50 protein-coding genes and 2 pseudogenes are annotated in these 54,893 nt (G+C 61.3%); 41 read left to right on the top strand and 11 right to left on the bottom strand.

The window, feature by feature from the left end; translation table 11 throughout:
- Positions 1-355: 355 nt before the first annotated feature.
- Both BM413_RS33875 and BM413_RS28795 read right to left on the bottom strand, forming a co-directional pair.
- Positions 356-481: pseudogene (locus BM413_RS33875) on the bottom strand (pirin family protein); the annotation flags it as partial.
- A 267-nt stretch (positions 482-748) separates the two neighbouring features.
- Entirely contained in the window at positions 749-1,642 is an 894-nt protein-coding gene (locus BM413_RS28795; RefSeq protein ID WP_091918292.1) for a LysR family transcriptional regulator, read from the bottom strand.
- A gap of 154 nt (positions 1,643-1,796) precedes the next feature.
- On the opposite strand from BM413_RS28795, the gene BM413_RS28790 reads away from it, so the two are divergent.
- Entirely contained in the window at positions 1,797-2,441 is a 645-nt protein-coding gene (locus tag BM413_RS28790) for a hydrolase (RefSeq protein WP_091918291.1), read from the top strand.
- 164 nt (positions 2,442-2,605) lie between these two features.
- On the opposite strand, the gene BM413_RS28785 is transcribed toward BM413_RS28790, so the two are convergent.
- On the bottom strand, positions 2,606-3,481 hold the full coding sequence (locus BM413_RS28785; RefSeq protein ID WP_091918290.1) for a helix-turn-helix transcriptional regulator: 876 nt from the start codon (positions 3,479-3,481) through the stop codon (positions 2,606-2,608).
- Between the two features lie 256 nt (positions 3,482-3,737).
- On the opposite strand from BM413_RS28785, the gene BM413_RS28780 reads away from it, so the two are divergent.
- The 15 genes from BM413_RS28780 (at position 3,738) to BM413_RS28710 (ending at position 24,845) form a co-directional block, all read left to right on the top strand.
- A complete protein-coding gene (locus BM413_RS28780) occupies positions 3,738-4,583 on the top strand; it encodes a thioesterase II family protein (RefSeq protein WP_244538080.1) in 846 nt (281 codons plus the stop codon).
- A complete protein-coding gene (entS, locus tag BM413_RS28775) occupies positions 4,580-5,839 on the top strand; it encodes an enterobactin transporter EntS (RefSeq protein WP_091918288.1) in 1,260 nt (419 codons plus the stop codon). The genes BM413_RS28780 and entS overlap by 4 nt, the downstream gene beginning before the upstream one ends.
- 65 nt (positions 5,840-5,904) lie before the next feature.
- Positions 5,905-6,171 carry a phosphopantetheine-binding protein gene (locus BM413_RS28770; protein WP_175544481.1) on the top strand — a complete coding sequence of 89 codons (267 nt, stop codon included), beginning with the start codon at positions 5,905-5,907 and terminating at the stop codon, positions 6,169-6,171.
- A 24-nt stretch (positions 6,172-6,195) separates the two neighbouring features.
- Positions 6,196-6,402: an MbtH family protein gene (locus BM413_RS28765; RefSeq protein WP_091918286.1), complete on the top strand. Its 207-nt coding sequence runs from the start codon at positions 6,196-6,198 to the stop codon at positions 6,400-6,402.
- 76 nt (positions 6,403-6,478) lie between these two features.
- A complete protein-coding gene (locus tag BM413_RS28760) occupies positions 6,479-13,675 on the top strand; it encodes a non-ribosomal peptide synthetase (protein WP_091918285.1) in 7,197 nt (2,398 codons plus the stop codon).
- Between the two features lie 118 nt (positions 13,676-13,793).
- The gene (locus BM413_RS28755; RefSeq protein ID WP_091918284.1) at positions 13,794-14,960 is read left to right on the top strand and encodes an isochorismate synthase; all 1,167 of its coding nucleotides are present in this window, start codon (positions 13,794-13,796) and stop codon (positions 14,958-14,960) included.
- Positions 14,957-16,588, top strand: a complete 1,632-nt coding sequence (locus BM413_RS28750) for a (2,3-dihydroxybenzoyl)adenylate synthase (protein WP_091918283.1) — start codon at positions 14,957-14,959, stop codon at positions 16,586-16,588. The genes BM413_RS28755 and BM413_RS28750 overlap by 4 nt, the downstream gene beginning before the upstream one ends.
- Complete coding sequence (locus BM413_RS28745) at positions 16,585-17,226, top strand: isochorismatase family protein (RefSeq protein WP_091918282.1); 642 nt, start codon at positions 16,585-16,587, stop codon at positions 17,224-17,226. Before BM413_RS28750 ends, BM413_RS28745 begins: the two co-directional genes overlap by 4 nt.
- Positions 17,223-18,023 carry a 2,3-dihydro-2,3-dihydroxybenzoate dehydrogenase gene (locus BM413_RS28740; RefSeq protein WP_091918281.1) on the top strand — a complete coding sequence of 267 codons (801 nt, stop codon included), beginning with the start codon at positions 17,223-17,225 and terminating at the stop codon, positions 18,021-18,023. Before BM413_RS28745 ends, BM413_RS28740 begins: the two co-directional genes overlap by 4 nt.
- A complete protein-coding gene (locus tag BM413_RS28735; protein ID WP_175544480.1) occupies positions 18,016-18,819 on the top strand; it encodes a 4'-phosphopantetheinyl transferase family protein in 804 nt (267 codons plus the stop codon). Before BM413_RS28740 ends, BM413_RS28735 begins: the two co-directional genes overlap by 8 nt.
- Before the next feature lie 96 nt (positions 18,820-18,915).
- Positions 18,916-20,937 carry a TonB-dependent receptor domain-containing protein gene (locus tag BM413_RS28730; protein WP_175544479.1) on the top strand — a complete coding sequence of 674 codons (2,022 nt, stop codon included), beginning with the start codon at positions 18,916-18,918 and terminating at the stop codon, positions 20,935-20,937.
- Positions 20,938-21,014: 77 nt separating this feature from the next.
- Positions 21,015-21,863, top strand: a complete 849-nt coding sequence (locus tag BM413_RS28725) for an alpha/beta hydrolase (RefSeq protein ID WP_210188998.1) — start codon at positions 21,015-21,017, stop codon at positions 21,861-21,863.
- A complete protein-coding gene (locus BM413_RS28720; RefSeq protein WP_091918278.1) occupies positions 21,860-22,984 on the top strand; it encodes an ABC transporter substrate-binding protein in 1,125 nt (374 codons plus the stop codon). Before BM413_RS28725 ends, BM413_RS28720 begins: the two co-directional genes overlap by 4 nt.
- Before the next feature lie 5 nt (positions 22,985-22,989).
- Positions 22,990-24,060 carry a FecCD family ABC transporter permease gene (locus tag BM413_RS28715; RefSeq protein ID WP_091918277.1) on the top strand — a complete coding sequence of 357 codons (1,071 nt, stop codon included), beginning with the start codon at positions 22,990-22,992 and terminating at the stop codon, positions 24,058-24,060.
- Positions 24,057-24,845, top strand: coding sequence for an ABC transporter ATP-binding protein (locus tag BM413_RS28710; protein WP_091918276.1), 789 nt, complete (start codon positions 24,057-24,059; stop codon positions 24,843-24,845). The genes BM413_RS28715 and BM413_RS28710 overlap by 4 nt, the downstream gene beginning before the upstream one ends.
- A 71-nt stretch (positions 24,846-24,916) precedes the next feature.
- Here the strand turns inward: BM413_RS28710 and BM413_RS28705 are convergent, their stop codons facing one another.
- Positions 24,917-25,138, bottom strand: a complete 222-nt coding sequence (locus tag BM413_RS28705; protein WP_091918275.1) for a hypothetical protein — start codon at positions 25,136-25,138, stop codon at positions 24,917-24,919.
- Positions 25,139-25,809: 671 nt separating this feature from the next.
- Between BM413_RS28705 and BM413_RS28700 the strand changes: the two genes are divergently transcribed.
- Together BM413_RS28700 and BM413_RS28695 are read left to right on the top strand one after the other, a co-directional pair.
- Positions 25,810-26,115 carry a type II toxin-antitoxin system TacA family antitoxin gene (locus tag BM413_RS28700; protein WP_091918274.1) on the top strand — a complete coding sequence of 102 codons (306 nt, stop codon included), beginning with the start codon at positions 25,810-25,812 and terminating at the stop codon, positions 26,113-26,115.
- A gap of 13 nt (positions 26,116-26,128) precedes the next feature.
- Positions 26,129-26,632, top strand: a complete 504-nt coding sequence (locus BM413_RS28695; RefSeq protein ID WP_244538078.1) for a GNAT family N-acetyltransferase — start codon at positions 26,129-26,131, stop codon at positions 26,630-26,632.
- 1,334 nt (positions 26,633-27,966) lie between these two features.
- Here the strand turns inward: BM413_RS28695 and BM413_RS28685 are convergent.
- Complete coding sequence (locus BM413_RS28685) at positions 27,967-28,146, bottom strand: hypothetical protein (protein ID WP_091918271.1); 180 nt, start codon at positions 28,144-28,146, stop codon at positions 27,967-27,969.
- Between the two features lie 216 nt (positions 28,147-28,362).
- Here BM413_RS28685 and BM413_RS32830 point away from each other — a divergent pair, with 216 nt between their 5' ends.
- Positions 28,363-28,800 carry a hypothetical protein gene (locus BM413_RS32830; RefSeq protein WP_139238684.1) on the top strand — a complete coding sequence of 146 codons (438 nt, stop codon included), beginning with the start codon at positions 28,363-28,365 and terminating at the stop codon, positions 28,798-28,800.
- Here BM413_RS32830 and BM413_RS28680 read toward each other — a convergent pair.
- The 3 genes and pseudogenes from BM413_RS28680 to BM413_RS28670 all read right to left on the bottom strand — a co-directional run bounded on the left by BM413_RS28680 (position 28,727) and on the right by BM413_RS28670 (position 29,945).
- On the bottom strand, positions 28,727-29,008 hold the full coding sequence (locus BM413_RS28680) for a helix-turn-helix domain-containing protein (RefSeq protein ID WP_091918270.1): 282 nt from the start codon (positions 29,006-29,008) through the stop codon (positions 28,727-28,729). The genes BM413_RS32830 and BM413_RS28680 overlap by 74 nt on opposite strands.
- A 497-nt stretch (positions 29,009-29,505) precedes the next feature.
- A pseudogene (locus tag BM413_RS33870) lies at positions 29,506-29,764 on the bottom strand (hypothetical protein).
- Positions 29,754-29,945: a hypothetical protein gene (locus tag BM413_RS28670; RefSeq protein WP_091918269.1), complete on the bottom strand. Its 192-nt coding sequence runs from the start codon at positions 29,943-29,945 to the stop codon at positions 29,754-29,756. The pseudogene BM413_RS33870 and the gene BM413_RS28670 overlap by 11 nt, the downstream one beginning before the upstream one ends.
- Before the next feature lie 62 nt (positions 29,946-30,007).
- Between BM413_RS28670 and BM413_RS34070 the strand changes: the two genes are divergently transcribed.
- The 11 genes from BM413_RS34070 to BM413_RS28615 all read left to right on the top strand — a co-directional run bounded on the left by BM413_RS34070 (position 30,008) and on the right by BM413_RS28615 (position 40,124).
- A complete protein-coding gene (locus tag BM413_RS34070; RefSeq protein ID WP_091918268.1) occupies positions 30,008-30,478 on the top strand; it encodes a GSU2403 family nucleotidyltransferase fold protein in 471 nt (156 codons plus the stop codon).
- A 311-nt stretch (positions 30,479-30,789) separates the two neighbouring features.
- Positions 30,790-31,608, top strand: coding sequence for an SDR family NAD(P)-dependent oxidoreductase (locus BM413_RS28660; RefSeq protein WP_091918267.1), 819 nt, complete (start codon positions 30,790-30,792; stop codon positions 31,606-31,608).
- Positions 31,609-31,677: 69 nt separating this feature from the next.
- Positions 31,678-32,976, top strand: a complete 1,299-nt coding sequence (locus BM413_RS28655; protein WP_091918266.1) for an ABC transporter substrate-binding protein — start codon at positions 31,678-31,680, stop codon at positions 32,974-32,976.
- A 95-nt stretch (positions 32,977-33,071) separates the two neighbouring features.
- Positions 33,072-33,800: an ABC transporter ATP-binding protein gene (locus tag BM413_RS28650; protein ID WP_091918265.1), complete on the top strand. Its 729-nt coding sequence runs from the start codon at positions 33,072-33,074 to the stop codon at positions 33,798-33,800.
- Positions 33,797-34,525: an ABC transporter ATP-binding protein gene (locus tag BM413_RS28645; RefSeq protein ID WP_091918264.1), complete on the top strand. Its 729-nt coding sequence runs from the start codon at positions 33,797-33,799 to the stop codon at positions 34,523-34,525. Before BM413_RS28650 ends, BM413_RS28645 begins: the two co-directional genes overlap by 4 nt.
- Positions 34,512-35,369 (top strand): branched-chain amino acid ABC transporter permease, encoded by an 858-nt coding sequence (locus BM413_RS28640; RefSeq protein WP_091918263.1) that lies wholly within the window; start codon positions 34,512-34,514, stop codon positions 35,367-35,369. Before BM413_RS28645 ends, BM413_RS28640 begins: the two co-directional genes overlap by 14 nt.
- 4 nt (positions 35,370-35,373) lie before the next feature.
- Complete coding sequence (locus BM413_RS28635) at positions 35,374-36,411, top strand: branched-chain amino acid ABC transporter permease (protein ID WP_091918262.1); 1,038 nt, start codon at positions 35,374-35,376, stop codon at positions 36,409-36,411.
- The gene (locus BM413_RS28630) at positions 36,408-37,421 is read left to right on the top strand and encodes a zinc-dependent alcohol dehydrogenase (RefSeq protein ID WP_091918261.1); all 1,014 of its coding nucleotides are present in this window, start codon (positions 36,408-36,410) and stop codon (positions 37,419-37,421) included. Before BM413_RS28635 ends, BM413_RS28630 begins: the two co-directional genes overlap by 4 nt.
- A gap of 25 nt (positions 37,422-37,446) precedes the next feature.
- A complete protein-coding gene (locus BM413_RS28625) occupies positions 37,447-38,226 on the top strand; it encodes an alpha/beta fold hydrolase (RefSeq protein ID WP_091918260.1) in 780 nt (259 codons plus the stop codon).
- Positions 38,227-38,304: 78 nt separating this feature from the next.
- Positions 38,305-39,531 carry an acyl-CoA dehydrogenase family protein gene (locus tag BM413_RS28620; RefSeq protein WP_091918259.1) on the top strand — a complete coding sequence of 409 codons (1,227 nt, stop codon included), beginning with the start codon at positions 38,305-38,307 and terminating at the stop codon, positions 39,529-39,531.
- 53 nt (positions 39,532-39,584) lie between these two features.
- On the top strand, positions 39,585-40,124 hold the full coding sequence (locus tag BM413_RS28615; protein WP_244538077.1) for a flavin reductase: 540 nt from the start codon (positions 39,585-39,587) through the stop codon (positions 40,122-40,124).
- A 41-nt stretch (positions 40,125-40,165) separates the two neighbouring features.
- On the opposite strand, the gene BM413_RS28610 is transcribed toward BM413_RS28615, so the two are convergent.
- Positions 40,166-41,116, bottom strand: a complete 951-nt coding sequence (locus tag BM413_RS28610; protein WP_091918257.1) for a LysR family transcriptional regulator — start codon at positions 41,114-41,116, stop codon at positions 40,166-40,168.
- 80 nt (positions 41,117-41,196) lie between these two features.
- Between BM413_RS28610 and BM413_RS28605 the strand changes: the two genes are divergently transcribed.
- From BM413_RS28605 to BM413_RS28565, 9 genes are all read left to right on the top strand, one after another.
- Entirely contained in the window at positions 41,197-42,060 is an 864-nt protein-coding gene (locus tag BM413_RS28605) for a dioxygenase family protein (protein WP_091918256.1), read from the top strand.
- A complete protein-coding gene (locus tag BM413_RS28600) occupies positions 42,057-43,118 on the top strand; it encodes a maleylacetate reductase (RefSeq protein WP_091918255.1) in 1,062 nt (353 codons plus the stop codon). The genes BM413_RS28605 and BM413_RS28600 overlap by 4 nt, the downstream gene beginning before the upstream one ends.
- Before the next feature lie 27 nt (positions 43,119-43,145).
- Positions 43,146-44,423 (top strand): ABC transporter substrate-binding protein, encoded by a 1,278-nt coding sequence (locus tag BM413_RS28595; RefSeq protein WP_091918254.1) that lies wholly within the window; start codon positions 43,146-43,148, stop codon positions 44,421-44,423.
- A gap of 104 nt (positions 44,424-44,527) precedes the next feature.
- Positions 44,528-45,247, top strand: a complete 720-nt coding sequence (locus tag BM413_RS28590; protein ID WP_091918253.1) for an ABC transporter ATP-binding protein — start codon at positions 44,528-44,530, stop codon at positions 45,245-45,247.
- Positions 45,247-45,957 (top strand): ABC transporter ATP-binding protein, encoded by a 711-nt coding sequence (locus tag BM413_RS28585; protein WP_091918252.1) that lies wholly within the window; start codon positions 45,247-45,249, stop codon positions 45,955-45,957. Before BM413_RS28590 ends, BM413_RS28585 begins: the two co-directional genes overlap by 1 nt.
- Positions 45,954-46,817: a branched-chain amino acid ABC transporter permease gene (locus BM413_RS28580; protein WP_091918251.1), complete on the top strand. Its 864-nt coding sequence runs from the start codon at positions 45,954-45,956 to the stop codon at positions 46,815-46,817. Before BM413_RS28585 ends, BM413_RS28580 begins: the two co-directional genes overlap by 4 nt.
- 1 nt (position 46,818) lies before the next feature.
- Entirely contained in the window at positions 46,819-47,901 is a 1,083-nt protein-coding gene (locus BM413_RS28575; protein WP_091918250.1) for a branched-chain amino acid ABC transporter permease, read from the top strand.
- Positions 47,894-49,648, top strand: a complete 1,755-nt coding sequence (locus tag BM413_RS28570; protein WP_091918249.1) for an FAD-dependent oxidoreductase — start codon at positions 47,894-47,896, stop codon at positions 49,646-49,648. Before BM413_RS28575 ends, BM413_RS28570 begins: the two co-directional genes overlap by 8 nt.
- A gap of 8 nt (positions 49,649-49,656) precedes the next feature.
- The gene (locus tag BM413_RS28565) at positions 49,657-50,550 is read left to right on the top strand and encodes an intradiol ring-cleavage dioxygenase (RefSeq protein ID WP_091918248.1); all 894 of its coding nucleotides are present in this window, start codon (positions 49,657-49,659) and stop codon (positions 50,548-50,550) included.
- A gap of 7 nt (positions 50,551-50,557) precedes the next feature.
- On the opposite strand, the gene BM413_RS28560 is transcribed toward BM413_RS28565, so the two are convergent.
- Positions 50,558-51,547: a LysR family transcriptional regulator gene (locus BM413_RS28560; protein WP_091918247.1), complete on the bottom strand. Its 990-nt coding sequence runs from the start codon at positions 51,545-51,547 to the stop codon at positions 50,558-50,560.
- A 180-nt stretch (positions 51,548-51,727) separates the two neighbouring features.
- Between BM413_RS28560 and BM413_RS28555 the strand changes: the two genes are divergently transcribed.
- Positions 51,728-52,687, top strand: coding sequence for a VOC family protein (locus BM413_RS28555; protein WP_091918246.1), 960 nt, complete (start codon positions 51,728-51,730; stop codon positions 52,685-52,687).
- 9 nt (positions 52,688-52,696) lie between these two features.
- Positions 52,697-53,344 carry an alpha/beta hydrolase gene (locus BM413_RS28550; RefSeq protein WP_091918245.1) on the top strand — a complete coding sequence of 216 codons (648 nt, stop codon included), beginning with the start codon at positions 52,697-52,699 and terminating at the stop codon, positions 53,342-53,344.
- Positions 53,345-53,388: 44 nt separating this feature from the next.
- Here BM413_RS28550 and BM413_RS28545 read toward each other — a convergent pair whose 3' ends face one another.
- Positions 53,389-54,642: an ATP-binding protein gene (locus BM413_RS28545; RefSeq protein WP_091918244.1), complete on the bottom strand. Its 1,254-nt coding sequence runs from the start codon at positions 54,640-54,642 to the stop codon at positions 53,389-53,391.
- Between the last annotated feature and the right edge of the window lie 251 nt (positions 54,643-54,893).

Genomic DNA, 54,893 nt, shown 5'->3' with positions numbered 1-54,893 from the left:
AACAACCGACCCATCCAAGCCTCCAATCCGTTGATCGGAAATCCTGAATCTGATTTGCTACGCCAAATCAACGCGATAAATGGGTTTGAACCCTAAGGTCCCTGTCGTAATAGATAGTCGGTTTATCGCGTAGTCGAACGCCCTCGACGAACGATTTGCTTAGAGCTACACAACGATTTGCTTAGAGCTACACTAGTCATGACATTCTCCTTTCCCTATGAAGTTTCGGGTGACGGTGATCGGCACCGTGTCGGCATCGTGACTGGTAGGTCACGGAACGCCGCGGAATACTGGTGCGCGAAAGATGCCTTCATATCAATAGGTTGGGTACGCTACGGACAGACGCGGAACCGTGCGGCAACTTGCGGGGTCGGACTTCTAAACCGCCGAGATCGCGAGCGCGCGGGACGATAAGCGTTTCGATCGCGTCGATGCCCACCTCATCAGGGCAGCCGGGATCGATTGCCGGGTTCCAACTCATGCGCCTCATCCTCTCTTGGTTTCCGGGAGGCCTCGCCCTTGCTGATGCGAAGGCCTGATTTCGATCGATCCGGACCCTACGAGCGGGAAGAGCGCTTTCGGCCCGACGAATGCCTAACTGGCGAGCCACCGTCTGCCCGACTAGCCCTGTGATACGTCAAGCTGTGTCGCAGTAAGTGGAACGTACGGGCATTGTCGTCGATCTCAGCGGCTCGCAGTAGAGCAACGTCGATGCAATTCTTTGATAAGGCTTCGCACCGTTCGTGTTTTAACGGTCGAGACCCCAAACGTCCGGATTTCGTGCGAAGTACTCGATCAGCATCTCGGTGAGAACCCGTACTTTCCGCGGGGGATGCTGACCAGGCGGGCGTACGACATACGCGGCCCCCGGAGGTACCGGATAGCGTGTCATGATCGGGACCAGCGCACCGGAGGCCACATATTCATGTGTGATGCAATCGGGGAGCCAGGCGATGCCGAGCCCTGCCACTGCGGCGGCGGCAAGCGCCGTGGCGCTGTCGGCCTTGAACCTGCCCTGCGGCTGGACCGTGACGATCTTGCTGCCATCCATGAACTGCCAGATTTCCGTTCCCTGCATGAGGGCCTGATGGTTGACGAGTTCGTCCACAGTTTCAGGTGACCCGTGCGCTTCGATGTAATCCGGACTTGCGACAAGCTTTCCATGAATCGGCCCGACGCGCTTCGCGATCAGATTGGAGTCCTGAAGGTAGGCGCCCCGGATCGCGCAATCGAAACCCTCTCCTATGAGATCGACGAAGCGATCGCTGTAGAAGGTATGGATGTGAAGCTTCGGGTGCAGTCGCGCCATTTCCGCGAGCACGGGGGCGAAGTGGGTCGGGCCGAAGGTGAGCGGCATGGCAACCCTCAGGCGGCCGCGCAGCTCACCGGTTGGAAGGATCGTTTCCCTGGCCGTATCGATCTCGGCGCTGGCTCGGGCCGCATGGTCTCTGAACGTGATTCCCGCTTCTGTGAGCGCGGCGCCGCGGGTCGTTCGTGCAAGAAGCTGGACGCCAAGTTCCGCCTCAACCCGAAAGAGCCGCCGGCTGACGATTGACTTGGAGACGCCGAGCCGGCGCGCGGCGGCTGATACGCCCCCTGCATCGGCCACTGCGACGAATGTCTGTAGATCTTCGATGTCCAATTCGGTGTTCCTAATTCCGCGACACAGCTTACCTGACTATGGCACTACCGCATCGCCAAAAGGAACAGCAAATTGCGTCCAGGCAACGCCCGCCCGCGGCGTATGTCTCCCGTGAACCCATAACCGCCCATAGTGGCAGAGAAAGGAAGTCTTGATGACCCCTCGTAACGGCCTTGATTCGCTTCTTCGTCCCGACGACTCGGTACTCGTTCTGATCGATCACCAGCCTTACCAACTCGCAAACCTGAACAGCCACGATCCGCAGATGGTGGTCAACAACACGACCGCTCTGGCGAAGCTAGCAAAAGCCTTCAATGTTCCGACAATTCTCACCAGCGTGATCGCGGCGCGCGGTGGACTTCTCTTTAAGCAGATCACCGACGTATTTCCGGACCAGGAAGTCATCGATCGCACCTGGGTGAACACCTGGCAGGATGAGAATGTGGTGAATGTCGTCAAGGCGACCGGCCGCAAGCAGCTGATCATCGCCGGCCTGTGGACCGAAGTCTGCGTCGCAATGCCCGTGATCCAGGCCGCCGGCGAAGGCTGGGACGTGACCGTGATCACCGACGCGTCGGGCGGGATTTCGAAGGAGTCTCACGAAGTTGCCATCCAGCGAATGATCGCGGCCGGCGCGAACGTGATGACCGTGATGGCGCTCGCTGGCGAATGGCAACGCGATTGGGCGCGCACCGAGCATGTCGAGGAGCTGACCGAGATTCTCATCCAGCACTTCGGCGGCAGCGGTATCGCGTATCTTTGGGAGCAGCAGCTTCTCAACACGCCATTGGCTGGCTGATCCCGGCCGGGATGGCGAGCATTTCGGCGAGGGTCGGAATCGATCCGTTTGCCGGCCCTCACCGCCCTTGCACCGAAACAAATCCGCTCATGTGCGGCGATTGCGTGTGATCCCACCCGCCGCCTTCTGAATAACCACGGAACCAGTTGAAAGCTTAAAAACTACTATCTGCGTCGGTGGCTCGGCAGGATGCCGTAGGTCCTTTTGAAGGCCGTGGTGAAGTGAGCGGAGTTGGCGTAGCCGGCGAGGTGGGCTGCCTGCGCGATCGAGATGCCGTCGCGCTCCAGTGCATCGCTGGCACGTTCGAGGCGCCGCGTGCGGATGAATTCAAAAACCGTCAGCCCGAAATGCTCCTTGAAATGCCGTTGCACGGACGAGACGCTTGCTCCGACATCCCGCGCAATCTTGTCGATCGTCAGCACGTCATCGAGATTGTCGACAATGTAGTCCCGGACGCGTTCGCTCTGGCGAAGGCTCATGAGGCCGGGTCTCTCGCGGTGTTCCCGGTGATCGAGAAGCGTTGCCCACGAAGAGGACAATATGTCGAGGCCACGCGAACTGCGGTAAAGTGTTAGAATCTCACCCTGCATTGACGGCGGCGGATTTATGAGTTGTTCGGCCAAGGTCGTCACATGGCGGCATGGGACGTAGCGAAACTGTGCAAGGTGCTCGGACAGAAAGCGGTTGAGCGTCGTCGATCCTTGCGTCTGCGTTTGCGTCAGCCAGTCCAGCCATGGCCGCGGTGCGGAAATCATCGCCTTGCGGATTGGGGCGTCGTGGTCATGAATGAACCGCAAAGTCGAACGGCGAGCGACGTTGAGCATGAACACCAGAGGGGCAGCTTCTTCATCCTGACCGGCGTCGATGTGAAATGGCATGCCGTCGACCACGAAGTGCTGGACGCCCTGCATCAGCACCATCAGGAGAAGCTTCGGCCAGATCTCGTAGGTCCTGGAATCGGTCGTGCAGGTGGGCACGCTATCGACGCTGCCAACAAACAGCTGATGCGGAATCTCGGGCTTCAGTGCCACGTGCTGCATAAGATCGGTCCCAATCAGAAATCCAGATTGTCTAACTGCCCGCAGTTCCCCTCGCCGTTTGTGCGTAGCTATTTGCCGTTCTGGCGTAGCCCGGTTCGGTCGACGTGAAACCGTCCTTCCTATATATGAGGAAAAATATCAAGTTTAAATGTCCCTGCGTTGCAGGGCCGAGCAGGCGCGATCGGCGTGTCTCCCACCCTTGCGCCGCCACCGTCTGGATAGGCGCGTCAGACTTATAGGAAACGCTGTGGCCACCATGTCCGAATTGAGCGAGCGGTTCGTCGATAGCCCTTGGCTTGTCCGTTTCCGTAACGTCGTCGAGCCTGAAGCTCGTATTGTCTGCTTTCCGTTCGGTGGGGGGAGCGCTGCCTATTTCGCCCGCTGGGCCTGGCGTGCGGGCGATACCGTCGATCTCGTTGCGGTCCAGTATCCGGGGCGCTGCTCGCGTGCATCGGAGCCGGCGCTGGTGGATTTCAGCGTACTCGTAGACAGTGCGGCCCGTGCGATCGTTCCGCTTCTCGACCATGGCAAGGTCGTGTTCTTCGGTCACAGCTTTGGCGCGCTCGTTGCCTTCGAGGTGGCGCATCTTCTGTCCGAACGGGGCCTGAATCCGCCGCAGCATCTCTTCGTCTCGGCGCGCGGCGCGCCGGGTGACGATCAAGGCAACGCCTGTTCCGAACTCGGCGAGGAGGACTTGCGCGCACTCGTCCGCCGTCTTGATGGGATGAGCGAGGAGGCAATGGCCGACGAACGGCTTATGGCTTCGGTCATACCGGCATTGCGGGCCGATCTGATGGCACTTGGCACCTGGCACTACAAGCTGCGGCCCCCTTTGGCGATGCCTGTGACGGCAATGGGTGGCAGCGAGGACCGGGACTGCCGGGTCGAGTGTCTTGACGTCTGGAAAAAGGAAACGAGTAGCAAATTCACGCGACGCGTATTTTCAGGCGGACACTTCTATCTGAACAGGCATAGCGATGCCGTGCTTGGCATGCTTCTGGACACAGCCGGTCTCGAACTGCCTCGGCCGAGGCCGCGGCGGGTCGTTCCGGCCTTTACCCCGGAAAAGCTTCGACAGGCTTCAGGCGGAGCCCGGGCATGACGGTATCTCGCCTTTTCGTCGACATATCGCTGCTCAGGACCAACGCCAATTTTCGGCACGTCCTTCTGGCACGGACCATTTCGCTGATGGGGCTTGGCATGCTCGCGGTCAGCGTCCCGATCCAGGTCTATGCGATCACAGGGTCGAGCTTTAAGGTCGGCATCGTGGCAGCACTCGATGGTGCGGGAATGTTCGCAGGGCTGCTTCTGGGCGGCGTGCTGGCCGACCTCTACGACCGCCGGCGTTTGATCCTGTTTGCCCGCGGCATCTGCGGCCTCGGCTTTGTCGCCCTGGCCGTCAACAGCGCGTTTGACTCTCCTTCGGTGGTCGCGATTTGTGCGCTCGCCTTTTGGGATGGCTTCTTCGGCGCGCTTGGTGTTTCCGCGCTCATGGCGGCAATGCCGCATATCGTCGGGCGGGAAAATCTCATGCAGGCGGGCGCGCTCGGCATGACGACCGCGCGCTTTGCCACAATCGTCTCACCGGCGCTGGGCGGAATGATCATTGCTTGGGCGGGCCTTACCTGGAATTACGCCATAGCTGCCGTGGGCACGTTGCTGACGGTTCTGACGCTGCTCAGCCTGCCGCGTATGGTGCCCGAACGGCACGAGATCGAGCATCCACTACGCATGCTCGCACAGGCTTTTGTCTTCCTCTTCCGCCAGCGTCTGCTGCTTGGCATCTTTGCGATCGGCACGCTGCTGACGCTGACCAGTTCGATCAGGATTCTGTTTCCGGCGCTCGCTTCCGGAACCTACGGTGGTGGCGCCTTCGAGACCGGATTGATGTATTCAGGCGTGCCGGTTGGCGCGACCGCAGGTGCCGTGCTGAGTGGCTGGGCGCGCAATCTCGAGCGGCCGGATGTGGTCATGCTCGGCATGTGCATGCTGGCCTTCGCCTGTGTGGTGACGCTCGGGGCGGGTGGTCACATCTACTTCGCTCTTCCGGCCCTTGCCGTCTACGGCTATGCGACCGCCATCGGCTCGCTCCTGCAATACACCATGATCCAAGCGCACACGCCCGACAGCTATCTCGGGCGCGTGAACAGCCTGTGGGCAGCGCAGGATACGCTGGGCGACATTGTCGGCGCTCTGGCCATTGGTGCGATCGCAAATGTGTTTTTGCCGGCGCAAAGCATTCTCCTGCTCGGCGTGACGGCTCTGGCATTGGGCCTGCTTCTGGCCTTGCTGTTCCGCGCGATGCGCAGGGTAGGCCTGTTCGATCTGCGAGCAGGCCTTGAAGGGGCCAGCTCATGACGCTCCGTTCTTCGACATCTTCGCACGAAGGCCGCGCAGCGGCGACTGACACATCAGGAGCCCAGATGCTTTCAAATGACACGGCCACCCATGCATCTCTTTCGAAAGAGATGCTCAGGCAACAGGTCATGCGTTTCCTCGACGATGAGCCGGCTGACGACGACAATCTCATGGATTTCGGCCTCAACTCCATCGCTGCCATGCAGCTCGTGGCCGAATGGAAGCAGGCCGATATCGAAGTGAACTTCGTCGAGCTTGCCCGGCGCCCCACGATCGACGGCATGTGGGAGTTGCTGCAACAGAAAAGCTCGGCCACGGCTCTGGTCGCTTGACCGGTCAATCGAGGAGGCAACACCGTGACCGATGATCTTAATGTGAACCCTTTCGACGATGAGCGGCATCGCTTTCTGGCGCTGCTTAACGGGGCCGGCCAATACAGCCTGTGGCCTGCCTTCGCGGGTATGCCGGCAGGCTGGAGCGTGGTGTTCGGACCGGAGGACCGCGGGGCCTGCCTCGCTCATATCGCAAGCGTGTGGACCGACCTCAGCCCCGCTGCGGCGTGAGGTCGGGCGGCTGGGCAAATAGCCAAATCCAGTTGCACGCACCCGCTCTGCCCGGTGCGGAACCAAGGGACTTGTCATGCATAAACTTCCGCTCGTGAGCACTCAGCTCGGTATCTGGCTGGCAGATCAGGTCGCCGCTCGCAAGAATCGCTATGTCATTGCGCATGGCATCGAGTTCCGAGGCGAAATCGATGTCGAAATGCTGCAAAAAGCGATCCGCATTGGTCTGTCCGAGGCCGATACGGTCGCCGCGCGGTATTTCGACGACGAAGCCGGAGCCTGGCAGGGCACGCCGGACCCGGTTTACGTCGCCGATGCCGAAATCCTGGACCTTGGCCGGGAAGCCGATCCGGAAAGCGCCGCTCGTGCTTTCATGGAAGGCGATATCGCGGAGGATCTGCCGGCCAGTGGCGAGCGTCCGCTCTGCCGGCAGGTGCTGATCAATCTTGGCGAAACGGATGGGACGCCGCACTGGTTCTGGTATCAGCGCTACCATCACGTGATGCTCGATGGCTTCAGCTTCACGGCGCTGACGCGGCGGATCGCCGAGATTTATAGCTTGAGCCTGCGTGGTGAACCGGTCGACCCATCGCCTTTCGGGAGCGTTTCGGAGGTTGTCGAGGAATACCGAGCCTACGCACAATCTTCGGCCTTTTCGACCGATCGCGATTTCTGGGCAGGGTACTGCGGGGATATTCCTGCAGCCTGCAATCTGTCGATTCGCCGTGATCTGCCCGGTCCGGAAAACACCTCTGGTGTGGTGGCGTATTCGCATCGGCTAGCGTCTGGAAGCCTCGCGGCGCTGGAGGCTCTGGCGGTACCGCACAAGGTCGCGGTGTTCGACATCCTGATGGCGGCCGTGGCTGCCTACCTCTACCGTGCCTCGGGCGAGGCGCGTCAGGTGGTCGGCATTCCCTTCATGCGCCGCATGGGGTCAGCTGCCATCAATTCCGTGGCGCCGGTCGTCAACGTGCTGCCGGTGCGCGTCGATGTCGACGGTGCGCTTCCGCTCATCGCAATTGCCGAACGCGTCAAGGCGGCCTTGCGCGCGGTGCGGAGGCACCAGCGATACGACGCCGAGCAGATACAGCGCGATCTGGGTCTGGTTGGCAGCGGAAGGGCGCTATACGGCCCGGTCGTCAACTATCGCATGTTCGACTATGACCTGAAGTTTGGCGACCTCCGGGGCGTCACCCATCACCTCGCGACCGGCCCCGTCGATGATATCGAGTTCGGCATTCTCATTCATGAAGGGGCCATAACGCTCGAACTGCGCGCCGATGCGTCGCTCTACGACGAGGGGGATCTGCACCGGCATGCAACGCGTCTGGCGTGCCTGATCGAGGCGTTCTGCGAGGACAGCGAAGCATCGATCGCTCGCCTGCCGGTGACGGAAGACAGCGAGGCCCGATTGATTGCTGCGAGCGCCGCTGGCGCTGCCGTCGCGCAGCCGGCGGAACTCACCACCATTCTCGATATCTTCACCACGCAGGTAGCGAAGACGCCCGATGCGACTGCTCTGGTCTTCGGCGAAACCGCCCTGACATTTGCGGAGCTGTCGGCGCGCGTCTTCCGTCTGGCGCACCACCTGATAGGCAGGGGCATAGGTCTCGGCGATGTCGTTGCCGTCGCGCTGCCGCGTTCGGAAGAGGCGGTGGTGGCTATGCTTGCCGTGCTTGCAAGTGGTGCGACGCATATGCCGCTCGATCTTGATTATCCCGTCGAGCGTCTCTCCATGATGTGCGAGGACGCGCGGCCAGTCATAGCTCTGACCACGCAGAGCGAGGCCACGTATCTGCCGGTTGGCCTGGACCTGATCTGCCTCGATGATCCGTCGGTGATCGCCGCCTGTGCCGCCTGCTCGGAAACCCCGGTTACTGCGACCGAAAGAAAGGCGCTGCTCGGCGCCAACTCGATCGCCTATGTCATCTTCACCTCGGGTTCCACCGGACGGCCCAAGGGCGTCATGAACAGCCATGGTGCCTTGCTCAACCTCCTTCTGTCGCATCGGCCGACGATCTACGAGCCGGGTCTCGAAACCTTTGCCGCGAGGCAATCGGGGAGGGCGCTGCGTGCGGCACATACCCATTCCTTCGCCTTCGATTCGTCCTGGCTGCAGATATTCTGGATGCTGCTGGGGCAGGAATTGCACATCATCGACGATGAGTTGCGCCGTGATGCGGAAGGGCTCGTCGAGGCCATCGATTTGCTCGGCATCGACGCCATGGACCTGCCGCCGTCCTTCTGCGCGCAGATGATGAATTGCGGGCTTCTGGCGCCGGGCCGCTATCGTCCGACCGTGTTGCTGATTGGCGGTGAAGCAGCATCTCCCGCGCTCTGGACCGCCTTGCGCCAACACACCGACCTGCAGGTGCATAATCTCTACGGGCCGACGGAATACACCGTCGACACGCTGCGCGCGCCGGTCAGCGCCGCAGATCACCCGGTGATCGGCCGACCGATCGGCAACACGCACGTCTACGTTCTCGACGGTTTCCTGCAGCCGGTGCCGGTCGGCTTCGTTGGTGAGCTCTATATTTCGGGCAGCGGCCTTGCCCGAGGCTATCTCGGGCGGCCAGACCTGACAGCACAGCGCTTCGTCGCCAATCCCTTCCGCACCGGCGAGGTCATGTATCGTACCGGCGATCGTGTCCGCTGGAACGAAGCGGGACTGGTCGAATTCATCGGCCGCAGCGACCATCAGGTGAAGGTGCGCGGCTACCGTGTCGAGACATCGGAGGTCGAAGCGGCATTGCTGGCGCTTTCCGGCGTGCAGGCAGCGCTGGTGATAGCGGAGGCGATGAACGGCAGCCATCGCCTGATCGCATATTGCACGATGGATCGAGCGGCTAGCGAAGACAGGCAGTCGCACTCGAACGCCTTGCGCCGCAGCCTGAAAGACAAACTGCCCGACTATATGATCCCGGCGGCGATTGTCGTGCTGGATGCGTTTCCGCTGACAGTGAACGGGAAGGTGGATCGCGCGCGGCTCCCGGCTCCGTCGGTATCGGTAGAGGCGGCGCCGTCGACGGCTGGCGAGGTGCTCGTCTGCAAAGCTATGGCACAGGTTCTGAAGCTGCCCGCCATGGACGTGGACAGTGATTTCTTCTCGCTTGGCGGCGACAGCATCACAGCTATCATGCTTTGCAGTGCCTTGCGCGCTGAAGGCTTACTTCTGCGGCCGCGCGATATCTTCGCCGAGCGCGATGCGCGGCATATTGCGCTTGCGATGCTGCCGCTGGCGACCCAGGCCACTGTGGTGGCGCCTGTCGCAACGCCATCGCTTACGCCCGCGGAAACCATGGCTCTGCGCGCGCGCTACGGCCTGATCGATGCCGTGGTGCCGGTGCTGCCGACTCAAAAGGGCATGCTGTTCCACGCGCAGCTCGGCGACCAGGCCGGCACATACAATGCCTTCACCCGGCTCGATCTTGACGGCCCTCTCGACATTTCAAGGCTTCGCCGCGCCTTCGATGCCGTCCTGCGCCGCCATCCGCAACTCGGCGGTGTCTTCGACATAGAAGGCCGAGACGAACCGCTGCTGCTGGTTCCGAAACTGCCTGAAGGGGCGGAACATCTCTGGCCTTGGGCTGAGCACGACCTCTCCGCTTTGGCTGCTGACGAGCAAGCCGCCGCACTGGAGCGGATTCAAGCCTTGGCGGTCGAACGTGACCATGTCGGTCCTGCCTTCCGGCGGCTGTTGAGCGCCGCGCTGGTGCGGCTTGGCGAGCAACGGCATGTCCTGCTGATCGTGGTTCATCACCTGATGATCGATGGTTGGTCGACACCGCTCCTTCTTCGCGACCTTCTCGATGCCTACGCGCTCGATGCCCGCGAGCTGCCGCCTCAGACCGTCAGCTACGCAGATGTCGTGCGAAGGCTGGCGGCGCGCGATGTTGCGCCGAGCCGGGAGATCTGGGCAAAGGCGCTCGACGGCGCTGTCCGGACCTGCCTTTTCGATCATGTGACCACGACTGGCACGGTCGAGGAACACGAACTGTCATTGTCGGCTGAGCTGTTCGAAGCGCTGCTTTCGCAGGCGCGTCAGCGCGGCGTCACGCTCAATGTGCTGATGCAGGCAGTCTGGGGGCTGGTTCTCGGTTCGATGGCCGGCCGCGACGAGGTGATTTTCGGCACGCCGATAGCTGGCCGCTTAGCGCCGATCGACGGCATCGGTGAGCAGGTTGGCCTGTTCCTCACGACCATTCCCGTGCGAGTCGCGCTGCGCCCGGATGTCTCGCTCTGGGATCAGGTGCAAGGCATGCAGGCGCAACACGCTTTGCTGATGGAGCGGGACGATCTCGGCCTCGGTGAAATCCAGGCTCTGGCAGGTGGCAAGACGCTGTTCGACACGCTGCTCGTGGTCGAGAACTACCCCGACAACGATTATCTGGAGCGAGACCTTGCCGGACTTCGCGTCCGCAATGTCCACAATCGCGGCTACAGCCACTATCCGCTGGCGCTGCTGGTGCTGCCCGGCCGATCCCTCAGGCTGCTCATTGAAAATCGTGGGGCCGTGGCTGATCCGCGCGCGCTGGCGGAGCGGCTCGCCGGCGTACTCGAAGTGCTGGCCCGCCAGCCGGACTGTCCGGTCGCTGCGCTTCCGCTCTGGACAGCGCGCGATCAGGAACTGGTCGAAACCACCAATACGACGGCCCGACCGCTGCCGTCGCTGACATTGCGTGATCTGCTTATCGCCCAGGCGGGTCGCACGCCCGACGACGTTGCACTTGTCGATGCGGACGGCGACCTGACTTTCAGACAGGTCCGCAAGCAGGTCCTCCATCTGGCGGAGCGCTTGCGTGGGGAGGGGGTAAAGACGGGTGACATCGTCGCCGTCGCCCTGCCGCGTTCCGCTCGGCTGAGCCTTGCCATTCTGGCGGTGATCGAGGCAGGTGCTGCCTTCCTTCCTCTCGATCTGACCTACCCGCCCGATCGGCTCGCCTTCATGCTCGAAGATGCGAAGCCGCGGCTTGTCATCGCCGATGCCGGTTCGCAGCCGCTCGTTGAGGAAACGGTGCCGCTGCTCCTGTTCGAGCAACTGGCCGATTCTGCAATCGAGGTTCGCGACCTGTCGGCCGATCAGGCGCTGACGCCGCAACACCCGGCCTATGTGCTCTACACGTCCGGCACGACCGGCCGGCCGAAGGGCGTGGTCGTCTCTCACGCGGCACTCGTCAATCGCATCCTGTGGATGCAGCACCAATATCCGCTCGATCGCAGCGACGTGGTGCTTCAGAAGACGCCCTGCGGCTTTGACGTCTCAGTCTGGGAATTCTTCTGGTCCTATGTGGTTGGCGCAAGGCTGGTGATGGCGCCGCCGGAAGCGCATCGCGATCCTGCCGCGCTGCTCGACCTCATCGAAACCCACGGCGTGACGACGCTTCATTTCGTGCCGTCCATGCTTGCGATCTTTCTTGCCGTGACGAAGGAAACTGCCGCGCCGGGCGCGCAGCCTTGTTCTTCGTTGAAGCGTGTCTTCTGCAGCGGCGAAGCGCTGGCAAGGGGTCTGGCGCGGGAATTCTCTCGCCTGTTCAGAGCGGAGCTTCACAACCTCTATGGTCCCACGGAAGCCGCCGTCGATGTCACCTACGCGCCTGCTTCGGGCGATCTTGTCGCTGGAGTCGGTGGTGTACCGATCGGCCTGCCGGTGTGGAATACGCAACTGCGCATCCTGGATCATCTGCTGCGGCCGGTGCCGGTTGGCGTCGCGGGAGAGCTTTATCTCTGCGGCGTGCAGCTTGCGCTTGGCTATCTTGGCCGTGCGGAACTGACCGCTTCGCGTTTCGTCGCCGATCCCTTTGCTGAGGGGCAGCGCATGTATCGCACCGGCGATCTGGCGCGCTGGCTGCCGGACGGACAGGTGGAGTATCTCGGCCGCACGGATCATCAGATCAAGATCCGTGGCCAGCGTGTCGAGCTTGGCGAGATCGAAGCGCAGATCGAGCGGCTGCCGGGGGTGCAGCAGGCGGTGGTGAATGCCGTCCAGGTCGGGCAGCCCGGCCTTGCCGGTGCGGATGAACGTCAATTGGTGGCTTATGTCATTCGCGCGATCCATGCTCCTCCGGCGCTCGACACCTTTGGCGATGCATTGAAAGCGATACTGCCGGGACACATGGTGCCGGCAACGTTCATCGCTATGGACGCGCTGCCGCTGTCGCCCAACGGCAAACTGGATCGCAAGGCGCTGCCGCTGCCGGCGGCGGCTGAGTCCGCCGCGGGGCGAGCGGCGGGCGAAGGACTGGAGAGCCGGATCGCCGCAATCTTTGCCGATCTGCTTGGCCGAGAGACAGTCGGGGCGGACGAGGATTTCTTTGCCATTGGCGGCCATTCGCTTCTGGCGATGCGGCTGGCGGCACGTATCCGCCGCGACCTGAAGCGGCAACTTTCCGTCGGCCAGATCTTGGTTATGCCGACCGTTGCGAAACTCGCGGAGCATCTCGTTGCTGGCGAACTGGTCGGCGGCATAGCCAAGGACGGCTTTGAACTGGTGATACGCCTCAGGCCGGGCGAGGGGCCGCCACTGATCTGTATCTATCCTGCGTCGGGCGTGTCCTGGCAGTACAGCGTTCTGTCGCGCTACCTGAAAAAGGACATGCCGATCATCGGCCTGCAGTCGCCCCGGCCGCACGGGCCGATCGCGATGAGTGAGACTATGGAAGAGTTGTGCGACAGGCAGCTCGACATCCTGCGCGAGGTGCAGCCCACCGGACCTTACTATCTTCTCGGCTATTCGCTCGGTGGCACGATTGCCTACGGGCTTGCGGTTAGGCTTCGGCGTCTGGGCGAGACGGTCCGGTTCCTGGGACTGCTCGATACATATCCTTCCGAGGAACACGACTGGAGCGACCCCGACGGTGCGCAAGCCAATCTCGGTGCAGAACGCGAGCACGAGCAGTTTATCAACGATGCCATGGTCGATGTGATGGACGATGATTTCCGCCGGGAAAAGGAGGAAATGTTCGGCCACATCTTCGAGAACTATGGCGACAGCGTCACCCTGCTCTCGAAAGCGACGACCCCCGACTATGACGGGCGGATAACCCTGTTCGTCGCCGGCAAGTCGGTCCCTCCGGGGATCGACCCGGAGACGTGCTGGAACCGCCGCGTGTCTTCGGTTTCGATCCATCGCCTGGCGCATTGCTCGCACGAAGACATCATCTCTCCGGCGTCGCTCGAGATTCTCGGGCCGTTGCTCAACACCCTGATCCTGGAGGCCGAACCGCACGGTGGAACGGCCGCTCCGATGCTGCCGCAGGAGGCTGCGGAGTGAACGATGCCCGACGTCGATACGCGTGCCGCAAAATTTCAATAACAGGCAAAAAGATGATGAGAAACATTATCAAGCTCCATAACCGCCCCTTGCTTTCGACGCTCGGCGGAGGCGGTCGATGAACGCTCTTGCGAGGAAAGTGGTAGCGGCTTCGGCCCTGCAGGAAGATCTGTTGTTCGCCTTCCAGTCGCGTCGCGGGACAATTCGTGGTCTCGGCATGGAGGCCGCACTCCAGCGTGGCTCGGCGGTCTGTCTCGGGGAGCGTGTCGGCTCATTCTTCAGCAAAGTTGGCGCTGACGCGTTGATCGCCGGCGCTCTCCCGTTCGATCGCGATGCCGACGACTATCTGTGGCAAGCTTCGCAGGTGACGAAGGCGCCGGAGCCGGTGCCGTCGGCTGTTCGCCACGCGGGCCGCTGGCTTCTGAGGCCCGAGCCGGAGCCGGCAGGGTACGTCGCCGCGGTGCGGCGAGCACTCGCGATTATGGAGGCGGAAAAAGGGCAGGCGGACGCACTGGCAAAGATCGTTCTGGCGCGCAGCCTGGTGGCAATTGCAGAGCATCCGATCGACCTCGGCATGTTGCTCGCGCGGCTTTCGATCGATCCGGCAATCACCGCCTTCATGGTCCCGTTGCCGGCCAAGGCGGGCCAATCCCGCGCGCTGGTGGGGGCGACACCCGAGTTGCTGCTGTCCAAGGCGGGCGGGCGTATTTCGTCACATCCGCTGGCAGGTTCCGCACGTCGCCAGAGCGATATTGCGGTCGATGCCGCAGCTGCCGCCGCACTTGGCCGTTCCGACAAGGACAGGCGCGAGCACCAGATCGTCGTCGAGTTCATACTCGATACCCTGGCACCTTACTGCCGGCACCTTTCGCGTCCGGAAGGGATGTCCCTGACCAGCACGAGGAGTATGTGGCATCTGGGCACTCGTATCGTGGGCGAACTCAGGGACGAGACTGTTCCTGCGATCGTTCTCGCAGCTGCTCTTCATCCGACACCTGCCGTCTGCGGCCTGCCGCGAGACCGCGCCGCGCAGTTGATCGGCCAACTCGAGCCCCATCACCGGGATTTCTATGCTGGCACGGTGGGATGGTGCGACGGGCGCGGCGACGGCGCCTGGTATGTGACGATCCGCTGTGCCGAGATAAGCGGTTGTGAGGCGCGGCTTTATGCGGGCGCCGGCATCGTGCCGGGCTCCGATCCATGGGCCGAAGCCGAAGAAACGGGCGCCAAATTCGGTGCGCTGCTCGCAGCACTTGGCATCGATACGCAAGGGGCACGGATATGAAGCCTGTCGAGCAGCGTTGGCCGGACGCGTTTGCGCGCCTTTATCGCGAGGCCGGCTACTGGCGCGGCGAGACCTTTCCGGGGTTCCTTCGCGATCGCGCTGCCGAGCGACCCCACGCTATCGCCGTAGTCGACGGGGCACGGCGCTGGAGCTACGCCGAACTGCACCGCCGGGCCGAGGCGCATGCCGCCGGTTTTCTTGCCCTTGGCCTGGTGCCGGGGCAGAGGGTGGTCGTTCAACTGGGCAATATCGCGGAGTTCTTCTCTGTCGTTTTCGGGCTGTTTCGGGCCGGTCTCGTCCCGGTCTACAGCCTTCCGGCACACCGGCTGACGGAGATCGTGCATCTCGCACAACGATCCGAAGCAGCAGCCTATATCGCCGGCGCGGATTATGACGGTTTCGACTATCGCGTGCTCGCCCGCGACCTGCGGGTCGAAGTGCCGGAGATGCGGTATGTGGTGATCGTCGGCGATGCGCAGGAGTTCACGGCGCTTGACGCCTGTGTGGCCGACATGGCGAACCTGCCTGCCGATCCTGATCCCGCCGCTGTTGCCTTCATGCAGATTTCGGGCGGTAGTACCGGCTTGCCGAAACTCATTCCGCGTACCCACGACGACTACATCTACAGTTTCCGCGCCAGCAACGAGATTTGCGGCGTCACGCAGGACAGTGTGTTTCTCGTAGCGTTGCCGGCCGCGCATAATTTCCCGATGAGCTCGCCCGGACATATGGGCGCTCTCTATGCAGGTGCACGGGTGGTTATGAGTCCTGCTCCCAACCCTGAATTCACCTTCCCGCTGATAGAGCGCGAGGGCGTCACCATCACCGGTCTGGTGCCGCCTCTGGCGCTGCTCTGGATGCAGGCGGCACCCACCAACGCGCGCGACCTTTCCAGCCTGAAGGTACTGCTGGTGGGCGGTGCCAAGTTCATTCCGGAAGCGGCGAAGCGGGTGAGAGCGACACTCGGCTGCCAGTTGCAGCAGGTCTTTGGCATGGCCGAGGGGCTGGTGAACTACACCCGCCTCGATGATCCTGAAGACATTGTCATCAACACGCAAGGCCGCCCCATCAGCCCGGACGACGAGGTGCTGGTGGTGGACGATCAGGGCAACGAGGTCGAGGAGGGAAAGCTGGGTTATCTCCTGACCCGTGGCCCCTATACCATTCGCGCCTACCACAATGACGAAGGCGCCAATCAGCGCTCTTTCACGCCGGACGGCTATTACCGCACGGGAGACGTAGTGCGCCGGCTGGCTGGCGGTTATCTCGAAGTTCTGGGCCGCGCGGGCGATCATATCAACCGGGCCGGCGAGAAAATCTCCGCCGAGGAGATCGAGGATCATCTTTTGGCGCATTCCGGCGTGTTCGACGCTGCCATCGTCTCGATACCCGATGCGACGCTGGGCGAGCGAAGCTGTGCCTTTGTCATCGCGCAGGAAGAAGGCCTGAAATCCTCCGCCTTGAAGGCCTGGATGAGAAAGCGCGGCATCGCGGCTTTCAAGGTGCCGGACCAGATCGTTTTCGTCGATCGTTTCGAGACCACGGCTGCCGGCAAGGTCAGCCGCAAGGAGCTGCGGGCGCGGCTGCGAAGCGAGTTCATGACACAGAACGAGGAGAATGCTCAGTGACTGCCAAGGGCCTGCCCCAGATACCGGCCTATGCCTTGCCGACAGCCGAAGAATTGCCGGTCGCGCGTGCGCCGTGGAAACCGGAGCGCGAGCGCGCGGCACTTCTGGTACATGATATGCAGCGCTATTTCGTGCGTCCCTTTCAGCTGGGGGAATCGCCGATTGCTCCGGTTATCGCAAACATTGCCCGGCTGATCGCCCATTGCCGGGCTGTCGGTATTCCGGTGTTCTATACGGCGCAGACGGGCAATCAGGACCGGCGTGATCGCGGCCTGCAGGCCGATCTCTGGGGTCCGGGAATGAACGGGGAGGCGGAACACCAGCCCATACTGCCGGAGCTTGAACCGGCGACCGGCGATTTCGTTCTGGTGAAACACCGCTACAGCGCATTTCAGCGCAGCAACCTCGAAACGCTGATGCGCGTTCGGGGCAGGGATCAGCTTATCATCTGTGGAATCTACGCGCATATCGGCTGCCTGATGACGGCCGGCGAAGCCTTCATGCGCGATATCGAGTCGTTCTTCGTAGCCGATGCCGTCGCCGACTTCTCCCGCGAGAAACACGATATGGCCATCGCTTATGTCGCCGCGACTTGTGGGATTCCCTTCGCCACCGCGCAGTTAGAGGCGGCGCTATGAGCGGCGTTTCCCTGTCGAACGGAACCGCGCGCGCAACACGCCCCTCGGGTCTTGCCGGGAAGATCGTGCTCCTGACCGGTGCGGCGGGCGGGATCGGAATTGCCTTGGTCGAGGCGCTGCATGCGGAAGGCGCAAGGATAGTCGCGACTGACACGGAAGTCTCAGGCGTGCCGGTGCTTGACGGCATTCGCCGTGAGGTGCTCGACGTGACGGACGGTCCGGCGGTCGAGGCGCTTGTCGAGAAGATCGAGACCGGGTGGGGGCCGATCGACATCGGCGTCAGTGTCGCCGGCGTTCTGGCAACCGGGTTGGTGGCGGACACCAGCGATGCCGATTGGTACCGTGTCTTCGCTGTCAATGCGCAAGGCGTCTTTCACCTGGGTCGCGCGCTCGCAAGGCGTATGACGCCGCGTCGCCAGGGCAGCATCGTTACGGTCAGTTCGAATGCTGCCGGGGTTCCCCGGCATGGCATGGCCGCCTATGCGGCCTCGAAGGCGGCCGCGACAATGTTCACCCGTTGTCTCGGGCTCGAGCTGGCGCCCCATGGCATCCGCTGCAACATCGTTGCTCCCGGCTCCACGCTTACGCCCATGCAGACCGGCATGTGGGCGGATGCCGATGGCGCGGCGAATGTCATTGGCGGTTCGCTTGAGACCTTCAAGGCGGGCATTCCGCTTGGCAAGCTCGCGACGCCGGAAGACGTTGCCGATGCCGTCGTATTTCTGCTGTCCGACCGTGCCGCACACATCACCATGGCCGACGTCTATGTCGACGGCGGAGCGACACTTCGTGGTTGAGGCAGTTCTTCCGATCTGCTTGCAGGAGACGTTCACGCTTCCTGCCGGAGAGATCCTCGTCTGGCAGGTGGAAGTGCGGCCTGACTACACGCCGGATGTCGACATCACACTGCTTGACGAGGTCGAAAGCAAAAGGGCTGCAAGCTTCAAGACTGCGGCGCTGCGCGCGGTTTTCGTCGCCGCGCATGCTTCATTGAGGAACGTTCTTGCCGCTCGACTTGGCGTGAACCCGAAAAGCCTCGTCTTCGATGCCAACGAATGGGACAAGCCCTCGCTTCGTCATCCTTGCTGCGATCTTGAGTTCAATATCTCTCACAGCGCAAACAGGATCCTGATTGCGGTTTCGTCTGCCGGACCGGTCGGCGTGGATATCGAGAAAATCCTGCCAGAGCCGCCTTACGAGGTCGCCTCGATCGCTTTTTCGCAGAACGAACGGGCGGCGCTTGAACGCGAACCTGCGGCGCGCCGCGTCAACGTTTTCTACGATCTCTGGACACGCAAGGAAGCTCTGGTCAAAGCGATGGGCCTGGGTCTCGGCATCGAGCTTCAGGACATCGACGTGAGTCCGGATATGCATGCCGGCCGCAGCAAGGCGATACTCTTCGCAACCCTGGCAGAGGCGGGCGACTGGGAGCTTCTCCGCCTGCCTCTGATAGCGGGATTTTCGGCAGCTCTGTCGCGGCGACGGCACCAGCCAAAAGCAGCCGTTGGCGAAAAGACACGGCTCGCCAATTTCGAACTGTCGCGGCATGTATTCGGCCATAAAAAACTTGACTCAAATATTCAAGTTCAATAGCCGGGTCGTGGGGATTCAGTGGAAACACATATCTATAGCCAGCAAGCCAGTATGGGTGCGCCCTGCCAGCCAGCGTTTGATCAGCAGGGGGCTGAAATGTACCATTCATCGGGGATAACCAACGGAAACACTGCCGGACGCGGCGCGACGCGGCGCGGATTGAAGCTCTCTCTCGCACTTCTCCTGTCGACCAGTTCGATGGCGTTCGCGGAGGAGGAAGAGGCGATCGTCCTGAACCAGGTCGTGGTCACGGCTTCGGGATCGGCTATCGACAAGAGGGATGCTCCCGCCAGCATCACCGTCGTTACCGCCGAGGAAATCGCAAAAATGCCGGCACAGGACGTGCGCGACATTCTTTCCAAGGTCGAAGGCGTGACGGTGGGGCGTGCCGGAAATGCAAACACGATCCAGATCAGAGGTCTCGGAGAGCGCTACACGCTGTTCCTGATCGACGGCAAGCGCGTGAACTCTGCCCCGAATATGTTCCGCGGCAACGACTATGATTCAGGCTGGGTGCCTCTGGATGCGATCGAACGCATCGAAATCGTGCGCGGGCCGATGTCTTCACTCTATGGCTCCGATGCCATCGGCGGCGTCATCAACATCATCACCAAGAAGGTCACCGACGCCTGGCATGGCTCGGTCACGACCGACTACACGCTGCAGCAGAACAGGAAGGCCGGCGACTCGTGGCGTACCGGTTTCTATCTGTCCGGTCCGCTGGTGAAGGACAAGTTCGGGCTCAAGCTCTATGGCAGCTGGGACCATCGCAACGCCGATGACCCGTCGCTGAACCCCAACGCTGCGCTTGCCGGCTTCACTGAGAGCGACAGCAAGTTCATCGATGCGACGGGCACCTGGACACCAGACTCCCAGAACGAGTTCGACTTCAACTACGGCTATTCCCGCAAGGCGCATGACGACTATCCACTTGATCGTCATGCACTCTCGCTGACGCATCGCGGCGACTACGATTTCGGCACCACCGAGCTGAAGCTCTGGGGTGACCGGGTTCACAACTATCGAGGCCATGGCAACACGCTGGGGGTGGATCAGCCAAATACGGCATACAATGCCGGCATCGACGGCAAGGTCGTGCTGCCCGTCGACATGATGTTCGATCAGAAGCTGACGATCGGCGGCTCGCACCGGTATCAGAGCATCGACGATCCCTATGTCCTGACCGGGGAGGGCGGCACGTCGTCGTCAGTATGGCAGAGCGCGCTGTTCATCGAAGACGAGATAAAGTTCTCGGATGATTTCCTGGTGACGCTCGGAAACCGCCTCGATTATCACGAGAATTTCGGTGCCCATAACAGCCCGCGCGTCTATGGCGTTTATCATCTGACGAAGGAGCTGACCCTGAAGGGCGGTTGGTCTTCGGCTTTCAAGTCGCCCACCCTGCTCGAGAACAGCCCGAACTGGCGGCAGATATCCTGCGGCGGCAGCTGCTACCTGCTCGGCAGCACGGACCTCAAGCCGGAGACGAGCCAGAGCGTCGAACTCGGATTGCTTTATGAAGGGGCGTTCTGGTCGGGTGGCGTTACCGCCTTCCGCAACGATCTCAAGAACATGATCCCGTTCCCGCCGAACCGGACTGGCGATGTCACCGAGGCGACGAAATATCCCAATTTCGTCGGCTTCACGCCCGATGGGCTGCCGATGTTCACCTACGAGAATGTCGATCGTGCCAGAACCCAGGGCATCGAGGCGTCAGTCTCCGTGCAGCCGTTCGACGGCTGGACCTTCAAGGCCAATTACACGTTTCTGGATGCAAAGAACCTGAGCGGTGTCGAGCGGCCGCTGGCCTATCAGCCCAAGCACTCCGCGAATTTCGGGGTCGACTGGCAGGCCACCGAAAAGCTCAACCTGTCCGTCAACGTCAACTATGTCGGCAAGCAGTACACATGGGTGCCGGCGAGCGGAAATCTTGAATGGGCCTCCAAGATGGATGCCTTCGTGACCGGCGATGTCGTCGCCAGCTACGACGTCAATGAGAACGTCACCGTGCGCGGCGGTGTGTTGAACGTCGCCGACAAGACGGTAACCCGCACGGTTGGTGACGACTTCAATGTCGACGGGCGCCGGTTCTTCTTCTCGGCCACCGGCAGGTTCTGAGAGATGCGGGGCGGAACGGTGATCTCTTCCCGTAATGATCGTGGGGAATGGAGCTGTCAAAACTCATTGCTGTCTGGATGCTTTTCATCATGAACATAGCTGCATCGAGTGCTCAGGCAACCGGGATCACCGTTCCCGCAACGGAACAGTTTACACTCACAGCGTCGGCCAATGGCCGGCGCTACCGGATATTCGTGGCTCACCCACGCGACGCCGCGCCGGCGCAAGGTTACCCAACTATCTATCTGCTGGACGGCAACGCCACCTTCCTGATCGGAGCGGAAGCCGTGCGCCTCCAGACGCGCAAGCCAAAAGGTTTTGAGCCGGCTGCACTGGTTGCGATCGGCTATGAGACCGACGAACCTTTCGATGTCGTGCGCCGCTACTTCGACTACACGACGCCGTCGTCGCCCTCCGCTCTGCCGCCGCGCAAGGTGGACGAACCCTGGCCGAAGCTGGGCGGGGCGGACGCATTTCTCGACTTCATCGAACACGATCTGAAGCCGGAGATCGAACGCCGCCTGCCCATCGACCGAAGCCGGCAGACCCTGTTCGGCCATTCGCTCGGTGGGTTCTTCACCTTGCATACCTTGTTCACGCGATCTCATTTGTTCTCCACCTACATCGCCGGCAGTCCATCGATCTGGTGGAACAATAGCGAATTGCTTGATCGCGCCCGTGACTTTGTCGCCAGCTCCCCCGATCTGGAGGGCAAGAAGCTGTTCATCGGCATAGGCGCAGACGAGCTCGACGATATGGTGGCGGATTCTCGCAAGATGGCCACGCTGCTTGCACCCCTGGCGGCCGACGGGCTGACGTTCAAGCACCTAGAATTTGCCGGCGAGGAACACATGACGGTTTTGCCTGCGTTGGTCAGTCGCACGATCGGGTCCAGCCTTCTTCATCGCGAAGGGGCTGGACGATGAAGTCGATCCCGATAAAGCTGGCGCTTCAGCGTCTTGCGCTTGTCTTGCTTGTCCTAGCCTTCGCATCGCCTGTGGCCATGGCCGAGGAGATCACGGTCACTGATCTTGCCGGCCGCACGGTCTCCGTACAGTTGCCGGCGAAGCGCATCGTGCTTGCCGAAGCCCGTCAATTGGTAAGCCTCTCTCTTATCGATCGCGATGTGGCCAGGCGCATTGTCGGTACGGCAGGCACGAGGCTTTTCGATCCAGAAGCACGCAAGGCCTATGAGGCAACCTTCGCCGAGTTCGCAGCCGCGCCGAAGCTCGATGACGACGCGAGCAATCTTTCGGCCGAAAAGACGATCGCCGTCGAACCAGATCTTGTGATCCTGAGCGGAAACATAGGCCGCGATCCGCGGTCGCAGGCTTTGGCCGATACGCTCACGGCCGCCGGCATTCCGGCAATCTTCATCGATTTTCGCGCCGATCCCTATGAGAATACCGTTCCCAGCCTCGAGCTGTTGGGCAAGGTTCTGGGCAAGGAAGCCAAGGCCAGGACGTTTCTCGACTTCTATCTCGAACACAGAAGCCGGATCGTCGAGCGCGTCGCCGGCATCTCGGACAGGCCGACAGTCTTCATGGAGATGCAGGCCAATTCCAGGGAACAGTGCTGCATGTCGCCAAGCCGCGCCAATCTGGGCCGGTTCATCGTCGAGGCGGGCGGCATCAACATCGGCGAGGCTGTCGTGCCGGGCGCATTCGGCCCGCTCAGTCCCGAATATCTTCTGGCGCAGGACCCTGACATCTATATCGGCACCGGCGGCCGGCATCTCGCTTCCAGCGGCGGCATAGTGGCGGGGCCGGGGATTTCGGAGGAAGAGGCTCTGTCGGCGCTCAAGACCGTTGTCGCACGGCCGATCATTTCCGAACTCAGCGCCGTGCACAAAGGCGATGCGCACGGTCTCTGGCACAACTTCCACAACAGCCCTCTCAACATCGTGGCACTGGAAGTGCTCGCAACTTGGTTCCATCCGAATGTGTTCGCCGACCTGGACCCTCACGCCACGGTCGAAGAAATCAACCGGCGATTCCTGCCCGTTCCCTTCGAGGGCGCGGCGTGGATTAGCCTGGCGAAAGACTAGCCGATATGAGTGCGCAAATTGTTCAAGCAGCGGCCAGTCACACGCGCGGCACTGCCGACGCCTACGGAAATCTGCTCTGGCGCCGCCGGCTGCTGATCGCCGTGCTCGCTACAGCACTTGCTGCTTCGTTTTTCTTCGATGTGGCTGCAGGGCCTTCTGGTCTCGGGCTCGGTCAGTCCTTCAACGCGCTCTTCGGCCTGGAGGGCGCGACCCGGACACAGGGCATCATCATGTGGGAGGTGCGTCTGCCTCAGGCGCTGACGGCAATCCTCGTCGGGGCGGCGCTGTCGCTTGCAGGCGCCGAAATGCAGACGATCCTCGACAATCCGCTAGCCAGCCCCTTCACGCTCGGAGTTTCGTCGGCAGCATCGCTCGGCGCAGCACTCGCCTTGATCCTCGGTGTCAGTCTCCCCGGCCTGCCAGCGACATGGCTGGTGCCAGCCAACGCTTTCCTCTTTGCCTTCGTGTCGGTGATGATCCTTCAGGCGCTCTCCGCGCGCCGGGGGACGGGGCTGGACACGCTGGTGCTGCTGGGCATCGCCATGGTGTTCGCATTCAACGCGCTGGTGGCGCTCCTCCAATTCGTGGCCTCCGAGGCAGCGTTGCAGCAATTCGTCTTCTGGACCATGGGCAGCATTGCCCAGACCGGCTGGACGAAGATCGCGATTCTGGCCGTCGCCCTGGCAATCGCCTTTCCGGCATCTTTCGCCGCACGCTGGCAATTAACCGCACTGCGCTTCGGAACCGACCGGGCGCGAAGCTTCGGCGTGCCAATTGCGCGGCTGCGTTTCTTCACGCTTCTGCGGGTCAGCATGCTGGCAGCGCTCTCGGTCGCCTTCGTTGGAACGATAGGCTTCGTCGGTCTCGTCGGACCGCATATCGCCCGGCTTCTTGTCGGCGAGGACCATCGCTTCTTTCTGCCGGCAAGCCTGCTGACCGGGGCGACGATGATGTCGCTGGCATCGCTTGCCAGCAAGACGCTGATCCCCGGCGTGCTGCTGCCGGTCGGGATCGTCACCTCGCTCGTCGGAATTCCGATCTTTGTAACGCTCATCCTGAGGCGGCGTGGCCAATGACCGAACGATCGCTGGCTATCAACGGCCTTTCATGCGGCTACCCCAAGCATGTGGTGTTGAAGGATCTTTCGCTTCCACGTAGCTCCGCGGGCAGCGTCACAGTGATAATCGGTCCGAACGCGGCCGGCAAGACGACGCTTCTGCGCGCCATCGCCGGACTTTTGCCAGCCCGGGGCGAGGTGCATTTTGACGGCCGGAACCTTCTTGCTCTTCCGCCGGCCGAGCTTGCGGGTCTTGTCACCTACATGCCGCAAGTGCTGCCGCAAGGCGTCGCCCTGACAACCATCGAGGCGGTAATCACCGCGCTCAGGGTTGCTCCCGACCGGCGAGGGGACTCCGATGTAGCGGTTCACGCAGAGGCCGCCACTGTTCTGAACCGGCTCAACATCGGACACCTCTCGCTCACTCCGCTCGACGAATTGTCCGGTGGCCAGCGTCAGCTGGTCAGCCTCGCGCAGGCGATCGTCAGGAGACCGGCTGTCCTGCTTCTCGACGAGCCGACGAGCGCGCTCGATCCGCGCCACCAGATCGATGTCATGGGCGCGGTTCGCGAGATCGCCATCGAAGACGGCATGATCGTGATGGTGGTGCTGCACGATCTCAATCTGGCGCTTGCCTGGGCCGATACCGTCGTCCTGCTGGTCGATGGAAAAATAGCAGCCGCGGGGCCGCCCGAGCAGGCGGTCACCTCCGCGACACTAGAGACAGCCTATCGCGTCCGCGCGCGGGTTGAGCGTTGCTCGCAAGGCAAGCTGCAGATCATCTACGATGGCAAGGCGGTGTAGCAGGCCATGACGCGTTCGCAATGGCTCGTTAGCGGCACGGACGAGGACGGCAATCCCGTTGAAGTCCATCATCACGGAATGGAAGTGCACTCAATATCCTTATCGCTAAAGGCAATCACGTCATCACCACAGACGATCAGGCGTCGCAAAGTTTCGTTGCCGTCGCCATGTATTTTCTGATCCCGATAGACGGTCGGATAGGTCCAGTGATTGAGGAAAGACTGTTCCGTGCGGGAAAGCAGGAACCTATCTGACTCATTCTGACCTGCACCCCGCACCAGCGGCTCATCCATTCAGCACCTCGGACTATGCTGTAAGCGCGCCATCAATCATAATCTTGACGATTTGCAGATATGGCAAACGCCTCAAAAAGTCTTTTTTCTACCAATCGCAAAAGAGTTTGTGAGAGGAAAAGAGAAGGCATTTAAAGCCTTAGAAACGCGTTATTTGCCGGCTGGCAAGTTCTCCTTGTGATCCCCGAGGAAGCCGAGAAGGTCACCGATACCGATATCATCGGCAACGCATCCGACCTAATAGCTGGCAGTTCGCAACGTACAAAACACTCGCCGCAGATCCTTGGTTTGTGGACGGTGGCTACGAGATGGTACCGTAACTGTATAGAGTGCCTGGCAACTCTTTGGCGCGCCAGGTTTATGCTGGGGACCTTTTCGCCCCCGGTACGTAGAAGTCGCCCGTTGGTTTCGGCTCCCGCTCACGGTGACGATCAGTCTCTGGACGGCACGTCAGTTCCCCAGAACGCCTAGACATAAAGCATGACTAAGATGATCATATTTTATGCAAGGGGCAAAATGCCGGGCATCGACCCGATGTCAGTATCACCGACAACCACCTTAAACGGCAGAAATGCGGGTTTAGGAGCACGGTATCAACCGTCGCGACCGATACCAAGAGAAACCTTGAGATTCCCGGCCATTGGCCGTACATTGTCAGCAGGAGAATGATAATGGCCACCACACCTGCTTTGAACACATCTCGTGGTCGTGTCCGTGGTGAGCGTCTGGAAACGCGCGTCACGGCCGACCAGAAGAGTCTTATAGAACACGCCGCCGCGCTTCAGGGCCGGACGGTGACGGATTTCGTGCTGACCAGCGTGCAGGAAGCTGCACGTCGGGCTATCGAGGAGCATCAGCGCCTCGACCTGTCCCTCCGCGACAGCCAGGCATTCGTGGACGCCCTGATCAACCCGCAGCCGGTCAATGACCGCCTGCGCGATACAGTACAGCGGTATCGCCGGGCCACTGGCGTCTGACGGGTGGAGGAGTTTGCTGAGGATTTCCTTGCGGGTCGAGGTGCTCGGCCCGCAGCACGACCGGGCATCGTTCGATAGCGGCGTAGAGCCGCTCGATCGCTATTTTCGCACCCAGGCGGGGCAGTATGCCCGCAAGAATATGGCGGCGCCGTTCGTGCTGGTACTGCCGGATGGCGCCATTGCCGGCTACTACACGCTGTCGTCGACGGCGGTGAACGTCGATGAGTGGCCGCCTGCGACTGTGCGCAAGCTGCCACGCTACCCGCTCATCCCGGCGACGCTCCTGGGGCGGCTGGCGGTCGACCGACGTCATCAGGGAAACGGCTATGGTCGTTTTCTTCTCGCCGATGCCCTGTTTCGGGCAGTCAGGAGCGAGATCTCCTCCTTCGCAGTTATCGTTGATGCCATCGATGAAAATGCACGCCGTTTTTATGAGCGAGAGAGTTTTTTACCGTTCCCCGATCAGCCCTTGAAGCTGTTCCGGCCGATGAGGGACATAGCTGAACTATTCAACTAACGCGGTTAGGGGGCATTTTGAACAATCCGGGAGAGGCCGAAGAGCCAAAGCGAGCTTTTCCGCCGTCAAGGACAACAGCCAATTTCATGAGCGAGTACCCGACTTGCAGATAGCGCGCGTCGCCTCTACCGCGTCGTTAATCACCTGCTCATCGCGTTGGTAAATGTCCGTAGGTCTGATTTCCTGGTGGTAACCAGACCAGCACAGTGTCTGCATGTGCAAGGTGGCCGATCCCTGGCATATGCCGAGTTTCTGGGAAAGCAGCTTATTCCACACACCGTCAGCGACCAGATCGAAACCGGTCTAGTTCGGAAAATGCCGATCAGGGCGGGACCTGATCCCGGGTGGCGAGGTGGCGATGAGGCTTGAGACAGATGCTCCTGAATCGGGGCCGGCCTGACGTTATGAGATCGTTTTCACCTTTGGTCCGTATCCACTCTTCACTTGGTGAAAGTGAGGGCGCGACTTGTTCATGCTGCATTCGGGAAGTGGCAGTGAGTAACCATGGCCAACAATCCTTAAAAATCAAAGGGTTCGAGTCACGACACCCACCAAGTTGGCCGTGGCCAACCTGGTGATTTTGGTCAGCTGGTTTGCCTTCTTCGTCCGGCAACACCGCGTTCGATGAGTTGGCCGCGGCAAACTTTGATTCGTTTCGGCTTCGATTCCCACCATGTATTCGCGGAATGTCTCGGCGGGGTTGCTATCGAGCAATTCGTTAAGTTCAGAAGTTATACGGCGGATGATCATCCTTGCAATTATGGAAGACAACTCCAGATTTGCAAGGATAATTTGCCGGGCGAAAACGCATTTACACGAGGACGCCATGCCCCCGCAGAGGGGAGGGGATTTTACCGCGCTTTGCCTGAAGACAGCCCGCTTCTGTCTACTGGAAATTCTGGACGAGCGCGACAGCAGAGCCTCGCTAGCTGTGAGCTTTCAATAGGTTGTCCACCCGACCCTGACCGAGAAGACTGAGGTTGTCGAAGCTTCAGTGATTCCCGGAGGATCGGATGAACGTCCATAAGAATGCCCGTCTGACACGCCACGGTCGAGAGCGGACAAACGCCGGGGGCCACTAGGCTGCAATCAATTCATAGGGGCTTGTGACACCGTTCACCTTCTGAATTTTGGGGACCGAAATGAAATACTCACATGCGGACGTTCGCCTGACGAAACTACCGCGGATCGTATTGGTTCGAGGTCGAAAAGTGAGCGTAGATCGAACGGCGATTGAGTTTTGGACGGAGAACCCCACAGGAGCCCTGGTGGCTGTTTGGAACGCGGAAAAACGGTTGTTCCGGCTGCAAAAGCCTAATGAGTAAGACTTGCGTTCAGTCTGCCGCGGCCTCACCCGGGCTTGCTGGAATGTCCCGGATCAATAATTGCCCAAGCACAAACGATGTCTCTCGCAGGAGCTTCTTGATCTGATCTGGTGGGAAACTCTCGAAATGTTCCGAAGCATCCAGCAGTTCGACAACCAGCTCGACGCCCCGCGCGTGAAGTTGTGGCATTGCACCCTCCATAGAGTGGCCGGCACGAAGGGCGGCCCTTGGGGGGGAATCGCGCCGGCCAACGCAGCCGGCAGGGCCCGCTGCGCGGATAGGTAATCACCAAATTCCCAGGCCAGCAAGCGTTTGACGTCATAAGCAAGCGTTATCTAATATGATGGTCCGACGTCCTTCAGCCGAGGTGGTATTATCTTTTCAAAAGGCATCTGCATACTAGCTTTGATCACTCAGCCGTTCGGCTTGGCTGCACCAGCCGCTGCCGATCCGGTATCGGATAGCCGGCGGCTGTACGTCTCGGTGAATGCGCATCACGCCGCGTTGATGGATGTGCTGGCCGCGAAAGCTGCGCCTAAAGTCACCGCTGATCTGATCAAAAAATATGTCTATGCGCCGGGAAACGTTGTCGGAAGCGTGTGGATCGACCGCGCTTTTAGCGAGGGGCAAGAGCGGTATCGGCCATTTTCTGCCTGTCTCGATGCCGACTCGGCCCTGAGTGACCTCTCATCACGCATCATCCTGTCGTCAGGCGGGACCGTTGATGACCTGACGATAGTCAGCGCGGCGGCCAATCTGCGACAGGCGCTTACCGCTTGCGAGGTGGCGATTGAAAAGGCTGATAGCGGCCCTCAAATTGGGACACGGGTTCTTCGGGACTGAAATCGGCCCGCCAAGGTTCTAGCCGGCAGGCTATCGCAGAACAGGCCAGTGCCACCGTTTTTGGGATAACGACAGGCCGTCCATCATCGCGGCGAACGCCACGTTCGTAGTTTTCAATCGCCCATTTGGTTATGCCCAGCGCTGCCCCGGCGTCTTTTTGTGTGAAGCCCATCGTCTTGCGCCAAGCTTTGAAGTCTTCTGGGGTCAAATCAGTGCAATTCCAAGCCGCTCCCTCCTCACGCCGAATGACGCTTACAATGGACCTCCCTCAACAGAGGCCGACGCGGATGGGTTCTGTGGTGAATCGTCCGCGTCGGCCAACGCGGTTTTCCTACCGGTCTGCCGCCAGAAGAGATAATCATCGAATTTCCCGCCATGCCAGCGATTTTTGATTGGAACACTCGCGGCGGTCTCCGCGTTAATTTCGCGCCGCCCATTTCGGTTGCCTGTGGCCATGGCGGCAACCTGCCGGCGTCCCCATAACTCCCCGGCAGCAAAGAGCCCGCCCTCGCTGCCGTCGCGGGGCGGGCTTTTGATCAAAGAAGAGGCTCGACGTACTTGCGCTGGGGTTGGGGCGGGTGGCGCCGAGCCTCCGCTGACACAGTGCTAGCGATGGCCAGACCCCATTATCGACCCGGCGTTCCTAAAATGGGAGACGAATGAAGAGATGACCCCGGTCGCCCAATGTGGGTAGGGGTACGGGCGTCAATCCATATCCGGTACCTCGCCGGCCATAAACAGCGTCGTAGGCTCGCCATACTCACCTATTATCGGGTTGGCCTCGCGGCTCCATGCAATGACGCCAACATGCTTCCCTGCCCCTTCGCTGTTCTGATCGCACGATCCTCGGTCTGCTGCTCCATTGGATCGACGCCGGCTGAAGCTCGCCTTCCACGTCTCGGTCAAACGCCATGACAACGATCAGCTTCGGCGCTTTTTGCTGTGGCAGGGCGTTATCGGACATGATCGCGGGCCGCAGCGTCTTTACGAGTCGACGGGATATACCGAGCCAGCAGATCGCCCAAGACCAACGACGTTTCGCGCAAAAGCTTCTTGATATCGGAGGCGGGCATTTTCTCGAAATGATCGGCTGCGTCTAGAATCTCGACAACCAGCTCAACACCTCGTGCGTGAAGTTGTGGCATCGCATTCTCCAGAGGGTGGCCGGTGCGATGGGGGTTCTGGGGGGAACTTATCGCGCCGGCCAATGCAGCCGGCGGGCCCAGCTACCCCATCAGATAATCACCGAATTCTCTGCCGTGCCAGCGATTTTGATTGGAACACTCGCGGCAGTCTCCGCGTTAATTCTGCGCCGCTCATTCGGTTGACTTTGGCCACGGCCGCAAGCTGCTGGCGTCCCCTTTATTCACCCGAAAGGTACGCAATCCATAAACTCATTGTTGCCAGCCGTCGACGAACGGACAACGACGGTACGGCCAAGAGCCGCAAGGATCGGGCGCAGGCTGCAACCATTATGGAAGTCATGATCGAGCAACGGCAATCGGAAGACCTGGCAGATGGATTTATGGAAGCCTGCGATCGCGGCACTGCGTGGCAGGAAGCGATTCGTAAAAGCATGTCGCAGATCGACGATGACGTTCGCGAAAAAATTCAGTCTGCGCTTGCCAGTGGCATTCGGCACCTAGAGCGGAAGCCTGCTGAATACGGCCTTGCATAGGCAGGCGCACCCGGTCCGCCATGGGTTCGCAGGACGGAAAATTCCCAAGCCCTGCGGTCCAAAATCCGGGAGCACCTCACTTCGGGAAGCGTCGGTTCTGTTCCGCGAAGTCAATCTAGGATGCGCCGCGATTGGAACGGGTATCACGCCGGACGCCCGATGGGCTGCGCTGACCGTAGAGGCACTGCCAGTTCTAGATGCCGATAATGCGCCCGGGCGACGCTTTCATAGCAATATGTCATATTAAGCATCAAAAAAATGATCATGCGTAGCGCTGGCTGTTGCTACCTTCCGATGTGAGGGAGGACGGCATGGCTGCATTGCAGGAAATGTTCAATGTGAGGGGCAGGTCGGTCATTGTGACCGGTGGAGCGAGCGGCATTGGACGCGCCTATGCCGAGGTCATGGCGGACAATGGTGCGCGTGTCTGCATTTTCGATCGTGATGCAGGCAATCTCGATGTGGTTGTGAAAGAATTGCAGCGTGACGGCGCGGACGTCTGGGGCCAGGCTCTCGACGTCTCGGATCGCGCAGGGATGGCGGCTGCCTTCGACGCCGTTGCTGAACGCCATGGTCGGATCGACGTGGTCTTCGCCAATGCAGGCATCGATGCAGGTCCCGGCTTCCTGTCGACCACCGGCGAGCGCATCCCGGAAGGCGCGATCGACGTTCTGGACGACGACCACTGGGACCGAGTCATCGAGGTCAATCTCACTTCCGTCTACACCACGGTGAAACATGCCGCACGGCATATGAAGGCGACGGGGGGCGGACGTATCATCGTCACGTCCTCGATTGCGGCGCAGATCAATGAGGCGATCGTCGGAACCCCCTACATGCCTGCCAAGGCCGGCGTGGATCATTTCGTCCGCCAGATGGCCATGGAACTGGGCGCATTCGGCATCCTCATCAACTGCATTTCGCCCGGCCCCTTCATGACCAATATCGCTGGCGGGAGGTTGAAGATCCCCTTGGATCGCAAGGCTTTCGAGGCGCAATCCCTGATCGGCCGAATCGGCGACACCGAAGACATCAAGGGCCTCGCGCTCTACCTCGCGTCCCCATGCTCTTCCTATGTGACGGGCAGCCAGATCGTCATCGACGGGGGAGCAATGCACCGTATCGCATGACAGTTGCCGCCGGTTCGGGAGAGGCCGGCGAATGACGGGAACATAAACACACTGAGGGAGGAGACCATAATGGACCTGAAGACGAATTTTTCTCAACCGTCGCGCCGTTCGGTGCTGAAGGGTATTGGCGCCGGGCTTGCGGCTTCGACACTGGGCGCGCCGATGGTGGCCCGCGCCCAATCGGCCGGCACGATCAAGATCGGTTTTGTAACGCCTGCAACCGGTCCGCTTGCCCTGTTCGGCGAGACCGACGGCTGGGCACTCGCCAAGGTCAAGGAGGTAGTGAAGGACGGCCTCGAGACAACTGCCGGTCGTTTCGATGTCGAGATCATAATGCGTGACAGTCAGTCCAATCCCAACCGGGCGGCAGAAGTGGCGGGAGATCTCATTCTTAATGAGGAGGTGCACCTGCTTCTGCCTGCCTCGACCACCGATACTGTGAGCCCTTCTGCAGACCAGGCCGAGCTCTACGAGTGCCCATGTCTCTCCACCGGCGCTCCGTGGCAGGCGGTGATCTTCCCGCGCGGCGGCCAGGACAAGCCGTTCAAATGGACCTATCACTTCTTCTGGGGCCTCGATGAGGCGCTCAACACTTTCGTCGGCCTGTGGAACACGATCGACACCAACCGCAAGGTCGGCCTGCTGTTTCCGCAGAACGCCGATGGTGAAACCTGGGGCAACACCAATTATGGGCTGCCGGTACCGACCCAGAAGGCCGGGTTTGAGATCGTCGTGCCAGGTTTCTTCCAGCCGCGCACGAATGATTACTCCGCCCAGATCAGCGCGTTCAAGCAGGCCGGCTGCGACATCATCGGCGGCATCACCTATCCGGACGACCTGAAGACCTTCGTAAACCAGTGCGCGCAGCAAGGTTACAAGCCAAAGGCAGTAACGGTCGCCGCTGCCCTTCTCTTTCCCTCGGGCGTGCAGGCGCTCGGGCCTCTTGGGGACGGCATGTCTTCAGAGGTCTGGTGGACGCCGGCCTTCCCCTTCAAATCCACGCTCACCGGACAGCTCAGCCGCGAGATCGCCGATCTGTGGGAGAACGAGACCAAGAAGCAATGGACGCAGCCGCTGGGCTACAGCCATGCAATCTGGGAAGTGGCGTTGGACGTCTTCAAGCGGTCGTCCAACCCGCTTGATCGCGAGGCCAACCGCGAAGCGCTCGTCGCAACCAAGATGGAGACGCTGGTCGGCAAGGTCGATTTCTCTTCCGGTCCGCATAAGAACGTATCCACCACGCCCATCTTCGGTGGCCAGTGGGTCAAGGGCGAGAAGTGGCCCTACGATCTCAAGATCGTCGACAACTCGGTCAACAAGCTGTTCGAACCGGAGCAGAAGATGAAGCCCATGCCGTGGTCCGCCTGAGACGGACTGCACAAAATCATGCCTTGGCCTGTTGAAGAGGCCAAGGCCGGATAGCGAAAGCCACGCCACCGGTCACAGACCGGGAACGGAGGAGCATGGCAAACGGCATAATACTTGAGGCACGAGGACTGAGCAAAGCCTTTGGCGCGCTGCGTGTCCTGCATGATGTCAGTTTCGAGGTTCGAACCGGTGAGGTCCTCGGTATCCTCGGGCCGAACGGCGCGGGCAAGACGACTCTTTTCAATCTGGTCAGTGGTGATCTGCGTGTAGACAGCGGCGAACTGGCCTTCGCAGGGCAGCCGCTTGTCGGCCAGCCGCCATACCGACGATGCCGCATCGGCATCGGCCGCACCTACCAGATTCCGCGTCCCTATGTTGGGATGACCACTTTCGAGAACCTTCTTGTCGCCGCATCGTTCGGCGGCGGGCGCTCGGAAGCCGAGTGCTATGCCTGGTGCGCGCAGATCCTTCGGGACTGCGAGCTCTCGGATAAGGCGAACCGCTCCGCCGGCACGCTCACACTTCTCGACCGCAAGCGCCTCGAATTGGCGCGGGCTCTGGCTTCCGGTCCGAAGCTCCTGCTTCTGGACGAAATCGCCGGCGGATTGACGGATGAAGAGGGCAGGGAACTCGTGTCCCTGATCCGCCGCATCCGCGATCGCGGCATCACCATCGTGTGGATCGAGCATGTTCTGCACGCGCTTCTTGCCGTGGCCGACCGGATGATGGTTCTGAACTTCGGCGAGAAGATCGCCGAAGGCGTGCCGGAGGACGTCATCACGGACCCCGAGGTCAGGCGTGTTTACATGGGGGTTGAAGGATGAGCAGCACACTTCTTTCAACCCAAGGGCTGGTGGCACGTTACGGCGATTTCCAGGCGCTCTACGGCATAGACTTCGAGATCTCCGAGGGCGAAGTCGTCGCGCTGATCGGCGCCAACGGTGCCGGCAAGTCGACATTGCTGAAATCGATTATGGGACTGCTGCGCGTGGCGCCTGAAATGGTGCGCCTTGATGGTCGTCCCGTCGGCGGGAGCAAGCCCAATCGGATGGTGTCCGACGGCGTCGCCATCGTGCCGGAAGGCCGCCGCCTTTTCACGGGCATGTCGGTCGTTGATAATCTGAGGGTCGCTATCGATCATGCGGCGGTGCCACGAGGAACGGCCTGGACGCTCGATCGGGTTTTCGAGCTGTTTCCGATCCTGCGCGAAAAACAGGCAGTGCCGGTGCAATCGCTCTCCGGCGGTCAGCAGCAGATGGTTGCAATAGGCCGGGCTTTGCTCAATCAGCCGCGGTTGCTCTTGTGTGACGAGATCAGCCTGGGCCTTGCGCCAAAAGTCGTGAAGGAAATCTACCGGGCAATACCGTCGATCTCGGCCAATGGCACGGCCATCATCCTTGTGGAGCAGGACGTCGGGTTGGCGCGCTCTGCATCCAACCGCCTGTATTGCATGCTGGAAGGTCGGGTCAGCCTGACGGGCCGCTCACAGGACATATCGCGCGAGGTGATCGGCGCGGCCTATTTCGGAGGCGCCCATGCAGTGGCTTGACGGTCTCGTGCAGGGGGTCCTGCTAGGCGGTCTCTATGCGCAGTATGCTTTGGGCATGGCGTTGATGTTCGGTGTCATGCGCATCGTGAACATTACCCATGGCGACCTGATGATCCTACTTGCGCTGACGGGTATCAGCCTGGCGGCCACCTTCGCGCTCGGCCCCTGGACGGTTCTGGTGGTGCTGGTGGCGCTCGGGGCGATCCTCGGCCTTCTGCTGCAACGCCTGATCCTGAATCGGGTGGTGGGTGCGGATCCGCTTCCTTCGCTGATTGCAACATTCGGCCTGTCCGTCGCCCTGCAGAACGCCATGCTGCAGGTCTGGTCCGCGGACACCCGTTCGCTCGGGGGCGGCGATATCGCACAAGCCTCATTCCAGCTCGGCACGTTTTATGTCGGGGTGCTTCCGGTCATCGTCCTGGCGACCGCGACCTTGCTTACCGGCGGGCTGGACGCAACCCTGCGCTACACGCGGTTCGGTCGATCGCTTCGGGCTGCCTCGGCGGATGTCGAGGCTGCCGCAATGACCGGCGTCAATCCCAAAGGGGTGTATGCCGGCGCTACGGCCGTTGCCGTGGCGATCCTTGGTTTTGCTGCCATCTTCCAGTCGATGCGGGCCACCGTGGCACCGGCCGACGGCCCGTTCCAGCTGATCTATGCGTTCGAGGCGGTCATCATCGGCGGCATGGGCTCGATCTGGGGTGCTTTTCTCGGCGCCATGGTGCTCGGCATCAGCCAGTCCATCGGCTTCCGTATCGATCCGGGTTTCGGAATTCTTGCTGGCCATCTCGTCTTCCTTCTCATCCTTGCCCTGCGACCGCAGGGTCTTCTCGGAAAGGACTGAAGCCGTGACAGACGCGCTCGCCGCAGCTTCGACGACTACGTTCGATCGTCCCCGGGTTCGGGTTCAGCGCCGGACGACATCCAGTATCGTCGCCTTGATCTTGAGCGTGGTGGTATTGGTCGCCGTCGCCTCCATGCCGCTGTGGGCCAGCCAGGGTCTGATCCGCGACATCGTACGACTGTGCTGCTACATCGCCATCGCCCAGATGTGGAACATGCTTGCAGGCTATGCGGGCATCGTCTCGGTCGGACAGCAAGCTTTCGTCGGTGTCGCCGCCTACATGATGTTCATCATTGCGCAACTCTGGGGCGTCGACCCGTTCGTAGCAGTGGTTCTGGCGATGATAGCGCCAGCCCTGCTGGCGATCCCGACCTACGGGCTCCTGCATCGGCTGGACGGTCCCTATTTCGCAATCGGCACCTGGGTGGTTGCGGAGGTGATGCGGCTCGCGACGTCGAACTTCGGTTATGTGAATGCCGGCGCCGGCATGAGCCTTCGTGTCATGACCGGCTACTCCGCCACGGAACGCGCTGTCGGCATCTCTCTCCTAGCGGCGCTGATGCTGCTCGTCACCGTCGGCGGCAGTTACTGGCTGCTACGTTCGCGCTACGGCCTTGCCCTGATTGCCATGCGCGACAATCCGGTCGCGGCCGCAAGCCAGGGCGTCAATGTCGGCCGCCTGCGCTTCCTGATCTGGGTGGCGGCCGCCGTCGGCACGGGGCTTGCCGGGGCGATCTACTTCATGGCGCAGCTGCGCATCACGCCGCCGTCCGCCTACGATCCCAACTGGGCCAACATCGCAATCTTCATCGTCATGGTCGGCGGACTGGGCTCGCTCGAGGGTGTGATCATCGGCGCCCTCATCTACTTCTTCGCCGACCGCTGGTTCGGCCAGTATGGCGCAACCTACCTCGTCGTGCTCGGCCTTCTCACCTTGTTCATGGCGCTGTTCGCCAGGAGCGGTATCTGGGGTCTCATTTGCAAGGTCGTCGATGCGCCCTGGTTTCCGACACGACGTACATTGGTGGAGGAACGGCAATGAAAGCTGCGGTGTTCGATGGCATCGGCCTGCCGCTGCGCATCAATGACGTGAGCCGGCCCGAACCGGCTGCGGACGAGGTGCTGTTGCGTGTCGCAGCCTGCGGCATCTGCGGCTCCGACCTGCACATGACGGAGGATCCTTCGACCTTCGGCCTCAACAAGTCCGACGTCCTCGGTCATGAATTCGCAGGTGAGATCGTCGGCTGCGGCAGCGCAGTGACCGATTTCCAGCCCGGAGACCGCGTGGCCGTCGCGCCGATGCGCGGCTGCGGCCATTGCGACAGTTGCCGCCGGGGTGAACCCGCCTGGTGTCCTGAAATGCGTCTGATTGGCGGCGGCTACGCTGAGTTCACCGCCGTTGCGGCGCGGCAGTGCCGGCATCTGCAGGACAATCTGCCGATGGAAGAGGGTGCTCTTGCCGAACCTCTGGCGGTCGGCCTGCATGCCGTCATGCGCTCGGGCGTCAAGCCGGGCGACCGTGTGCTGATCCTCGGTGCGGGACCAATCGGCCTTCTCGTCGCCTTCTGGGCGCGTCGGTTCGGCGCCCGCGACGTGGTCGTTGCCGACATCAACCGACACCAGCAGGACCGAGCGGCTGCGATAGGCGCGACCGGTTTCGCGCTGTCGGGGCCGCATCTCGCAAAAGACTTTAGCGAGCTTGCCGGAGGAGAGCCGGACATCGTCTTCGAATGCGTCGGCAAACGTGGCCTTATCGACCTGGCCTGCCGCCTCGTTCGCCATCGCGGCACGGTAGTCGCAGTGGGGCTCTGCGTCGGCGGCGATGAGTGGGATCCCTTTGCAGCACTGTCCAAGGAAATCCAGATCGTCTTCGCCGTCTTCTTCTCGATGGCCGAGTTCGAAACCGCGCTTCGCGCACTCGGGCCGGGCGACTACCAGCCGCAGGCACTGGTGACCGGGAAGATCGGCTTTATCGACATTCCCGGAACCTTCGAGGGCCTGCGATGCCGGACAACGCAATGCAAGGTTCTGATTACGCCCGCGCTCGGGTGAACTGACGATTGGTGGAGGAGTAAAAATGGAATTCGAGACCCTGACTTTGGACATCGACGGCTTGCGCACTGTCGTCAAGGCGATCGGCACTGGCCCTGCCGTACTTGCGCTGCACGGCGCTGCCACCCTCGAGGGCTACGCCTGGGCGCGGGGCCTTGCGGATCGCTTCCGCGTCTATCTGCCTTTTCATCCAGGTTTCGGCGAGAGTGACGAGGCGTCCCATTTCGTGGGCATGCAGGACATGATTGCTCACAATTTGCGCCTCGTTTCCGCGCTCGGTCTCGACCGCCCGCATCTCGTCGGCCATTCGATGGGTGGCTGGATGGCCGCCGAGATGGCCGTCGTTGCCGGTGAGCGGTTTTCGCGGCTGGTGCTGAATGCGCCTGCCGGTCTCAACCATCCCGACCATCCTGGTGCCGATCTCGCCAGTATCGGCCCGGAAGCGCTTCCAGCCTACCTCGCCCACAATGTCGATGTCGCGCTGCGCTATTTCCCGGGCGGTGCCGAATGTCCGCCCCTGGATGAATTCCTGGCCGCCCGGGAAAAGGAAGGCCAGGCGTTGGGACGCATTCTCGGTGTCCACGGCATGGGGCATCCCAATCTTGGGCGCTGGCTGAGCCGGATACCCAACGAGACGCTTGTCGTCTGGGGTGAGAAGGACCGCATGCTGCCGGCCCTGCAAGCCGCAATCTGGGCTGAACGCATACCCAATGCCCGATTGTTGATCATTCCAGACGCCGGCCATTTCGCAATGCAGGAGAAGCCGGAGACCGTAAGCGCGCTTGGCGATTTTCTCGCGGGCTGAGCCTCGCGAACGCCTCACTGCGGGGTTGGCAGATCAATGCCGCACCTCGCGCAACCTATAGACGAAGGAGGAATTGAGATGAACGCACCGCTGAAACACGCATCCGGTTATTGGGGAACAAAGACCGATTTCAACGCTCTTATGGAGCAGGTTCGCAAGATCGGACCGGTCCTTGAGGAACATGCGGTTGAGACCGAAGCGCTTGGGCGTCTCGACGAGACGACGTTCAAAGCCCTCGCCCCGCTCAGGATGTCGCACATCTTCGCGAGCGAGGAACAGGGCGGAGCCCAGTTCTCGCCGACACAAGGGTTGAAGCTTATCGAGGCGATCACCTACCACAGCGGCGCGGCCGGTTGGGTGTCGATGGTGCATGCCTGCATCGGCGCCATGTCGGCGGCCTTCCTGCCCGATAGCGCCATCGCGCGCCTGTTCGTCCCAGGCGAGGACAATCGCTTTTCAGGGCAGGGCACGCCCACCGGCATGCTGAAGAAGGTCGATGGCGGCTACCGCTTGAACGGCAAGTGGTCCTATGCGAGCGGCATTTACCACGCGACCTATACTCACACCGCAGCGCTTCTCGATGATGGCAACGGCCAGCCCGCCAAGGATGAGAACGGCAACGTGGTCGTGCTTTGCGCCCACGCCCCCGTCGGAGATCACGACCTTCTCGGCAACTGGGAGGTGCTCGGCCTACAGGGCACCGGCAGCATCGACTATGCTGCCAAGGACGTCTTCATCGCCGATGACATGGTATTCCCGATCCTGACCGCAGAGCCGCAGCGCCAGAAGGAATTCTTCAGCCTCGGCGTCGTCGGCCTTGCCGCCATCGGCCATTCGGGTTGGGCGATCGGCGCGTCGCGCCGCCTGCTGGACGAAGTGGCCAAGTTCGCATTGACCAAGACGGGCCGCGCCGGCTTGCTTGGTGAAAGCGAAAAATTCTGGTTCGACTATGGGCGGACCGAGGCCCGTGTTCGCGCCGCCCGCGCCTTCCTGTTCGAAATCTGGCGCGAAGTGGAAGCGTCAATCGAGGAAGGCAAACATGTCTCCACCCGGCAGATCAGCCTGATCCACCTCGCGAAATCGGAAGTGCATGAGGCCGGCGTCGACGCCTGCCAGTTCGTCTATCGCGCCGCCGGCGGCGCATCGCTTCGCAAGGGCGTGATGCAGCGCATCTACCGCGAGATGATGACGGCCGCCAACCACTTCACGATCAACAACAACATCGTGTCGGCGGCTGGCCGCGAGATCGGCGGGTTGTGGAGCGATCGCGCCTGGCAGTTCTACGATCTGGTCGAAAAGAGATGAGCGCACGTCCGGATCAACAGGTTCGGCCGGCGCCTCCGGTTGGAGAGGCGGGGGTGGCGGAGGCGTTCCTGACGGCCTTCCGTCATCATCCATCCGGGGTTGCAATCATCACGGCCGACCCGGGTGACGGGCCGGTCGCGCTCACGCTGAGCTCGCTGATCTCAATCAGCGTCTCGCCGCCGACCGTCGCTTTCTCGCTGTCGGACAATTCGTCAAGCGCGGCGGCGGCGAAACGGGCCGAAACCATCGTGGTGCATTTCGCGCGGCAGGACGACATGCAGCTTGCGCAACTATGTGCGACGAGCGGCAAGGACCGTTTCGGCGATGGTGTGCGGTGGGAGCGGCTCGCGACCGGAGAGCCGTACTACCCGCAGGTCGACCTGTGGTTTCGAGCGGCTGTTCGCGAGCGCTTTGCTGTTCCGGGCGCCTGCATCGTCACTGCCGAGCTGCTGGAGGTCTCGTCGTTCGCACACGAGATGCAACTTGCGGAAACGCTCGTCTATGCCAACCGGAGATGGCACGGCCTACACCCGCTCACGGGCGCAAGTCGCGTGCCGATCCTGCTTTGGCCCGACGATTCGGCCACCTTCTGAAGCGCAGGCTTGCGCGGCCCCGCTTCGGAGTGCGTCAGGCATCACAGACCCCAGACGACCGCGTTCTCGTGGCGTTTGATCAGGTGCTTCAGGTTCTCGAAGCTTTTCTGGATGTGGTTCGAGAAGGCCTCGACCGCCGGCGCGCCCAGGTCCTCGGCACGGTGAAGGATGCCGAGCGCCCGCTCGGGATGCGGAATGTTGATCGGCAGCGCTGTTATCGCCTTATCATTGCGGTAGGCGAAGACCACACTGTGCGGCAGGATCGTCAATGCGTCGCTTGCCTTCATGTAGTTGATCGCAGCGGTCAGGGAGCCGCCATAATAGCGGATCTTCGCCTCCGTTGCACCGAGGAACAGCACGAGGTTGCGCAAGTCGGCCATCAGCGGACTGCCTGGCGGCGGGGAAATCCACGGGTAGTCGAGAAGTTCCTTGGGATCGAGCTTTCGCCGCATCAATAGCGGGTGTGTCACACGGCAGGCGACGACGTTGCGACCCGGAAGAACTTCCTGGAAACGCAGGCCGGAGCCTTCCTCCAGAATGTCGATGGGGCAGACGGCAAGATCGATCCGGTCGGCGTTGATCGCAGCACGCAGGTCGGGAAGGTAACCGTAACTCTGTTCGACCCGGACATCGGGATAGGCATGTTGGAACTCGGCGATCATGCCGGCGACGAGGGCGTCGGTGAAGAAGGGACTGCCGCCGATCCGAACCACGCCCGTGCGCCCATGGCGGAAGCCGTCGACCAGCGCGGAGGCCTTGCGCGAGGCAGTTAGCATCGCCTGGCCGTGGTCGGCAAGCGCGCGACCCAGCGGCGTTGGCTGCAGCGGCCGCCGTCCCTTGACGAACAGAGGCTCGCCTACCCGCCTCTCCAGCTGCGCGATGGTGCGCGAAACGGCTGGTTGAGTTAGCCCGAGCAGGCTTGCGCCTTCGGTGACGCCTCCTGCCTGCACGACAGCTGCAAGCTGGATGAGATGCTTTTCATCGATCTTCATAGCAATAAGGAATATTAATGATCAAAAAAATTATCAAGTGCTACGCAACTTGTTGATACCGTGCAGCCGTGGGAGGAACCATGGCAGCTCTATCGTTCAGCGAGAACAACTCCGCGGAAATCGTGGCGGAGCGCCTGGCGCGGCATTCCTCGGGAAAGCTGCCTAAGGCACTATCATCTCTTGTCGATCACCTTCATCGTTTCATCGTCGAAACACGGCCCACTTCCGCCGAATGGCGTAAAGCCATCGAGTTCCTGACAGAGGTCGGTCACGCAAGCGATCAAAAGCGCCAGGAATGGGTCCTCCTGTCGGATCTGCTCGGCATCACGGCGTTGGTGGAGGAAATCAATTCGCGTCGGCCAAAAGGCGCGACCCCGAATACGGTCCGGGGACCATTCTACCGGGCGGACGCGCCACGGCTCCCACTGGGCGCCAACATCTCCCTGGATGGGATAGGCGAGCCGCTGGAGGTGTCGGGCCATGTCATCGACCTAGATGGCAAGCCCGTCGCAGGCGCAGTGATCGAGACCTGGCAGGCGAACGCTCAAGGTTTCTACGAGAACCAGCAGCCGGATATGCAGCCGGAATTCAATCTGCGCGGCGTGTTCACAACCGGGTCCGACGGTGCTTTCCATTACCGCACGATCAAGCCCTCGGGATACGCCGTTCCGTGCGATGGCCCTGTGGGACAGATGCTCGGTGCTGTCGGCTTCCCGCTGCGTCGTCCCGCCCATTTGCACTTCATCGTCAGGGCGGACGGCTTCGAGGCAATAAGGACGCATATCTATGACGGGGCCGACCCGCATCTGAGCGAAGACGCCCTTTTCGGTGTCAAGCAGGAGCTGATCGGCGCCTTCAAGCCGGATCAGTCGCGCGGCGCCAGATGGTCGCTTGATTTCACCTTCGTGATGGTCCGGGCAAGGCAGGAGCGTCAGTCGCCATGACGATGAACTTCTCCTATCAAGGAAACGCTGCCCGCATCGTTTTCGGCTTGGGCGCCAGCGCCGATGTCGGCAGATGGCTCGCGGAGCTGGGCTGCAAGCGTGCGTTGGTTCTGTCCACGCCGCATCAGGCGGCTGACGGCGAGGCGCTGGCGAAGCGTCTCGGCGGTCCGGCAGTCGGCGTGTTCCCGGGCGCGACAATGCATACGCCGGTCGAGGTGACGGAACGCGCCATCGCGCACGCTACGGAACTCGATGCCGATTGTGTGGTTTCGCTCGGCGGAGGCTCCACCACCGGCCTCGGCAAGGCCATGGCCTACCGTACCGACATTCCGCAGATCGTCATCCCGACGACCTATGCCGGCTCGGAAGTCACTCCGATCCTCGGCCAAACCGAAGGCGGCATCAAGACAACGCTACGCAGCCCGAAGGTCTTGCCGGAGGTGGTGATCTACGACGCCGAGCTGACCGTCGGCCTGCCGGTCGCCATGAGCGTCACGAGCGGGTTAAACGCTATCGCCCATTCCGCCGAGGGGCTTTATGCCGGCGACCGCAACCCGATCACCAACATGATGGCCGCGGATGGCATTCGCGCTCTGAAGGAAGCCCTGCCTGTCATCGTCGAGAAGCCGCAGGACATGGAAGCGCGGGAGAAAGCGCTTTATGGAGCGTGGCTGTGCGGCACCGTGCTCGGGCAGGTGGCGATGTCGCTGCATCACAAGATATGCCACACGCTGGGTGGTAGTTTCGACACCCCGCACGCTGAAACACACGCGATCATGCTGCCGCACACGATCGGCTTCAACGCGGCGGCCGTGCCGGAACTGCTGCAGCCGGTTTCCGACATCTTTGGCGGCACGCCGGGGCAGGGTCTCTACGATTTCGCCAAGTCCATCGGCTCGCCGATGGCGCTCAGGGATTTCGGGCTTTCGGAAAGTGATCTCGACCGCGCCGCCGAGATCGCCACCCGTAATCCCTATGACAATCCGCGGCCGATCGACCGCGAATCCATCCGTTCTCTGCTCCAGGATGCCTGGGAAGGACGGCGCCTGCCGCTTTGAATGTTTCTTTTGGGAGGAAGAAAGCACATGATTACCAGACGCGAACTGCTGAAGAATACAGCCGCCACCGGCGCGCTTGTCGCGACGTCGGGTCTAGCCATGCCGGCCATTGCCCAGGGTGCCAAGATCAAGCTCGGCTATGTCAGCCCGCAGACCGGGCCGCTCGCGGCCTTTGCCGAGGCCGACAAGTTTATCGTTGAAGGCTTCAAGACCGCCGCCAAGTCGGCTGGGCTCGATATCGAGGTCATCGTCAAGGACAGCCAGTCGAACCCGAACCGCGCTGCCGAGGTTGCCAAGGGACTGATCGTTGACGATGAGGTCAACATCATGCTCGTTGCCTCGACACCGGAAACCACCAACCCGGTTGCGACGACCTGCGAGGCCGAGGACGTGCCCTGTATTTCGACCGCCGCCCCATGGCAACCCTGGTTCATTGGCCAGCAGGGCAATCCGGGCGACCCGTCGACTTGGAAGCCCTTCAACAGCGCTTTCCATTTCTTCTGGGGCTTGGAAGATGTGATCGCCGTCTACACCAATATGTGGGGGCAGATCGATACCAATAAAAAGGTTGGGGGCCTTTTCCCGAACGACGGGGACGGAAATGCCTGGGGCGACAAGACCGTGGGCTTCCCGCCGGTGCTGGAAAAGGGCGGCTATACGCTGGTCGACCCGGGCCGCTACCAGAACCTGACGGACGATTTCTCCGCGCAGATCAATGCCTTCAAGTCGGATGGCTCCGAAATCATCACCGGCGTCATGATCCCGCCGGACTTCACCACCTTCTGGAACCAGGCTCAGCAGCAGGGCTTCAAACCCAAGGTCGCCTCGATCGGTAAGGCCATCCTGTTCCCGCAGGCAGTGGAAGCGCTCGGCAAGACCGGTCACAACCTGTCCTGCGAAGTCTGGTGGTCGGCAAGCCATCCTTTCAAGTCGTCACTGACAGGTGAAACCGCTGGACAACTCGCGGAAGGCTTCACGAAGGCCACCGGCCGGCCATGGACCCAGCCGATCGGTTTCGTCCATGCCCTCTTCGAAGTGGCGGTAGACGTGCTGAAGCGCGCCGATCCCAGCGACAGTGCCGCGGTCATCGAGGCGATCGCTACGACCAGGCTCGACACCATCGTCGGCCGCGTCGCCTGGGATGGAGCCAATGTTCCGCCGTTTGCGGCGAAGAACATCGCCAAGACGCCGCTGGTCGGCGGCCAGTGGCGCGTGAAGGACGCCGGCGGCTACGAACTGGTCATCGTCGACAACAAGACGGCGCCGCATATACCGACCGGTGGCCAGATGGAGGCGATTGCCTAAGGCCGCTGCCGGGGACGCGACGGCGGCCGGATCGGGAAGGAAGGCGATTGCCTTCTTTCCCATGCCGCCGCCGTCGTGGCGCATGGACACGACGGGGAAACAGAATGCCCATACTCGCGCTCGACAACGTCTCGAAAAGCTTCGGCGCCCTGAAGGTCGCCGACCAGGTTTCGTTCGCGCTGGAAAAGGGCGAGGCGCTCGGCGTGATCGGACCGAACGGCGCGGGCAAATCGACGCTGTTCAACCTGATCACCGGCAACCTGCGCGTCGACGGCGGCACGGTAACCTTTGACGGCGCTGACGTGACACGCCAGCCGCCGATGGTGCGCTGCCTCGCCGGCATCGGGCGGACCTTCCAGATTCCGCAGCCCTTCGAAAAGCTCACCGTGTTCGAGAACCTGCTGGTGGCGGCAGCCTTCGGCTCCAACAGGACGGAAAAGGACGTGTCGGACCGCTGCGCCGATATTCTCGTGGAAACCGGCCTGATAGCCCGCGCCAACCAGACGGCGGGAAGCCTCGGGCTGCTGCAGCGCAAGCGGCTGGAACTCGCGCGCGCGCTCGCCACGCAGCCGAAAGTTCTGCTGCTCGACGAGATAGCCGGCGGCCTGACCGAAGGCGAATGCCAGGAACTGGTGGACACGATCAGATCTATCCACGCGGCCGGTGTCTCGATTGTCTGGGTCGAGCACATCCTGCACGCGCTGACCTCGGTGGTCGGCCGTCTGCTGGTGCTCGACTTCGGCAAGGTGATCGCCATGGGCAAGCCCGACGACATCATGGCCTCCAAGTCCGTTCGGCAAATCTACCTCGGGATCGAAGTCTGATGGCGCTTCTCGAAACAAGGGAGCTGACGGCCTTCTACCGCGACTTCCAGGCGCTGTTCGGCGTCGATATCCGGCTGGAGGAAGGCGAAACGCTGGCGATCATAGGCGCCAACGGCGCCGGCAAGACGACGCTGATGCGCTCGCTCTCCGGCCTCATCGCCAATCAGCCGGGCCATATCCTTTTCGACGGCCGCCCGATCGGCGCCATGCCGGCCCCGGATGTCGTGGCACAGGGCATCGCCATGGTGCCGGAAGGCCGCAAGCTCTTCCCCTCGCTCACCGTCGAGGAAAATCTCCAGATCGGAGCATATGGACGGTCAGGCAGCGGCGCCTGGACGCTCGGCACGGTCTACGATCTTTTCCCTGTGCTCAAGGAACGCCGCAACCGTCCGGGCACCGCATTGTCCGGCGGCCAGCAGCAGATGGTGGCGATCGGCCGGGCGCTGATGTCCAATCCGCGTGTGCTGCTCTGCGACGAGATCAGCCTCGGCCTCGCGCCGGTCGTCATCAAGGACATATACGCCGCCTTTCCACGCATCCGCGAAGCCGGAGCCTCCATTATCATTGTCGAACAGGACATCGGTCAGGCGCTCAAGGTGGCCGACCGGGTCTATTGCATGATGGAGGGGCGCATCACGCTTTCGGGTATGCCCGCCGCTATAAGCCGCGACGACATCCATGCAGCCTACTTCGGAGCACATGCGCGATGAACTGGCTCGACACCATCGTTCAAGGCGTGCTGCTGGGCGGGCTCTATGCGCTCTTCGCCGCCGGCCTCAGCCTCGTTTTCGGTATCATGCGGCTCGTCAATCTTGCCCATGGCGACCTGATCGTGCTCGCCGCTTTCCTGGTGCTGCTGCTCGTGACGACGCTCGGCCTCAACCCGTTCGTTGCCGCGGTCATCGCAATGCCGGTGATGTTTGCGCTCGGCTGGGCGCTGCAATTCTGGCTCCTGAACCGCACGCTCAGCAACGACATCCTGCCGCCGCTTCTCGTGACTTTCGGCCTCTCGATCGTCATCCAGAACGCGCTTCTCGAGGGTTTTTCTGCCGATAGCCGGCGTATTTCCGCGAGTGAGCTGGAAACGGCGTCGCTGCAGCTAGGGCCGATCAGCGTTGGCACCATGCCGCTTCTCACCTTCGTGTCGGCGGTCGCCGTCATCGTCGGCCTCAATCTGCTGTTCTACCGCACCGCGCTTGGCCGCGCCTTCCGCGCTACCTCCGACGACCGGGAGACGGCGGGACTGATGGGCATTCAGCCGCACCGCGTCTTTGCGACCGCAACTGGCCTTGCGATGGTCGTCGTCACCATCGCCGCGCTCTACCTCGGCACACGCGCGAATTTCGATCCGACCATGGGGCCGGCGCGCCTGATCTATGCCTTCGAGGCGGTAATCATCGGCGGTCTCGGTTCCTTCTGGGGAACACTGGCCGGCGGCGTCATCATCGGGGTGGCGCAGACGGTCGGCGCGTCGATCAATCCCGAGTGGCAGATTCTGGCCGGCCACGTCGCGTTCCTTCTCGTGCTTCTCATATGGCCCCGAGGCCTCTTTCCACGGGCGGTGGACTAATATGGCGGACCATGCATTTTCCTCTTGGGGGGTAGAAACGCGAACGCGCGCCTCCTCAGCCTTTGGTCTCGTGGCTCTAGCCGTGGTGATCGCCGCGGCAACTGCACCCCTATTCGTTTCGCGCAGCGTCATTCAGGATCTGTTCTTTATCCTGACCATGCTCGTGCTCGCCCAGTGCTGGAACCTGCTTGCGGGCTATGCCGGCCTCGTCTCGGTCGGGCAGCAGGCTTTCGTCGGCTTTGGCGCCTATACGATGTTCGCCGTCGTCATCCTCGCCGGGCTCGATCCGATCGTCGGCATCCTTCTCGCCGGCATTACGGCATCGGTGCTTGCTATCCCGGTCGCATTCTTCGCATTCCGCTTGCAAGGCGCCTATTTCGCCATTGGAACCTGGGTCATCGCCGAGGTGGTGCGGCTCCTGCTCGCGCAGTGGAAAGCGCTGGGCGGCGGAACAGGCACGTCGTTGCCATCGGGCGCGACGCGCGAGATGTTTGGTGTAGGTTTGGTGAGCGACTGGCTGGGTGTACGTCCCTCGCAGGCCGCCGACATCGTGTGCTACTGGCTGGCGCTTGTCCTTGCCTGCGCGACGATCGGTTTCATCTACAAGCTGTTGCGCTCGAAGCAGGGATTAGGGCTTGCGGCCGTGCGCGACAACCGGGAGGCTGCGCGCTCCGTTGGCGTCGATCCGGGCTGGATGAAATCGGTGGTCTATCTCGCCGCAGCTCTGGTGACCGGGATTGCCGGCGCGTTGATCTATGTGCAGAAAGCCCGCATCTCGCCCGAGGCCGCGTTCTCTCTGACCGACTGGACAGCCTATGTGATCTTCATCGTGGTCATCGGCGGCATCGGCACCATCGAGGGGCCGATCGTCGGGGTGATCGTTTTCTTCATCCTGCAGAACCTGCTTGCCGATTACGGCTCATGGTACCTGCTTGTTCTTGGCCTCATCGGTATCATTGTGATGCTGTTTGCCCCGCGCGGGCTGTGGGGCCTGTTCGCCGACCGAACCGGAATTCAACTCTTTCCCGTCCGTCGCATCCTGACGGGCGCATCCTCGACTACCAAGGGAGTGCCGCATGGCTGACATTGAAACTGACGTTCTGATCATTGGGACCGGCCCGGCCGGCTCGGCCTGCGCCGCGCTGCTCGCCACCTACGGCATCGACAATATGGTGATCAACCGCTACCGCTGGCTCGCCAATACGCCGCGCGCACACATTACCAACCAGCGCACGATGGAAGTGTTGCGCGACCTTGGCCGCGACGTCGAGGACGAAGCCTATATGTTCGCCACGCATCAGGACCTGATGGGCGAGAATGTGTTCTGCACCTCGCTTGCAGGCGAGGAGATCGGGCGCATGAAGAGCTGGGGCAGGCATCCCCTCAGCCGTGCCGAGCACCAACTTTCCTCGCCGTCGCATATGAACGATCTGCCGCAAACGCTCATGGAGCCGCTGCTCTACAAAACCGCCTGTTCGCGCGGGACGCAGTCGCGCATGTCGACGGAATATATCTCGCATGTGCAGGATGCGAAGAGCGTCACGACCACGTGCCGCGACCGCCTGACGGGTAAGGAATTGACCGTACGCTCGAAGTATCTCGTGGGCGCCGACGGTGGAAACTCCAAGGTTGCGGAAGACGCCGGTCTCACCTTCGAAGGCAAGATGGGCGTCGGGGGATCGATGAACATCCTCTTCAAGGCGGACCTGACACGCTATGTCGCGCACCGGCCCTCGGTGCTCTACTGGGTGGTGCAGCCGGGCGCAGACGTTGGCGGCATTGGCATGGGGCTTGTGCGCATGGTGCGGCCATGGAACGAATGGCTGATCGTCTGGGGCTACGACATCAACCAGCCTGCGCCCGAGGTGGATACGGCCTTCGCCACCAAGGTGGTGCGCGACCTAGTGGGCGAGCCGGACCTGCCGGTCGAGATCCAGTCCGTCTCAACATGGACGGTCAACAACATGTACGCCACGACCATGCAGAATGGCCGTGTGTTCTGTATGGGCGACGCCACCCATCGCCATCCGCCGTCCAACGGACTTGGCTCCAACACCTCGATCCAGGACGCCTTCAACCTCGCCTGGAAGCTCGCCTATGTGCTCGAGGGAAAAGCGGGCGAGGCACTGCTCGACAGCTATCAGGTCGAGCGTGCTCCCATCGCCAAGCAGATCGTCACCCGCGCCAACAAATCGATCGAGGAGTTCGGCCCAATCTTCAAGGCGCTCGGACTTCTCGATTCCATCGATCCGGTGAAGATGCAGCAGAACATGGATGCGCGCTGCGACAACACATCGGCCGCCGAGGCCCAGCGGCAGGAGATCCGCGCCACCATTGCTGCCAAGGTCTACGAATTCGATGCCCACGGCGTGGAGATGAACCAGCGCTACACCTCCAACGCGATCCTAAGCGATGGCCAGGCGGAGCCTCCTTTCGAGAAGGATGCGGAACTACACTATCATCCGACAACGTGGCCCGGCGCACGCTTGCCGCATGCCTGGGTCTTCGGTGCCGACGGCACCAGGGTTTCGACGCTCGACCTGTGCGGCAAAGGCCGCTTCACCGTGCTGACCGGCATTGGCGGCAGCGGCTGGATCGAGGCTGCAAAGGTCCTGTCGGCGGAACTGGGCATCGACATTCGGGCCCACGTCATCGGCCCACGTCAGGAATGGCAGGACCTGACAGGCGACTGGGCCGGGCAGCGTGAGATCCGCGACAGCGGCCTCGTGCTCGTCCGCCCTGATCAGCATGTCTGCTGGCGCCGGGAGACGCTGGCGGCCGATCCCACCGCGGAACTGCGCCGCGCATTGCAATCCGTTCTGGTCCTGTGAGGTCCGCCATGGAAGCGCATGAAAGAGGTTTCTTCACCGAGGAGAACTCGGTCGAGGTCGTCACGGACCGCAACCGCAACGCCAAGGATGAACGGCTGAAGCAGGTGATGGAAGTGATCACCCGGAAACTGCACGAAGCCGTCAAGGAAATAGAGCCGACCCAGGACGAGTGGTTCCAGGCGATCATGTTCCTGACCAGAACCGGACAGCTTTGCAATGAGTGGCGGCAGGAATTCATCCTGCTCTCCGACGTGCTCGGGGTTTCCATGCTGGTCGACGCCATCAACAACCGCAAGCCCTCTGGCGCTTCGGAATCGACGGTGCTCGGACCGTTCCACGTCGCTGATGCGCCGGAACTGCCCATGGGGTCGAACATCTGCCTCGACCAGAAGGGTGAGGACATGGTCATCCACGGCCGTATCCTGGACATAGAAGGCAGGCCGGTCGCCAATGCTGTTCTCGATGTCTGGCAGGCAAATGACGAGGGCTTTTACGACGTGCAGCAGAAAGGCATTCAGCCCGATTTCAACTTGCGCGGCGTGTTCCGCACCGGCCCTGACGGGGGCTACTGGTTCCGTGCCGTGAAGCCGAAATACTACCCGATCCCTGACGACGGCACGGTAGGTAAAATGCTGACCGCGCTCGGCCGCCATCCCTATCGGCCTGCTCATCTTCACTTCATCCTCAAGGCCGACGGCTTCGAGACGCTGACAACGCACATTTTCGATCCCGACGATCCCTATATCAATTCGGACGCGGTGTTCGGTGTGAAAGAAAGCCTGCTGGCAGAGTTCGACAAGGTCGACGATGCCAAGCGCTCGGCCGAACTGGAATTCGCCGGACCATTCTGGGAGGTCGAATACGACTTCGTGCTTGCTCGCACCAAGGGTGCCCGTGGCTGAGGGCACCCTATTCGTTAGGCTTACGGTTCCGTTCCGCCATGAAAGGACCGGGAGCCCAGCTGATCGAACGATCGTACTTCTCCGTGACCCGGCGGAGTTCGGCGGACTCACGGCGGAGATGGCCAATGAACTTGCGGCTCGCCGGGTTCGAATAGGGCTTCTTCCGCGTCAGGATGCCCAGCACGCGTTCCGGTTGGGGAATATCCAGCGGGATGATGCTGATCTTGTCCTCGCGGCGGAAGGAATAGGCGACCGATAGCGGCAGGATGGTGAGCGCATCGGTTCCCGCCAGATAGTTCACCACGCTCAACAGCGACCCACCTGCATAGCGCACCGACACTTCCTCCAGGCCGAGCGTCAGCAGGATGTTGTGCAGGTCGAGAACCAGGGGAGAGCCTGGCAACGGTGCGACCCAAGGGTAGTTGACCATATCCTCCGTCGCCAGATTGCGCTTGCGTACCAGAGGATGACCTGCACCACAGGCCAAGACGTTCCGTGCCGGAAGGATGGGTTCGAATTGATGGTCGACCCTCATATCCACCGATCCGGTCGGTGTTATAGCCAAATCGATCTGGCCAGAATCGAGAGCCCCCACCAGATCTGTATAGTTGCCGTAGGACTGGTCGATCATGATGCCTGGCTCGTCACGCTGGAAGGATGCGATCATGAGCGAGACGATCGCATCCATGAAGAAGGGCACGCCACCTATTCTTACGCGGCCTGCGGAGCCGGATTTGAAGCTGCGGACGATTTCTGCTGCCTTGCGCGAAGAGGCGAGGATCGATTTGCCCTGCAGGCCGAGTTGCTCGCCGAGCGGTGTGGGCTGCATCGGACGGCGACCCGATACGAACAGCGGCTCGCCGATGCGCTTCTCAAGAACAGAGATCGTGCGCGATACTGCCGACTGCGTCATGCCAAGCATCGCTGCAGCCTCGGTCACGCCCCCGGTTTCTATAATGGCGGCAAGCTGGACGAGATGGTGCTCAACGATTTTCATAGCAATTTGCTATACCCTTGATGAATATTCTCATCAACAGCAGAGCGGGATGAGTTAAATTATTGCATCATGAGGCGTTGTAGCGTCCGGGCTTCCGGCAGCAAGCACCCGACAGAGGGATAAGCGGGAGAGGAGCCCGCCAGCTCTCGGAATGAAAGGCCATTTTTAAGGAGGAGTAAGATGGCATTTGTCAGTGGGTATCATCACCTGACGCTTTGCACCGACGGCGTGCAGGAAGACTACGATTTTTACACGAAGGCGTTGGGGCTCTATTCGGTCAAGCGCACCGTGCTGTTCGATGGAACGATCCCCGTCTATCATCTCTATTACGGCTCGAGGCAAGGCGACGCCTCCACCATCATCACCACCTTCCCGTTTCGTAAACCCGCAGTCTATGGCAGGCGCGGCACCAACCAGTCGAAGATCATTCAGCAGGCAATCCCGGTCGGAGTCGCAGACTACTGGGTCGACCGGCTGAACAAGTACGGTATCAACGCCACCAAGATCAGCCGCTTTGGCGTCGGCCGCGTAGCGTTCGAGCATCCCTGCGGCATTCCGCATGAGCTGGTCGAGAACCCGGCCGACAATCGCCCCTCGATCGTGAACGAGGCACAGGGCGTCACGGCCGAACACGGCATCAAGGGCATCTATGGCGTGGCGATCGCCGTCTTCGACCGCACCTCCATGGACGATTTCCTGACAGTCGGCATCGACATGAAGAAGGAAGCGGACAGTGACGAGGGGCTAATGTTCTCCGTGCCTAACGCCGGCGGACCGAGCAGCGTGGTGGAGGTGTTGCACGAGGCAGCAGATGGCCGGCAGGGCACCTGGACGCTTGCCGGCGGCACAATCCATCATCTCGCGCTCAACACGGGTAACGAGGAAAACCAGCTCCGCCTGAAGGCGCATCTGGAAGGTCTCGGTTTTACCGACGTTTCGGACCAAAAAGACCGCAACTACTTCAAGTCCTGCTATGTGCGCTCCCCGGGCGGGGCGCTTTTCGAGATAGCATGGTCGGTGGAAGGCGGTTGGGCACTGGACGAACCGGTCGACAAGATCGGCTCGACGCTGGTTTTCCCACCCTGGTTCGAAGACCGCAGGGCCGAGCTGATGGCCGGCCTAGAGCCCGCAAGGTTCTAAGCCGGTTCCATGCCGTCCCATGAAACACCTCTGTTTCTCGGTGCACCGCCCGAGGAAGCGCAAGCCCTCTGCATCTTCATTCACGGGCGGACCCAGACGCCCGAGGATATGGGAGAGCAGGTGATCGGCAGGCTGAGCGCGCCTGACGTGGCGTTCGTGCTTCCGCGTGCCGCAGGCAACAGCTGGTATGCGGCACGCGCGACGGAGCCGCTGACGAATGCCACGCGGCAGGAGCTTGCCCTATCGCTAGAACATATCAGAAGGATCGTCGCCGACCTCGGACGCGCAGGCGAACACCCCAAGCCACTCCTTATCGGCGGCTTCAGTCAGGGCGCCTGCCTGTCGCTCGAATACGCCATGCGTCACGGGCCGTGGCATGGGGCCATGGTCAATCTGACCGGTTGCCGGGTTGGCACGCCATCCTGTGAAAAACCTTTCGCCGATCTCGACTGCATGCCGGTTTACCTGACTGGCTCGGACAAGGACGCCTGGATCCCGGTCGACGCTTTTGCGGGAGCCGCCGAAGATCTGGCCCGCGCCCGCGCGCGCTTACGGTGCGATATTCTTCCAGATCGGGCGCATGAGGTTTCCGATGTGGAAATCGCTGCTTTCGACGCACTCTTGAGGGAAATCGTCGCCCCGGTTTACCATGGGTGACCTTGGGCAAGTCGCATAGGATGCAGGTTGGAACGCTATCTGGCTCACATGGTCCATAGAAGTGACAACGGCGCTGCTTGCAATTTCTCTCCCACAGGTGTCAAACGGTCGTGATCATGCAGGACCAGTCCACGCACAAAGCGCTCACCGACGGCCTCCTGCAACTGGCGCAACCCACGAAAATCCTTGGCTTTGACCGTGGCTGACGCCTTCACCTCAATACCAATGATGCGGCCACGCCGGTCCTCGATCACGACATCGACCTCATCTTGATCCTTGGTCCTGTAGTGGGAGAACGAAAAACGTCGATCTGACCAGGATGCGAGTTTCAACAACTCAGAGACCACGAAGCTCTCAAGCAATGCTCCAAATCGTGTTCCGTTCTTGCGAAGGCCGTCAGCTTCGTCGGCTCGTAAGCTGGCGAGCAATCCCGTATCGAGAAAGTGCAGCTTCGGCGTCTTAATCAGTCGGCTCAGGCGGTTGTTGGACCATGGCGCAAGCGTGCTGACCAGAAATAGCCGTTCGAGAATGGCAACATATTTCTGAGCGGTGACGCTCGATAAACCCAGCGCCCCACCGAAGCTGCTATTATTGACCAATTGGCCGGCATGTTCTGCGAGAACGCCCAATAATCGCGGTAACCGATCGAGCTGATCGATGTTCGCAATATCACGGACGTCGCGATCGAGGATCAACGCCACATAATCTTCCAGCCAAGCTATCCGTCGGGCAGGGGTGGCCCTTCGTAAAACTTCCGGATATCCACCACGCAAGACGATTTGTACAAGGTCTTCGCCCACCACGGTATCCTCGCTGACGACAGGCTCTTCCCCTGCAAACAACCGATCCAGGAATCGACCCGGAGTGGACCGGATTTCGGATTGGGCGAACGGCAAAAGAGAAACGACAGCCATACGACCGGCAAGAGAGTCAGCGATCGCTGGCACCGTCGTCAGATTGGCCGAACCTGTCAGCAGAAATCGGCCGGGGGCATCGTCGCGGTCGACACTTTCCTTGATCGCGAGCATCAACTCGGGGGCACGCTGTACTTCATCGATTACGGCCCGATCGATGCCTCGGATAAAACCAATCGGGTCGGTCTTTGCCGCGCTAAGTGCGCCGGCATCGTCGAGGGTGATATAAGGACGGTCTGGACCTGCGAACTGTCTTGCGAGAGTTGTTTTGCCGGCCTGCCTCGGGCCTGCTATTAGCACGACCCGCGTGTCGGCAAGTGCGGTCTCGATGATCGGTCGCGCCTTGCGATCAATCAACGATCTGAAGTGAGGCGTGTCGATCATTCGACTATCTTTAAGCGATATTTCGTCCAAATTAAAGAGGTGTCGCGTCCATTTTTAACTGTTAGCCCGACTGGCGGCACGTTGGAGCCATATCATGTCTTGCTGAGGCCACCACCATCTTTCGCGTCCCAAGTTGAATACGCTGAATGGCGTACGGCGAGGTACTATGTCTGAGTTTTACGTGGAATTTCGGTTTTCGAAGCGGCCGCGCGTGCGGAGAGTTTTCATGCTGCAGCAGATGAACTGAACCT

This window comes from Mesorhizobium sp. YR577, from assembly GCF_900116595.1.
In the GTDB taxonomy this organism is placed as follows: domain Bacteria; phylum Pseudomonadota; class Alphaproteobacteria; order Rhizobiales; family Rhizobiaceae; genus Mesorhizobium_M.
Note: the sequence above shows the minus strand (reverse complement) of the source record. Positions and strands in the feature narration are given on the sequence as shown.

What these genes read in the sequence shown, in the direction of transcription:
- BM413_RS28670 (WP_091918269.1), bottom strand. Translation starts at nt 29,945, where the DNA reads ATGCCACAACTTCACGCACGAGGTGTTGAGCTGGTTGTCGAGATTCTA.
- BM413_RS28790 (WP_091918291.1), top strand. Translation starts at nt 1,797, where the DNA reads ATGACCCCTCGTAACGGCCTTGATTCGCTTCTTCGTCCCGACGACTCG.
- BM413_RS28750 (WP_091918283.1), top strand. Translation starts at nt 14,957, where the DNA reads ATGAAGCCTGTCGAGCAGCGTTGGCCGGACGCGTTTGCGCGCCTTTAT.
- BM413_RS28715 (WP_091918277.1), top strand. Translation starts at nt 22,990, where the DNA reads ATGAGTGCGCAAATTGTTCAAGCAGCGGCCAGTCACACGCGCGGCACT.
- BM413_RS28655 (WP_091918266.1), top strand. Translation starts at nt 31,678, where the DNA reads ATGGACCTGAAGACGAATTTTTCTCAACCGTCGCGCCGTTCGGTGCTG.
- BM413_RS28630 (WP_091918261.1), top strand. Translation starts at nt 36,408, where the DNA reads ATGAAAGCTGCGGTGTTCGATGGCATCGGCCTGCCGCTGCGCATCAAT.
- BM413_RS28595 (WP_091918254.1), top strand. Translation starts at nt 43,146, where the DNA reads ATGATTACCAGACGCGAACTGCTGAAGAATACAGCCGCCACCGGCGCG.
- BM413_RS28590 (WP_091918253.1), top strand. Translation starts at nt 44,528, where the DNA reads ATGCCCATACTCGCGCTCGACAACGTCTCGAAAAGCTTCGGCGCCCTG.
- BM413_RS28725 (WP_210188998.1), top strand. Translation starts at nt 21,015, where the DNA reads ATGCTTTTCATCATGAACATAGCTGCATCGAGTGCTCAGGCAACCGGG.
- BM413_RS28770 (WP_175544481.1), top strand. Translation starts at nt 5,905, where the DNA reads ATGCTTTCAAATGACACGGCCACCCATGCATCTCTTTCGAAAGAGATG.
- BM413_RS28555 (WP_091918246.1), top strand. Translation starts at nt 51,728, where the DNA reads ATGGCATTTGTCAGTGGGTATCATCACCTGACGCTTTGCACCGACGGC.
- BM413_RS28755 (WP_091918284.1), top strand. Translation starts at nt 13,794, where the DNA reads ATGAACGCTCTTGCGAGGAAAGTGGTAGCGGCTTCGGCCCTGCAGGAA.
- BM413_RS28685 (WP_091918271.1), bottom strand. Translation starts at nt 28,146, where the DNA reads ATGCCACAACTTCACGCGCGGGGCGTCGAGCTGGTTGTCGAACTGCTG.
- BM413_RS28640 (WP_091918263.1), top strand. Translation starts at nt 34,512, where the DNA reads ATGCAGTGGCTTGACGGTCTCGTGCAGGGGGTCCTGCTAGGCGGTCTC.
- BM413_RS28565 (WP_091918248.1), top strand. Translation starts at nt 49,657, where the DNA reads ATGGAAGCGCATGAAAGAGGTTTCTTCACCGAGGAGAACTCGGTCGAG.
- BM413_RS28650 (WP_091918265.1), top strand. Translation starts at nt 33,072, where the DNA reads ATGGCAAACGGCATAATACTTGAGGCACGAGGACTGAGCAAAGCCTTT.
- BM413_RS28550 (WP_091918245.1), top strand. Translation starts at nt 52,697, where the DNA reads ATGCCGTCCCATGAAACACCTCTGTTTCTCGGTGCACCGCCCGAGGAA.
- BM413_RS28785 (WP_091918290.1), bottom strand. Translation starts at nt 3,481, where the DNA reads ATGCAGCACGTGGCACTGAAGCCCGAGATTCCGCATCAGCTGTTTGTT.
- BM413_RS28580 (WP_091918251.1), top strand. Translation starts at nt 45,954, where the DNA reads ATGAACTGGCTCGACACCATCGTTCAAGGCGTGCTGCTGGGCGGGCTC.
- BM413_RS28625 (WP_091918260.1), top strand. Translation starts at nt 37,447, where the DNA reads ATGGAATTCGAGACCCTGACTTTGGACATCGACGGCTTGCGCACTGTC.
- BM413_RS28600 (WP_091918255.1), top strand. Translation starts at nt 42,057, where the DNA reads ATGACGATGAACTTCTCCTATCAAGGAAACGCTGCCCGCATCGTTTTC.
- BM413_RS28575 (WP_091918250.1), top strand. Translation starts at nt 46,819, where the DNA reads ATGGCGGACCATGCATTTTCCTCTTGGGGGGTAGAAACGCGAACGCGC.
- BM413_RS28730 (WP_175544479.1), top strand. Translation starts at nt 18,916, where the DNA reads ATGTACCATTCATCGGGGATAACCAACGGAAACACTGCCGGACGCGGC.
- BM413_RS28620 (WP_091918259.1), top strand. Translation starts at nt 38,305, where the DNA reads ATGAACGCACCGCTGAAACACGCATCCGGTTATTGGGGAACAAAGACC.
- BM413_RS28605 (WP_091918256.1), top strand. Translation starts at nt 41,197, where the DNA reads ATGGCAGCTCTATCGTTCAGCGAGAACAACTCCGCGGAAATCGTGGCG.
- BM413_RS28740 (WP_091918281.1), top strand. Translation starts at nt 17,223, where the DNA reads ATGAGCGGCGTTTCCCTGTCGAACGGAACCGCGCGCGCAACACGCCCC.
- BM413_RS28570 (WP_091918249.1), top strand. Translation starts at nt 47,894, where the DNA reads ATGGCTGACATTGAAACTGACGTTCTGATCATTGGGACCGGCCCGGCC.
- BM413_RS28645 (WP_091918264.1), top strand. Translation starts at nt 33,797, where the DNA reads ATGAGCAGCACACTTCTTTCAACCCAAGGGCTGGTGGCACGTTACGGC.
- BM413_RS28660 (WP_091918267.1), top strand. Translation starts at nt 30,790, where the DNA reads ATGGCTGCATTGCAGGAAATGTTCAATGTGAGGGGCAGGTCGGTCATT.
- BM413_RS34070 (WP_091918268.1), top strand. Translation starts at nt 30,008, where the DNA reads ATGCAGCCGGCGGGCCCAGCTACCCCATCAGATAATCACCGAATTCTC.
- entS (WP_091918288.1), top strand. Translation starts at nt 4,580, where the DNA reads ATGACGGTATCTCGCCTTTTCGTCGACATATCGCTGCTCAGGACCAAC.
- BM413_RS28760 (WP_091918285.1), top strand. Translation starts at nt 6,479, where the DNA reads ATGCATAAACTTCCGCTCGTGAGCACTCAGCTCGGTATCTGGCTGGCA.
- BM413_RS28710 (WP_091918276.1), top strand. Translation starts at nt 24,057, where the DNA reads ATGACCGAACGATCGCTGGCTATCAACGGCCTTTCATGCGGCTACCCC.
- BM413_RS28560 (WP_091918247.1), bottom strand. Translation starts at nt 51,547, where the DNA reads ATGAAAATCGTTGAGCACCATCTCGTCCAGCTTGCCGCCATTATAGAA.
- BM413_RS28705 (WP_091918275.1), bottom strand. Translation starts at nt 25,138, where the DNA reads ATGGATGAGCCGCTGGTGCGGGGTGCAGGTCAGAATGAGTCAGATAGG.
- BM413_RS28585 (WP_091918252.1), top strand. Translation starts at nt 45,247, where the DNA reads ATGGCGCTTCTCGAAACAAGGGAGCTGACGGCCTTCTACCGCGACTTC.
- BM413_RS28700 (WP_091918274.1), top strand. Translation starts at nt 25,810, where the DNA reads ATGGCCACCACACCTGCTTTGAACACATCTCGTGGTCGTGTCCGTGGT.
- BM413_RS28610 (WP_091918257.1), bottom strand. Translation starts at nt 41,116, where the DNA reads ATGAAGATCGATGAAAAGCATCTCATCCAGCTTGCAGCTGTCGTGCAG.
- BM413_RS28720 (WP_091918278.1), top strand. Translation starts at nt 21,860, where the DNA reads ATGAAGTCGATCCCGATAAAGCTGGCGCTTCAGCGTCTTGCGCTTGTC.
- BM413_RS28780 (WP_244538080.1), top strand. Translation starts at nt 3,738, where the DNA reads ATGTCCGAATTGAGCGAGCGGTTCGTCGATAGCCCTTGGCTTGTCCGT.
- BM413_RS28545 (WP_091918244.1), bottom strand. Translation starts at nt 54,642, where the DNA reads ATGATCGACACGCCTCACTTCAGATCGTTGATTGATCGCAAGGCGCGA.